The following is a 44,842-nucleotide window of genomic DNA, read 5'->3' as shown; positions in this document are numbered from 1 at the left end:
CCCCACCACCGTCGCCGCCGTGGTGGCGCCGCCGACCCGCCATCCTGACCACCGCCGCGGTGCTCACCATCGCCGTCATCGTCACCGTCGTCAGCATCGCGATGGGCCACCGCGAGGCCGCGAAGCGCCAAACCACACTGCCCTTCACCGGACTCCGCGAACCACAAGGCCTGTCAGTCGATTTCGGCGGGACGGTGTACGTCGCCGACACCCTGCACAACCGGGTGCTGGCACTGACGGACGGCTCGAGCACCCCAGCGGCGTTGCCGTTCACCGACCTCAACTACCCCACCGGAGTGACCGCCGACAACAGCGGCAACGTCTACGTCAGCGACGCCGGCAACAAGCGGGTGGTGATGCTGCGGGCCGGCTCGACCACCCAAACCCAGCTGGCGTTCACCGGTCTCGACAACCCGACCGGTATCACGGTGGACAGCAGCCGCATCGTGTATGTGACCGACACCGAGAACGACCGGGTGGTGTCGCTGGACACCGACTCCAACCAGCAGACCGTGCTGCCGCTCATCGGGCTCAACGCGCCCACCGGTGTGGTGGTGGACAACGGCACCATCTACGTCGCCGACGGCGGCAACAATCGGGTCCTGTCGCTGCGCACCGGCTCCAACGCGCCGACCGAGTTGCCCTTCACCGGCCTCAAGGAGCCTGGCGGTGTGACGGTGGACAACAAGGGCGCCGTGTATGTCACCGACAGCGGCAACAACCGCGCACTGAAACTTCCCGCCGACTCCACCACCCAAGTCGAACTGCCCTTCACCGGGCTGGACTACCCCTGGGGGTTAGCGGTCGACAACCTGGGCACGGTCTACATCGCCGGCCACAGCAACGAGGTAGTGGCGCTGCGCCAGCAGTAACCGCCCACGGGAGAATGTGACCGTGTTTGGTCTTGTCGTCGTTGTTGCGCTGGTGGCCACCGTGGTGCTGGGCACCGTGCTGGGCAAGCGCTACCGGGTCGGTCCACCGGTGCTGCTCATCGTGCTCGGGTCGCTGCTGGGTCTGATCCCGCGATTCGGCCAGACCCAGCTCGACGGGGAGATCGTGCTGCTGCTGTTCCTGCCGGCGATCCTGTACTGGGAAAGCATGAACACCAGCTTCCGCGAGATCCGCGCGAACCTGCGCGTCATCGTGCTGTCCAGTGTCGGGCTGGTGATCGCCACCGCGGTCGCGGTGTCCTGGACGGCGCGGGCGTTGGGCATGGAGCCCCACGCGGCGGCGGTGCTCGGCGCGGTGCTCTCCCCCACCGACGCCGCCGCCGTCGCCGGTCTGGCCAAACAGTTGCCGCGCCGACCGCTGACGGTGTTGCGAGCCGAGAGCATCATCAACGACGGGACCGCGCTGGTGCTGTTCGCCGTGACCGTCGCCGTGGCCACCGGTGCCCCCGCGATCGGCCCGGCGGCCCTGGTCGGGCGGTTCGTCGGCTCCTATCTCGGCGGTATCGCGGCCGGGCTGCTGGTCGGCTGGCTGGTGACGCTGCTGCGCCGCCGCATTGACGCGCCGCTCGAGGAGGGTGCGCTGAGCGTGCTGACGCCGTTCGCGGCGTTCCTGCTCGCCCAAACGCTGCACTGCAGCGGGGTGGTCGCGGTGCTGGTGTCGGCGCTGGTGCTCACCTACGTGGGGCCGCGGGTGATCCGGGCGCGGTCGCGGCTGCAGTCGTTCGCGTTCTGGGACATCGCGACCTTCCTGATCAACGGCTCGCTGTGGGTGTTCGTCGGGGTGCAAATCCCGGGCGCGGTGCGCGGCATCGCCGACGTCCACGGCGGGCTGCGGGGCGCCGTGGTGCTGGCCCTTGCCGTCACCGGGGTCGTCATCGCCAGCCGGATCGCCTGGGTCGAGGGCACCACCGTGCTGATCCGCACCCTCGACCGACGCCCGGTGCAGCGCACCCGCCGGGTCGGGTGGCGCCAGCGCACCGTGACCAGCTGGGCGGGATTCCGCGGCGCGGTGTCGCTGGCCGCGGCGCTGGCCGTCCCGCTCACCACCCGCAGCGGCGCCCCGTTCCCGGACCGCAACCTGATCATCTTCGTCGTGTCGGTGGTGATTTTGGTGACCGTCCTGGTCCAGGGCAGCACCCTGCCCGCCGTGGTGCGGTGGGCCCGGCTGCCCGAAGACGCCACGCACGCCGACGAACTGCAGTTGGCGCGTACCCGCGCCGTGGAAGCCGCCCTCGAAGCGTTGCCGCAGGTGGCCGGTCAACTCGACGTCAGCCCAGAACTGTTGCGCCGCTTGCAAAAAGAATACGAGGATCAGGCCGCGCTGGTGGCCGCCAACTCCGACGACACCGCACCCAACGACGTGGCCGAGCGCAACGAGTTGGTGCGGCGGGTACGGCTGGGCGTGCTGGAACACAAGCGCCAAGCGGTGACCGAGCTGCGCGACCAAAACCACATCGACGACATCGTGTTACGGGAGCTGCAGGCGGCGATGGACCTGGAGGAAGTCCGGCTGCTCGACCCCGCCGACGCCGACTAAAGGCCGAACTGGTCGTCGATGATGCCCAGCCAGATCTGCGCGGCGTCGATGGCGACCTTCTCGCTGATGAAGGCGTGCTGGGTGCCGGTGTACATGTCGCGGAAGGCGCGTTCGAAGCGGCTGCCTTCGCGGATCGCGCTGGTGCCGGCAACCAGATGTGCCCATTCCGCGCAGCTTCGGGCGGTGTCGGTGGCGTACACGGCCGCCACCCGCATATCCGCCCGCAGCCCCGGCGTCAGCTCGTCGCCGGCGGCGACCGCGGACTCGGCGGTGCCGAACGCGTCGAGCACCAGCAGCCGCGCCGCCCGCCAGGCCGCGACGTGATGCGCCAGCCCCTTCTGAAACGTCGGGCGGCTGGCCAGCGCCGCCATGTCACTCATCCGGTATTTCGTCGCCGCCAGTTCGGTCACGTCATCGAGCATGCTCTTGGCGACCCCCAGCGCCCACGACGCGTGCCCAGCCGCGGTCACCGGCATCAACCCCATCCGGGTGGCCGGCGAGCTGCCGCGGTAGGGGTCGCGGCGAAACAGCGCAAACGTCCGGTGCTGCGGCACGAACACGTCGTCGATGCGGTAGTCGTAGGAGCCGGTTCCCTTGAGCCCCTGCACATACCAGCCGTCGTTGACCGACACCTCGTCGCGCGGCAGCACGGCCACCTGCATGTCGGGGATGCCCTCGGCGACCCAGCGCATCTCGCCGTTGTCCATCGGGAAGAACCCGGCCGCGATGTACTGCGAATGCCCGATGCCCGAGCCGAAGCTCCACGATCCGCTCAACCGGTAGCCCCCGTCCACCGCGGCACCCTGCCCGTTCGGGAAATACTGGCCGCCCAGCGTGACGCGGTTCTCGTGCGCGGTGAACACCTCGGCGAACCCGTCATCGGGCAGATAGGCGGCGGCCGCGAACGACGACGGCAGGTTCGCGATCCCGACCCAGCCGAACGAGCCGTCCTGCCAGGCCATTTCGACCCAGGTCTCGATCATCTCGGCGAACGACGGCTCCACGCCGCCGGCCGCGACCGGGTTGAACGCCGACAGCAGCCCGGTGGTCCACATTTCGTCGACGACCGCGGGGGTCAGGGTCCGGATCCGTTCGGCCTCAGCGGCCTCGGCCCGCACCAGCTCCCGCATTCCGCGCGCCAACGCCGCGACTTGCCCCCGCGCTACGGCGGTCAGGTCTCCAGCGCTTTCGCGCAGCCGGCGAGCACCGCGGAAAAGCTGGAGCGGAGCAGCCGGGAGGTGACCGGCTCGAGCAGCCGGCCGCCGATGTAAGCGGGGTGGGTGTAGCGGGTCAGCCAGTCGACGTGCGTACCGTCATCGCGCGGGGTGAAGGTCAGGGTGCCGCCCTCGTGCTCGAGCGGCGGGAACGAACCGAGAATGAGGTAGGAGTAGGAGCGCGGCGGATCATAGGCGGTGATCTCTTCGCGGAACCAGGCGCCCAGCCCGACCACCTCGCGCACCGCGCCTTCGCCGGGGCCCGACACGTTTGTCGCCCATCGAGCCCTTAACACCGCCGCGGCGGAGGTCAAACTGGCCGGGTCGGCCAGCCAGTCGAAGACCCGTTCCGGGGAGGCGGCGATTGTCCGTTCGATGTGAATCTCGACCATCAGATCTCCTGCCTGGCAGTGGCCGCGGTGTCCACGCCCATGCTAAACGCCCTCGGCCCACCGCGGGCCGGCGACGCCGAGATGCCGAACCCGCCACGGAGGCGTAAGGTTAGTTAGACGCTCTCGTTAATTCATGGCCGTCTGGGCTCCCCCGCAATGTGGCGATGGGACGTGACGCGGCCGGCGTGCCGAGGATGAGGAGCTTGTGATGGCGCGAACCGACGGTGATACCTGGGACATCGTGACCAGCGTGGGCCTGACCGCGTTGGCGGTGTGTGCGGCGCGGGCGCTGGACGCCGCGCTGCAGCCGCCGCTGGCCAACGACGAGTTCGCCGCCGGCTTCGTGGCCGCGGCGGGTGAGCCGAACCTCGCCGCCGCCGTGGCCAACACCGATCTGACCGGCGCCGCGGGGTTCAACGCGCAATGGGTGGGGGTGCGGACCCGGTTCTTCGACGACTTCTTCCGGCAGGCCGGGCGCAGCAAGGTGCGGCAGGCGGTGATCTTGGCGGCCGGATTGGATTGCCGCGCCTACCGGTTGGCGTGGCCGACCGGTACGACGGTGTTCGAGGTCGATCAACCGCGGGTGCTGGAGTTCAAGCAGCAGGTGCTCGACGAGCGGGGCGCCGTGCCGTCCGCGCGCCGGGTCACCATCGCCACCGACCTGCGCGACGACTGGGCGGGCGCCCTGATCGCGGCGGGCTTCGACCCGACCCAGTCGACGGCCTGGGCGCTGGAGGGCCTACTGCCCTACCTGCCCGGCGCCGCCCAGGACGCGCTGTTCGAGAAGCTGCACGAGTTGTCGGCTGCCGGCAGCTGGGTGGCCGCCGAGCTGGGGCCGAAGCCTGGTGAGCTCGAGGAATTCACCGCCAACATGAAGGCGCTCAGCGACGACCCCACCCAGCCCACGGTCGGTGAGCTCTGGTACGCCGATCCGCGCCGCGACACGAAAGAGTGGCTGGCCGAACGGGGTTGGGAGGTCACCGGTGTCGACCTGGTGGATGCGGCCGCCAACGGCTACGGCCGCCCGTTCCGCGATTTGCCGCCGATTTTCGAGCGGCTGTTGCGCCAGAAGTTCTTTACCGCCGTCCGCGGCTAGGCGTTGACCTCATCCGGGCTCGGATATCCTCGCGGAGCTGGCTTTTCGCGATCTTGCCGCCGGAGGACCGGGGCAGTTCGTCGACCACGATGAGGCGTTCGGGCAGCAGCTCCTTGGAGACCCCCAGCCCCAGCAGATGCGCGATGAGGTCTTCCAGCTCGACGGCGTTTGGGCCGCTGCGTTCGGCGTAGAGGCACACCTTCTCGCCGAACACCGGATCGGGCATCGCCACCGCGGCGGCCACCGCGATCCCCGGATGGGTCATGGCGGCGTCCTCGACCTGGGTGGCGCTGATGTTCTTGCCGCCGCGCAGGATGAAGTCGGAGGTGCGGCCGGTCACGGTCAGGTAGCCGTCGGCGTCGATCTCGCAGATGTCGCCCATGCGCATCCAGCCGTCGCCGGTGAACAGCTGGTCGTGGTCGGTGCCGTCGAGGTAGCCCAGGCTGGTGGCCGGGCCGCGGCAGGCGGGCTGACCGCGCCCGGTGTGGGTGACGTCCTTATCGCCGTCGAACAGGCGGACCGCCATCTCCGGCACAATCCGGCCGGCGGTGCGGAGCCGGCGTTGCGGCGGATCGTCGACCGTGGTGCCGCTGAGCAGCCCGGTTTCATTTGAGCCGTAGAACTGCAGAATCGTTGCGCCGGTGAGGTCCTCGAACTCTCGCGCCGGCCGGTACGGCAACGCTTCGCCGCCGGTGTAGACGATGCGCAGCGAGCTCAGGTCGTAGTCGCGGCATCCGGGATCGCCCATCAGCATGGTCAATTGCGTGCTGACGCAGCACAGTACGGTCACCCGGTGTCGTTCTATGGCTTGGCAGGTCGCCGCGGTGCTGAACCGGTCCAGCAGCACCGCGGTGGCGCCGAGGTGGATCGGGGTGGCGTGGCTGGTCCAGAGCCCGAACCCGAACGGCGTGGGGATGACCGGCAGGAAGATGTCGTCGTCGGTGAGCCGCCCGTGGGCGACGGCCTTCTGGTGGAAGTAATACCACCGGTTTTGGGTGTGCACGACGCATTTGGGCAGCCCCGTGGTGCCGGAGGTGGAGTTGATCAGGAAGACCTCGTCGGGACCGAATCCGGCGTCGGCGGGCAGCGCCGCGGGTTGCACGTTCAGGGTCGGTCCGGCGGGGTTGTGGCGCAATACCAGCACCGGTACGTCGGCTTCGGCCTGCGCCGCGGGTGCCTGCCGTGGCGGATCGGTGATCAGGATCGTCGGGCGCGCACTGCGCAGGATGGCGGTGACCTCCCGGGTGCCGGCGCGGGCACCGATACCGACGACGACCGCGCCGCAGCGTTCGATCGCGACGAACAGCACGTGGATGGCGGCGGAGTCGCCGTGCCACACCGCGACCCGGTCACCGCGCGTCACCCCCGCCCCGGCCAGCTGGGCCGCTAGGGTGTTGGCCGCGTCGTCGAATTCCCGCCAGGTCAGCGCCGCGCCGGGATAATCGAGATAGGCCACGCGCTCCGGGGTCCGTTGCGCGTGACGGTGCACCACCGCCGACAGCGTGGTGTCGGACCACCAGCCGGCGGCGTGGTAGCGGGCCGCATCCTCGGCGGTGAACGCCGGCGAGTCCGCTGCGCTTGGACCGCCGGTGCTCATGGGTCGCATGATAGCGACGGCGCGGTTAGCCCGGCGTGGTCAGATCGGCAGTTCGGTGGTGCCGCGGCCGAGGTTGCGGAAGCCCGCACAGGCCTCTTTGATCCCCAACAAGTACGGCAGCGCGTTGAACCGCAGCTTGAGTTTGCCCCCCAGCCGGGTGGCGGCGCTGCTCGGCGGCACGACGACCGCATCGGCGGATGCGGCGAGGTCGACGTAGTGGGTGGGCGTTTGCCCGATGCCCTCGAAGTCGTGCACCAGCGGCAGGCACAGCTGGCGGAACCGGTCGTCGAGGCACTGCGCCACCGGGTCGGTCATCAGCACGTATTCCGGCACGGGGACTTGGTTTTTCAGCATGCGGTGCACCAGGATGACGTCGACGCCGGCGAGTTCGGCGTGGCGTTTCACCCGCTGCTCGGCCACCTCACCGGCGTGGGCGACGAACTTGAGCGACAAATTTTCCAGCTGCGCGCAGCTGGCGCACTCGCAGTCGTAGTCCCGGTTGATCTGTTCCCGCCGGCTGCGGAACGCCTGGTGCATCCGCGCCAGCCGCTCGCCCACTATTACTTTGGCGTCCCCGTTGGGTGCCCAAAAGAACGCGGCGTCGCCCTCCAGCTTCGCCAACTTCAGGCCTTTGGCGGCGTCGATGACCGACTCCAGCAGCAGCGCCACCGTCATCTGCGCATGCACCAGGTGCATCCGGTTCCAATTCATGTAACGCGTGTATCCACCGATATCGGCGATAACGAGGACCGCGTGCCGGATGGCCATGAACTGGGCAGTGTAGTCCTGATCCGGCGCGGTCGCTGCGGGTTACAGCGCCCCGGCCGGCGAGGTTGTGGCGGCGTCGGCTCCGTGGCTTAGTCCCGGAACACCACGGTGGTGCGCCCGTTGGGGAACACCCGCCCGGTCAGGTGATGCCCGACCGCCTCGGCGAGCACCCGGCGTTCGATGTCGCGGCCCTTGCGGACCAGGTCCGCGGGGGTGTCGCGGTGCGACACGGCCTCCACGTCCTGGGCGATGATCGGCCCCTCGTCGAGCTCGGCGGTGACGTAATGCGCCGTCGCGCCAATAATTTTCACGCCCCGGTCGTGGGCTTGATGGTAGGGCCGGGCCCCGGTGAACCCGGGCAGGAAGGAGTGGTGGATGTTGATCGCCCGACCCGCCAGCGCGGCGCACAGCTCCGGAGAGAGGATCTGCATGTAGCGGGCCAGCACCACCAGGTCGACCCGATACTGGTTGACCAAGCCGAGGATCTCGGTTTCCTGCTCGCGCTTGGTGGGCGGCGTGATCGGCAGGTGGTGGAACGGCACGTCGCCGAAGTCGACCCGCGGAAATGTCTCGCGCGGGTGATTGGACGCCACCGCGACGACGTCCATGTTCAGGTCGCCGGTGCGCCAGTGGTAGAGCAAATCCACCAGGCAGTGGTCCTGTTTGGACACCAGGATCAGCACCCGCATCCGGTCGTCGCGCCCGCGCAGCGTCCACTCGGCGTCCAGGGCGTCCAGCACGGGCGCGAGGGCCGCCGCGTCCACGTCGCGTTGGCCGGTGGTGAATTCGATGCGGGCGAAGAAGCGCTGCGCGAACGGGTCGCTGAACTGCTGGGCGTCGGTGATATTGCACTGCAGTTCATACAGCGCGGTGGAGACCGCGCTGACGATGCCGGGCCGGTCGTTGCACCGGAACGCCAGCACGAAGGCATCAGTCATGGCGGCCACGTTAGTCGGCTGAAGGGCTTACCGCCGTGTCACCGCGGCTTGGGCTCGCAGGCATAGCCGTCGCCGTCTCGGTCGAGCTTGGACGAGTAGGCCGGGTCGTCCTGGGGGATGCTGTAGCGACCGTCGTTGTGCGCTTCGGTGCAGTTCTTATAGGGCGGGCCCGCGACGGCCGAGGGCAGCGGAGTGATTGCGGCGCCGGCGACGATGCCGGCAGCGATCAGCAATGCGCGAATCATGTGGGGTCCTGTTCGATGCCGTAGTGACGGTTGCAGATTAGCGCCTGCGGTGTAGCCACCACGCCATTTCAGCAAGTTTGCTCGCGGAGTTATGTGCCCGACGCCATGCGCCGCTCCGGGACTGCCCCGTTGCCGGGCGACCACGCACACACGTTGCGGACCGCCGAGCTTCCCGACCACCATCGGGACCCGTTCGACCGCGTCCTGGTCGCTCAAGTACAGCTCCTCGATCTGACGATCATTACCGCCAACGATCAGTTATCCGCCTACGACGTCGCGGTGATCGCCGCTTGAACGTCGCCGCCGGGCCCACCGTCACGGCATTGCCTCGGCCCACCCGATGTGCCCCGCAAAGCCAAGCGTTCTGGCCATGTCGCGGTAGCGATCCCGTAGGTCCGCGTAACCCGCGCCATTGCCGTGCGCCCGCGCCAGCAGAACATGTAGCCGCAGCAGCCAGATGTCGCGTATCACCAGACCCTCATCGGCTGGCGCGGCCGCTAACCGCTCGATCGCGGCCTTGGCTTCGACCATGTCCGTGTCGACCCCGCGATCCAGGAGTGTCTCCACCAGCACACCGGTGGCAACAATGCCCCACGCCCGCAGTTGTCCCTGGCGGGCCAGATGCTCGACGGCGGCGCGCATGACCGGTACCGCACGGTCGCGATCCCCACGCCGAACTCGCTCACGCGCCACGTACACATTGACGAGCGGTAACTCGGCCAAGCGGTATCCGCGGCGCTGGAAGACGTCGCCGAGCTCGGCCAGGTCCTTCTGCCCCCGGTCACGCTCCGCATCCGTGCCGCGGTGTACCAGCGCAACGCCCAGCGCCAGCCGGGCGAGGGCCAACGCGGCGTCATCACCCGATCGTTCGGCAATCCGGATGGCCTCCGCTATCTCGCGCATCGCGCGATCATCGGGGATCAGCACGCCGTTCGCTATTCCCGGGAGATAGAGATAGGCAACGACCGTGGCGTAGGACATCGGGTCGGCGCTGCGGGCCATGGTCAGGCCGCTCCGCAGGTCGTCTGGCCATCCGGGACGACCCAGGCTGTAACGGCCGATGGCCCTCGACGCATAGGCAAGCGCTAAGGGAGATCCGAACAGGAAGTTTCCTTTTGACGGGTCACCGTCGGCCAGGTCGATGACTCGTTGTGACCACCGCGACACGTCACACCACTCGCCGCTCACGCTCTTGGCGTAGATGGGGGCAAAGGACAGCCCCACCGTCAACATCGGATCGCCGAGCGACTCGGTGAGGGCCATGGCTTCCGACGCCAGCTCTGAGCCCTGCCGGATCCGATCGTGATGCGCGTGGTCGACCACCAGCCCTGCCATGGCGATGGCCAGCGACGCCGTGTCCCCGGCGGCAGTGCACAATGCCCGCAGTTCTTCAAAGCGGGCACCGGCCACATCCATATGGACTCGGTAGGCGGTCCCACACAACATGGTGCGCGGGGCGATGCGCATGGCTGCCCGGTTGGGGTCATCGGCGGGCAGTGCGTCGGCGATCTTGGTGGCGCGCTCCCAGCTTTGTCGCGCCGCGGCGATGTCGCGGTTTGTTGCCCACGCCGCAGCGCGCATGTGCCAGCGGTAGGCGGCGTCCAGATCACCGGCGGCCTCCAGGTGTTCGGCGATCAGCGCGGCGTTCTCCTCAGCTGCTGCCGGGTCCCGTGATTCGATGGCGGCCGCGACGCGCCGATGCAGGTTGGCGCGATCGGATTTGAGCTGTGACTCATAGGCCACCATACGAATCAGTGGATGGTGAAACACATACTCAGATCCTCGACCAAACACGACCTGATCGATGAACTCCCCCGCCAGCAAGTCGTCGAGGACCGGATCAATCCCGAGGGTTTCCAGTAGCGCCCGGCTGAACCGCGAGCCGATCACGGCCGCAGCATTCAGCCTGCGCTTGCCAGCCGGGTCAAGGCGGTCGATACGCGCGGCGATGGCCGCCTGCACGGTAGCCGGCACGCTCACCTCGCCGACCTCTCCCGCCAACCGGTATGCGCGCGGCCGCCCGCGCAGCACGCCACGGTCCACCAGTTCCCGCACCATCTCCTCGGCGAAAAACGGATTGCCGGCGGCTCGCTCGGTGATTCTGCGACCCAGTGCGGCAACCGAGGGATCGGGGCCGAGCAGCCCCACGACTAGTGCGGTGGTTTCTGAATCACTCAGGGGTGCAACGGCGATGCTCTGAGCCCCGCCAGCCCCGCCTAGTGCGCCGTGATATTCGGGGCGATAGGTGATCAGCACCAGCGATCGGGTCTGCAGGATCACGGTGAGGAACGCGACCAGCATCGACTCGCTGACGTCATCGATCCAGTGGACATCCTCGATGATGTAAAGCGCCGGCGTCCCGCGGGCCACCGAGGCGGCATTCACGAGTGCGGTCAGCCGCCGCCGACGCGCGTCGGGATCGATTTTGGGCAGGCGAACCTCGGGATCGGCAATTCCGAGCAGGTCGTCAAGCAGACATACATCCTCGGGATCGGCCTCGGACACTTGGGCGCGGAGTTGGACCCGGGCCGTGTGCGCGTCGAGACCCTGAAGTCCGGTGGCCGCGCGCAGTACCCCGGCCACGACATGGAACGCCACCTGCTTGGTGTGCGACTCACAGTAGGTGGTGAACACCTCCACGCCCCGTCGACGGGCGATCCCGGTAACCTCGCGCACCAGACGGCTCTTGCCGATGCCGGGCGGCCCTGCCACGCCCACCACGGCACCCCGGCCGTCGACGGCATCGTCCAACAAGCCCCCGAGGGTGGACATCTCCCGGCGCCGACCGACCAGCGTCGACTCAACCCGCCCGCTGGTTCGATGGCCGGCACCCATGCCCAGCAGCCGATGGGCGAGGACCGGTTCACCGGCGCCCTTGATCCGAACCAACTCAGCCTCGCCGAGAGCCGCTGTGCCATCAACGAGACGCGCTGTCGACGCACTGAGCATCACTCCGCCCGGCTGAGCTACCGATTCCATCCGCTGCGCCATGCCGACCTGCGCACCAACCGCGGTGTAACCAAACGATCCAGACCCCACGGCCCCGGCGATCACCTCACCGGAGTTGAGCCCGACCCGCAACTGCAGATCGACGCCGTCGCGGTCGTGCAGGTGGACCGCAAGCCGCTTAGCCTCTTCTTGAACACCCAAGGCAGCCAGGCACGCACGAACAGCGTGGTCCTCCAACGCGACCGGTGCGCCGAACACCGCCATGATCCCGTCACCGGTGAATTTGTCGACCGTCCCGCCGTAGCGGTGCACCGCTGCGGCGCACCGATCGGCGAGATCGGCCATGATCTCGCGCAGCCGCTCGGCCCCGACAGTCGCGGCGATATCCATCGAATGCACCACGTCGGCGAACAGCACCGTCACCTGCTTGTACTCCGCCGCTGCAGCGCCGGGCGCGATCGGTGCGCCGCACTTGTTGCAGAACCGCGAATCCGGCGACAGCTCCGCACCACACGACCCGCACCGGACCCCTGTTGTGGTCATGCCGTCGCCGCGGAGATTGGGCTGCCCGCCATGAGCCTCGCTCACATCAACATGGTGTCACCGCTTGCCAGCCAACATGCGCCTTATCGGCGCCGCGGGGACTTCTGGACCGTGATCGCGGTTGCGCTCGGCACGACCCGCCAAGCGGCACAGCAGCGGTTTGGAAGGTTGACCGGCTGATCGGCCCGACCTACTGTCGCCCCGGTTGTGACGCCGTTCGGTGCGGCAGCGGAGGTGGTTATCCCTGGACGTCGATGTGGATTGGGTGCCGGGGATCGTCAGGGCAGTAGAAGATTTGCAGGTCGCCGCCGCGCCCCAGGATCATGCCGGTGATGTTGCCGCGGTCGCCGTCCACGGCGAGGTCGCTGCTGTCCCAGTGGCCCATTCCGTCATCGCGTTCGTAGGTGTCGAATGAGGCAAGCAGGTCGAGGTCTCGGCCGCATGCGGGGCACGGCACCCGGTACGGATCAGAGGCGTGCCAGCGGGGCCATCCGCCCACTTTCGTGCCCGGTGCAACCGACAGGTCGCATTGGTAGGACAGGTCGTTCCAGCTAGGGTCTCGGAGGAGGTTCCAGTTCACCTCCTCCAGGCTGTCGAGCTGGCCCCAGAGGTCTTCGGGCAGGTCCAGCGGATACTCGAGGGCCTGTTCGGGGTGTAAGACGCACGGCCCAGGCATCAATAGCGCCTCGAAGTCGACCGGGGCTGGAGGGTCGATAGCTGTATCGGGCAGGTCGGCGGAATTTCGCCAGATCACTGTTATCGCAGGGGCGTAGGCTTCTTCCTGGTCGGGCAGGTGGGTGTGATCGACCGGGCACCACAGCACTTGGAGCAGGTCTGTCCCCTGCGGGAACTGGATCGTGGGTGCGTCCTCGGCGAACAGCTGCAATATGGGAACCAGCGGGTTCGGGACGCTATGCGGATGGTTGTCGTCGGGCTCTGAACCGATGACACTGGAATCCCAGAAATGCCACGGGTTTACACATGTGGGCCAAGCCTCGTTCTCGGGCCACAGCATCGGGCCACCGATCGAACTCTGCCGACAGGTCGGCGACCCGCGCCGCGGATGCAGCCGCGTAGTAAACCGGGCATACCCAGCCAGCTCCGGCACCAGCGCCGCCACATCCACCGGGCGCGGCGGCGTGCGAGGTGTGTCAACCACGGCGATGATCATTACACGGTCGCCGACACCCGTGAGTGGATGGCGCGGACACATGGCCGAAGCGCCCGTGCGTTGGGCTCGCCTGCGGGAGCCGCTACGGCGGTATCGCCAGCGATTGCTGCACGGCGTTAACCGCGTGGGACTTCTGCATAAAGCGCCAACGTCTCCCCCTGGGCTGCGTACTCTCTACCCATGACCGGGCGACCCGGCGAAGCGGTGAGTCATGTCATGGGAATGACCCCCGGGGACAGCTCGCGGGTCGCTGGCGCGGCCGTCGCCGATTCGTTCCGACAGCTCGCTTCGTACCGACGGTGCGTTGAACGAATCCGTGCCGCATGGCCCGGATTTGCCGCTCGCCGACGTGAGCGACTCCAGCAAGGCGGACCTGGTCCGCCGGTCGAGAAGGTCGCGGAAAACATCCTCGAGGATTTGTTCACGACCGTCCTCGACTGGCCGGTGACGGACGTCAAGCCACAGGTGGAATGGGCGGACATCGTGCTGTCCAGCTTGGGTTTCAAGCGGCTGGTCCTGGAGGTGAAGCGGCCCGGTTCGCTCATCGGACGCCGCGCGGCGATCGACGCGGCCTTGAGGCAAGCCCGCCGCTACGCGGCCGGTCAGCGGGTCGGGGCGGTGGCGGTCAGCGACGCGACCATGCTGTACGCGGCCGATGTCACCGGCGGTGGCCTGCGCCATCGTGTGTGGGTCAAGCTCGACACCGAGCAGGCCCCCGAAGATCTCTGGTGGTTGTCGCTACACGGCATCTACCGACCTTGCCCCGATTTGACGGTTGAGCTCGGCACGCTCCCGAGCTGGGGCGATACGCTCACCGCAAGTGCCGCCGATGCCTGCGAGATCTTGCATCCGAAGTACGCGCTCGGCATGCAGTGCTTCGCGTATGTCGGTGCCGCAAATGACACGCGCACCTGGAAGCTGCCTTACCTGTTAGCGGACGGCATTACCCCGGACACCAGGCGGCTCCCCAAGGCGATCCAGTGCATCCTGAGCAACTATCGAGGCGCCAGGGTCGACATTCCTCCGGACGTCGTCGACGAGGTGCTGGTGCGGCTCGGGAAAGCCGTGGCCATGCTGCGGAAGATGCCCTGTCAACAGGCAGCCGCGGCCGACGCGTACCGCGAAGCCCATCAGGCGCTGGAGCAGCTGGATCGGCTATCCGACGTCGGTTGCTGCAGGCCCTGATCCGCCGGGGCGTCGAACCCGGGGGCTGTCAGCCGGCCAACGATTCAGCCAACATCCGCGCCAACAACGCAGTGACGGGCCCGTGGTCCCCGACGAAGTTCGGCGGACGACCCATCGACGCCTTTGCCGCGCGAACGTATGCACCGTTGGCCGGGCGCGGCTTAACCCTGACGAAGGCGGGCAGCGAATAGCGCAGCGCGATGAAATTCGCCCAAATCCGCGCGGTCCTGCCGTTGCCGTTCGCGAAGGGGTGCAGCCGGACCCACTCGCCATGGACCCGGGCACTGAGGAGGACGACCGCCTCCACGGCGTCACTCGTCGTCGGGCGCGCCCCCGGTTTGAGCACAGAATCCAACTGCCGCATCCCCGCATGAATCCGTGCGATCAGACTCGGAATCTCGACCGCCAGATCTTTCGCGTAGACGCCAACCTTCTCCGGTAGCCCGTCCGGTTGCAGCCGGCCGACGCCTACTTCATAGCCGATCAGCTCTGCAACCGTCGGGTCGCCCCGAAAGTGACCGATGTACCCAGCGACCGGCGCCCGGCAGCCCTCGTAGAGGGCGGTGTGCCAATTCAGAACCTCAGCAGCACCGGGCACCGCAGACCAATCGCGAGCCTCAGCTGCGATAGATCGGATGAGCGCCGCGGCGTTCTGTTGGATCCGAACGAGGTCGCCCGGCCAATCCTCGTTCCACGTCGGTCTAGGCACTCGGACGCGTTAGTCCTGCGCCGAGTCCGCCCGAGCCGATTCAAACGCGGCCACCACTCCGAGACTGTCGGTTCCCGGTTCGGCTTGAGCCGCGTCCTCGAGGTCGATCGCGCGTGCCGGTAACGGCTCAGCCAGTCCCTCGCCCTGGGCAAAGTCGGCAAGGCTGCGGTCGACAATCTTCGCGTATTCGGCGTCGGTGAGCTCACCAATGCGCTTCGCGGCGCGCTCGAGGTCATCCGCAAGGGTGGCTCCCCGCAGGAGGACCTCGTGGGCGACAGCTTGCACGATGAACTCGTTTTGACTGATCCGCTCGCTGGCAGCGACCTCGCGAACCAGTTCCCGAAGGCCTTGGCTCGGCAACCGCAGCGGGAAGACGCTCATGTCGATCGGCCCCCTTCCGGTGGAGAGTGATGTCAAATATGACAAATGACATCATACCGCCTCTGTCTAGGTGACGCCTGATTTCCAGTCCGACGAGGCGCATGATTGGCGAATTACTCAATCCATTGCCGATCGACGATTCCGTGTCGTGAACTACCGTGAGCACGGGCGCCGGTTGCCGCCCCGCTGATCCAACAGCGGTGTCACGCCGGTGATGTGGTGAATGTGCGCGACGGCAACACATTGCGGGCGGTGCTGACGCAGGCGGGCAGGCTGAGCCCGGCGCGGGCAGTGGCGGTGGTGGGCCAGATCGCCGCCCCGCAACGCCGTCGCCGGCGTCACGGCCGACTGAACACCACCCCGACCGTCGGGGATCAACTCATAAGTCCGTCTCGTGCTCCATGGCGAGCCGCTGCTGATGGAGCCGCCAGGCATGCTGTATCTGGCGGTTGCAGTGATCCTCGATCCGCTCCCGCTGCTCTGTCGGGATGTTGCCAGCGGACGGGTTCTCCTCGTGCCACGCGGCGATCATGGCGTCAACGAGCTTGCGGTACCTGTTCCGGAATATCTCCTCGTCCGGGTGTGGTGGGTCGAGCGGCTCGTCGGTCTCCTCCTCGCCCGCCAGCACCTCGTTGATCTGTGCGAGTACATCTGCTTCGGGGCGGTCTCTCTCCTTGCTCAGCACACGTGCCAACTCGCCGGGGTCGGGCACCCTGCCAGTCCGGAGCGCATCCTGCACCAACGGATGCAGGTGAGAGACATCAGCCACAATGGCCGCCCATTAGCAGCAACACCAGAGGGCTCACACGTGGGGCAGCCAACCAGACCCGCGCGGCGATAGCACGAAGCCACGCCCCTGGGGATCTTTACACGCGGTGGTTTTCGCGTCATCCACCCCGCAGACCACGCCGTCCACGGTGATGGAATGAAAGGGCGGGAGGGTCTTGAACTGTGGCGAGTTATCGGAGGCGATTGGGTCGCTCGTTGGCTGTAGGGGTGTATTGGTTGCAATCGAATTCACCCGGGCGCCACCGCCGGATGACGGTGAGGCGGGTGGGACTCCGGGGAAATTGTTACCCGTGCACCCCGCCGATTCAGAAATAAAATTGCAGGTAATACCGTCGGGAGTAACGAAATACACCATTGGTATAGGCACATGTCCGGGTGTAGTATATGATATTTCGTAGTCATGGACGTTGACGGGAGCATAGCCGCTCAGGTCTGGAAATTTCGGTGGGTCAGCGTGGGCGGGCCCAGTACCAATCATGGCTGCGCTGATAGCGCCAGCGAACGTGATTAGCGTCTTGGCGGTCATGTCTGTCCTATCGCATCGGTAGCGGGTCATGTTACACGCGGCTAGCGGTTGGGGTTGACTTGGAACTCCTGCACGTTGTATGGCACATTCGTCGTTGTGTTCCATTGGCTGACCAAGATATCCAAATTGTCGAGCGTCATCCCAGGGATGGGCATGATATACCCACCGTAGTTCTGCGGCAGGTAATTCGGGGCGTTTTGGTCGCTCTGCTGCGCGACAACAGTCGGAGTGCTATTGCTAAAGATTTCGGCGGGGCTGTTAGCTACCCGTACCTCAACGGTGCCGGTATTGCCGCCCTGGTGTCCGTTGAAACCGGATAGAACCGCTCTACCCTCAACTTCTCGGAAACTGAGTTCACCAAAGGGGGTACGGCTCATTGGTGCGGCTGTGCCGGTGGGGTCGCCCCAGCCGGTGCCGGTCCAGGGTTGCCATGCGCTCCGGTCGGTGACGTGCTCGGGATCGACGCGGTACATAGTGACGCCTGTGCTGCGGTCGAACGAGTCGGCGGCGATGTAGACCATGCCGTCTTTGCTGCTTTGGAAGCCGCTGATCTGGGTCACTGGTGAGTACTTGGGGTTGGGTGTCCTGCCGTCGGGAAGGTAGGGGTTTGACGAGCGCCATGACCCGTCGATCTGTTGCCAACCTTGTCGGGGATCGGTGACTTTCACCAGCCACGAACCGCCATCCGGTTTGAGCGCAGTGGTGCCCGCCGCCATCACGTAGGTTGTGCCGTCGCTCATACGGATGCTGCCAGCTGGGAGGTTGTCTTTCCCTTGCGCCTCTCCGATGCCTGGCGGCGGAGGGAACAGCACGTTCGGGCTCCCGTCAGGTCCAGTCAGCGGCGGACCGGTGATGATCATTTTCCCATTTTCGTCGAATTTCACCGGTACCGCGACCGACGGATAATGATCACCCACGCCCATTTTGTTACCGGAGAAGGAATCCCCGAAAATTGCAACGTACGACCCATCCGGTAGCTGCACTACCTCGCCCAAATCCGCCGCGCCGACACCAGGGATATTGGCACCTGTACCGCCGACCGGTCCCATATCCCAGGACTGCCCCGGAGCCATCCCCGACTTCGGCGCGGCGTCCGCGAGAGCCGCTTTCGCTTCGTTGATGGCTTTGGCGGTGTTCTCATCGGCAACACCCAGCTCATCGGCGAGACGACCCAGGTTCGTCGTCTCCGCGGTCGCAGTATTGGCGCGGCTGGTCTTCACCGGATCCAGCATGTCGTTGATTTCCTGGTTATTGAACCCCATCATCTTCAGGACTCTTGCCGCGGCGTCGTAGTCGTATGTGTCCTTGACCGCCCAGTCGTCGGACACCGAAAAGTTATCGGCTTCCAGTCCTTGCGCCTTGGATTTGAGCCCGTCGATCATCGGCTGCATCGTCTTCGCCCCGTTCTCGTACGCATCCGCCAGCGCCAACTGCGCGGCGGCCACGGCACGGTCTTGGACCAGCTCACGGTCCGCGCGCCCATCGGCGGCGTTCTTGGCTTCGCCTTCCCAATCGAAGTCGTAGACGGTGGTGTGCACCCGGTCAGCGGATTCCAGCATCTTGGTCGCCGCATCACGCAGGGGCTTCGCCATATCACCGAGCGCGGTCGCGTTCGCCTTGTAGACATCCGGCTTCTGCGGGCGACCCATCATGCACCTGCCAGACCAACCTCGCCAGCGGTCCTCACGGACCCGGTGTGGTCCGGTTCAGATCGCCCATTGCGGTCAGCCCGTCACCAATCTTTTTCGACATCCACGGCGACGCCGACACCAGTCCCGGTGCGATCAAATCCGCCAGTTCAAACGTGTTGGCTGTGTCCCGACAGAGTTGCGCCATCCGCTCATACCTGCCGCCGACCACCTTGAACGACGACTTCGTTGCGTCATGAGCATCCGCCAGAGTCGCGGCGGTTTTGAACCCGGTCAACCCCGCCATCGCCGCTGTGGCATCTGGGACGTCGACGCCGGTCACCGTGGTGTTCTCCGCACTGATCCGATCAGCGCCGGCACGCACATTCTCCGGAGTGATCTTCAAACGGCCGCTCATCGGCTACGCCCCTCCCTATCACGGCGTTATTGGGAAGTCTAAGCCAGCAACGTGGACTCCGTGTCAGGAGATCGCGGCAGCGTGTGAAGTGCTGGACCAGCACTGCCGTCCTGCGCGGAGCAGCACCATACGGTTACGTCTGGGCCCGTGGCATGGCTGGTGCTGCACCCTTGAGAATGACTCCCATCCCGATCTGACCATCAGGCCACTCCCCCCGCCGGGACGGCGTTGGCTTTCACCGTGCAGAGAATGTCGACGATGTTGTCGACGTCGCCTTCGGGAAAGACGCCCTCGGGCCCGGTCGGTGCGTGGTCGGTGAAGGGTGACTCGTAGAGCCTCGCGGGGTCCATCAGTCCATTGGCAGTCAGTTCGTCGACGATGAGGTTGACGAAGCGGATCTGGTCGACACTGAACTTGGCGCCGTCTAGGTAGTTGCCGAACGCTTCGATGGCCACCTGCCGGTCCAGCCCGACCAGCGACCGGATGAACAACCCGAGCCCGTGCGCCTGCTCCGCGGCCTGCGCGATGTCGGCGGCTTCCCCGGCGCCGCTGTCGGCCAGCATCTGCTCCAACGCCGCCAGGTCGTCCGTCGTGAGCGGCTTGTTGCGGCGCAGTCGCTGTAGCGCGACGTGATCTTCGTGCTGTTTGAGGTACGCGGCGGCCCGTGCTTGGAAACGCTCCATGTTGGTGCCTGGGGTGACGCCCGGCAGGTCGATCAGGGTTGCTTCGGTGAGCACGTCCTCGAAGTCGGTGTAGACCGCGTTCTTCTTGGTCTTCTCCAAGAATTTCAGCAGACCGCGTAGTCGTCGGCGGGCGAGTTCGAGCATGGGCAGGGTCACGTCGATCCACCACTCATCGCTCGCCACTTCGTCCAGCAGCTCCTGCTGCTGTTGCACCGACGGGATCGCGGTCTGGTTGAGCAGCCCGGCGGCGATGTTCTGGATCTGTTCGCGGGCGCGTTCGACGGCCACAGCGTCGCCTTCGAGCTGGGCGAGCTGACGGCGCAGGATCAGTAGGTCAAAACGTTTGGCGTCCTCGTCGTCGTCGGTGTGGGCCGACGGCAGCCCGCCGAGATGTTCCGCGACATCGCCGGCCGCTTCCGTGGTCAGCACCGACCAGGCTGGCCACTCGGCGTAGTGCTCCACCCATTTGCGCTTCGGGCGGACCAGGAAGTTCTCCAGGTTCATCCCGACGACGATGCGGTGCAGCGACCATGCGATGTCGACCCGCAGACCTCGCTCGGACTCAGTGCCTTTTCCTTCGGACGGTTCGGGGCCAGCAGGCGGGACCGCCGAATCCAGCGCGGTGATCAATCCCAGTCGGGTTTCGAACAGCCGCTGGTTCAACGACTTCTGCATCGAGCCTTCGGAGCCGGGAAGGTCCTGGCTGAAGTATTCAAGGTTGCCGCAGAAGTCGAAGACGTAGAAGTTCTGCTTATCCTTGCCCGGCCCGAACAGGTCGCGGCACAGCCGGGTGCCGCGCCCGATCATCTGCCAGAACTTAGTCTTGGACCGGATCAGCTTGAAGAACACCAGGTTCACGACTTCCGGGACGTCGATGCCGGTGTCGAGCATGTCCACCGAGATCGCGATGTGTGGGGCCTTCTCAGGCGTCGAGAAGTCGTCGATCAGACTTTGCGCGTAGCTCATGCCGTGGGTGATTACGCGCGCGAACGTGCCGCCGTGCTCGGGGTATTGGATGTCGAAGCGCCGCTGGATGAACTCGGCGTGGTCAGTGTTCTTGGCGAAGATGATGGTCTTGCCCAGCCGGTCACCGTCGGCGACCTTGTAGCCCTTGTCCATCAGCTCGGCCAACACCTTGTCGACAGTGTCCTCGTTGAACAGGAACTTGTTGAGCTCCTCCGACGACACCGCATCAGGGACCTCGCCGTCCTCACCCCAGTCGAGGGAGTCCCATTCGTCCTTCTCCTCCTCGCTGAGGTCGGCGTAGCGGATGCCCTGCTGCAAGAACTTGGTGCCAACCGACACCCCGATCGGCGGGACGAGAAATCCTTCCAGCACGGCCTCGTCCAGGCTGTAGGCGTCGGTGGGCATGCCGTCTTCGAGGTGGAACAGCCGGTAGGTGTTGTGGTCGACCTCGTCTTTGGGAGTGGCGGTCAGCCCGACCAGCAGCGAGTCGAACCAGTCGAAGATGGCGCGGTACTTCTGATACACCGAGCGGTGCGCTTCGTCGATTACGACCAGATCGAAGTATCCGGGCCCGAAGGCGCGTAGACCGCCCTCGGTGTCGTTGATGAGGTTCATCATCGTCGGGTAGGTCGACACGTAAACCCGGCCGTCGGTGATCTTTTCGGTCACCAGGTTCACTGTGGTGGCCGCGGGCAAATGCGCTTTGAACGCGTTGGTGGCCTGGGTGACCAGCGCGGTGCGGTCGGCGAGGAACAGCACCCGCTTGACCCAGTTGGCCTCCATCAACTGCTTTACCAGGGCGATGACGGTTCGGGTCTTGCCGGCGCCGGTGGCCATTACCAACAGCGCCTCACGCTGCTTGTTGGTGAAGGTGTCGTCGATGGCGCGGATCGCGCGGTGCTGGTAGTGCCGCTCGACGATGGCGGAGTCGATGGCAACATCAGCGAGCGGCTTGCGGGCGTGGCGGCGGTGGATCAGCAGTTCCAGCTCATCACGGGTATAGAAACCCTGCACCTGGCGCGGCGGATAGCCGCCAGCGTCATCCCAGAGCCAATGCTCATAGCCGTTGGTGTAGAAGATGATTGGCCTTCTGCCCGTGGCTTTCTCCAGGCAGTCGGCGTACAGCTTGGCCTGCTGTTGCCCGATTTCCGGGCTCTTGGTGGTCCGCTTGGCTTCGACCACCGCCAGCGGCAGGCCGTCGGCTCCCCACAGCACGTAGTCGACGTAGCCGACAACGTCCTTGTTGGGCATGCCGGTGACTTCGAACTCGCGGTCCCGGGTGTCGGCCAGCGGCCAGCCGGCTTCGCCCAGCAGCACGTCAATGTAGCGGTCGCGGGTTTCGGCTTCGGAGTAATCCCGGTCGTCGACCTGCTGGTTGGCGGCTTGGGCCTGCTTGATCTGTTCGCGCAACTGCGCGATCTCGGCGTCCTTGGCGGCGGCGAGATCGTCCTTTTCCTGCAGGGCTTTCGCGTGGGCGTCGTCTTGGGCCTTGAACCTGGCGGCGAGCTTGGCGACCTCATCCCGGCTCAGTGGTGCGGCTTTGGCGGCCAGCGCCGGGTCAAAGACCGCCTTGAGCGGCACCGCCTGCGGATTGGTGGAGTAGTGAAACGCCGCCCACAGCATCACGTGATGCAATTCTTTGAGCGTGTCGAGAGCGGCACGTGGCGGAATGGGCTTTGGCTCATGCACGGCGATGTTGCCGAGCTTACGGATCAGGTTGAGTTTCTGGGCGATTCCCATGCCGGTCTTCGACCGGAACTTGGGCTCGTTGATCCGGGCCGATAGGTCATCTTTGTAGGGCAGCGGCAAGCCGAGAAGGTCGTAGAGGTGGCCGACGAGCTGCTCGACGGCGCGGCGGGCATAAAAGCAGGCCGAGCGGGGGTCGTTGGTGACGTAGCTTTCGGCGCGGGCGCAGTCGGCGTGGATCTCGGGCCAGGCGACGGCCTTAACGAAGGCGAAGTTACTCACCAGTCCTCCTGCTCGCGATCCGCGTCATCATCGCACCTCATTGCTCCGGTAAGGCCGGCACCGAGCGGATTGGCTTGCTCACGCGGGTGTCGAACCGCGTACTCGCCAACCGCCGTTCGGCCAGGCCGACAAGGTCAAGGACCTCTCTCGCCACGTAGCCGGTGGTACCTCGGTCGACGCTCTTGCGCGACAAGACCCCAGCCTCAGCGAGTTCCTCGAGTGCGTCCCGCGCTCGCGGGAAGGAAACATCGAGCAGCCGCTGAACCGTCCGTGCCGTCAACATCGGAGCCTCCGGCAGCATCCCGAGAAGTCGTGCCGTCGCCGAACCGGATCGGGGCTCGGGGCGCATCCGCTGCTCGGCGCGCCAGTCAGCCAGTCGGCGGTTCCATTCTTCACGGAGCAGGTCGACTTCACCGGCCAAACGCTCGGCCTGCTCGACGGCGATCCGCGCGGCGTGCACGAAACGCGACAGCCACGTGGCAACACCGCTGACAGCCGGATCACTTAACGGACCGCCGATATACCGGAACGCGGTCAGTCCACCGATGTAGCTGTCGCGCAACGTTGCCAGGACCAGGCTGACCGGCAGGATCGCGCGTGGCGCCAGGCCTCGTCGTGCCAGCACCGTGTGGATGAGCGCACGGCCAACCCGACCATTGCCGTCGGTAAAGGGATGAATCGTCTCAAACTGGGCGTGAACCAGGCCGGCCTGAATCAGCGGGCCATGCGATGAGCCGTTCAGGTAGGTGACGAAGTCGTCCATCAGGTCGGGTACCGCATCGGCGGGCGGTGGCACGAAGTCGGCGTCGAGCGGATTCCAGTTCGAGCCACCGATCCAGTTCTGCACCGTCCGCAGCCCATGGTGTTGCTCGTCAGGGAGCAGGCTGGAATGCAGCTCGATGATGTCGCCGACCGTTACTTCGGGTGCCTGTACCAACTCGAGCGCCGCCCGTCGCAGGACTGTGATGTTGTTGGCCACCAGACCGGCCTGGGCGCTGAATCCGCGGATCCGCTCTTCCTGGGCGAGCTCGGCAATCGCAACCTGCTGAGGTGACGGCGCGATGCCCTCGATCATCGAACTGGCGATGGCCTCCGACCTGAGCAGGAACCTGGAGATGCCCTCGAGGCTCTTTGCCCGCGGTCCAACAGCCAAGCCATGGATCTGGCGTTCGACCGACGCAGCCGAAATGGATAGCTCGGCGGGAATGTGGATCGGCCGGGTGCACAGCGTATCCGGAACATATGCCGGGTAGCGTCCGCCGCGGCGGTCGCGGGCGACCAGCCCACGTCCCTGCGTCGGCTCCCAGTACAGCTCCCGATGTTCCGCCATCGCCCTATCTGTTCACAGATCGATCATCGATTAACGTTTATGGTCATAACTGTTAATGCTAGCCGATGACATGACATTTAAGGCACATTCATGTTCATGCTGGTTGCGCGCCTGTCATCCGCCGACGTTGGCGAACCAGCGCAGCCGGCAAATGCAGCTGGCGACGCACTTTCGGCGCGGACGCAGTCGGCGTGAATATACGGCCAGGAGACGTCTTGAGGAAGGCGAAATTGGTCATCGCTTACCGATACTCACAGCTGTCCCGAGAACGCGCGGGACCGGAGGGATTCGAACAAGTTGTCAGTTACGGTCAACGCAGCGGCCTCGCGCTCGCGTACATCATCGACTTCAGCCACGAAGTTTGCGAATCGTCGCTGATGGTCGAGCGGGGGGACCATAACCCGAATCGACGCGAAGTTCGACTTGCTTACCAAACCTTTCATGCCCCCCGTTGACTGCTGCCTGACAAGTTCCGGCGCTACTTTGAGTTGTTCGAGCAGAAACCGACTGTCAATGGTGGATCCAGGAACAACCGCGTTGATCTGCTGGTTGAAAGCCACCTCTCGATCTACCAGCGAAGCCTTGCCGATGCTGGACGGGCTTCCGGCAATGCAAGCCACTAGGACTGACCCGCCGGGGACGACTCGGGCAGTTTGTCGTCCGGTCGCGGAAAGCCGCTCCTCAGCGGCTGTTGCGATCGTGCCCCCAAGGTTGTCGGATTTGATCCATTCGATGCCGTCGCCGAAGTTAAGTGGGTTGGCTCGGCTCGGCGTGTTGCCCGTGATGACATCGCCCACGGCCCCGAGTGGACACTTATGAATACTGTCCGCCATCGGATCACCGAACATCTCAATGAAGGTGGACTGAGTGAGTTCGTCGAAGTGACCGATCACCCGCCGCCGCTTGTCCCGGAGAGCGTCGGCGTGGTCGAGGATCGCGGCGATGCGGCGCTGTTCGGGGTGGGACGGGAAAGGGATCTCGATGTTTGCGACATGTGACGGACGTGCACGCATCAACGAGCCACCGACACCCGCGACTGTTGCCATGAACTGTTGATGAAAACGGTCCCCCAAGAACATGTGGCGCAGCCACCGGGGGTAGATGTCCTGAGATCTAAAGACCATCCATTCGCCGGAGGCGATGATGCGCCGTCCATCCTCGCTCCCGACTACCCATGCGCGCCGGATATGCGGAACGATCCGAGATAGTAGGACATCGCCGGGTTGTACAACCTGCTTTGCGGAGCCAATTTCGCAGCCAGCGATGAGGTCAGGTACACCCCGGTCGTAGGCCGGGATGCTGTACAGGTCGAACATCTCGTCGGGATATTTTGACGGATCGACAGTCCCGGTTCGCTTGACGAGCAACTCACCCAGCATGACTGTCCTCACGACAGCATCGCCTTCAACTCCGCCAACCCTTTCGCGATCTCGCCCTCCAGCTTCTCGATATCAGCGATGATCTCCAGCGGAGGACGGTGCTCGACGTCGTCGTGCACGATCTCCTTGTACCGGTTCAGCGACAAGTCATAGCCCTGGGCGACAATGTCGTCCTTCGGCACACAGAATGACCGCTCGGTGCGCGCCCGCTCCAACTCCGTCGTCGCGCGGGACCCCCACCGCTTCAGCACATCCGGCAAATCGTTGGCGTCAATCGGGTTGCGTTTGTCATCGAGCGAGAACCCGTCGGCCTGCACATCGTAAAACCACACCCGGTCGGTGCCCCCGGAGTTGGTCTTGGTGAACAGCAGGATCGCCGTCGAGACCCCGGCGTACGGCTTAAACACCCCCGACGGCAGTTTCACCACCCCGTCGAGCTTCTGGTCTTCGACCAGGATACGGCGAAGCTCCTTGTGCGCCTTGGAGGATCCGAACAACACGCCGTCGGGCACGATGACAGCGGCCCGCCCGCCGGGCTTGAGCAGCTTCAAGAACAGCGCCACAAACAGCAGCTCGGTCTTTTTGGTCTTGACCACCCGCTGCAGATCCTTGGACGTCGACTCGTAGTCAAGTGAGCCGGCGAACGGCGGGTTGGCGAGGATCAGCGTGTACTTCTCGGCGTCCTCGCTGGCACCCTCGGACAGCGAGTCGCGGTAGCGGATGTCGGGTGACTCCACCCCGTGCAGCAGCATGTTCATGCTGCCGATGCGCAGCATGGTGGAGTCGAAGTCGTAGCCGTGGAACATGCTGGCGTGGAAGTGGCGCCGCTGCTCGGCGTTGGTCATCACGCTCGGGTGCTCGGCGCGGACGTGTTCGGCGGCAGCCACCAGGAAGCCCGCGGTGCCGCACGCCGGGTCGCAGATCTCATCGGTCGGCTGCGGGGCGGTCATCGCCACCATCAGCTTGATGATGTGCCGCGGGGTGCGGAACTGGCCGTTGACCCCCGCCGCGGCAATCTTGGACAGCAGGTACTCGTAGAGGTCGCCGTTGGTGTCGCGGTCATCCATCGGGATCCCGTCGAGCATGTCCACCACCCGCTGCAGCAGCTGCGGGGTGGGGATGGTGAAGCGGGCGTCACGCATGTGCTCGGAGTACGTCGACCCGTCCCCGCCCAGGCCGCGCAGGAACGGGAACACCTCGTCGGCGACGGTCTTGTACATCAGCGCGGGTTCTTCGTGCTTGAACTTCGACCAGCGCAGGTGCTGCTGGTCCGGCGCGAAGACGATGCCCTCGGCGCTGCCGGTCCGGCGGGCCTTCTGCTCGGCGAGGATGTGGAGGTCGTCGAGGCGGCGGATGAACAGCAGGTAGGTGATCTGCTCGATCACCTCCAGCGGGTTGGAGATGCCCCCGGACCAGAACGCGTCCCAGACGCGGTCAACCTTGCCCTTGAGTTCACCGGTGATCATCTAGCGGCACCTGCCTGTCTGGTCGAAATGACTGAACGGAACTGTATACATCGCGGCACCGACAACGACGGCGTTCGACAGCACGACACGGCCGGGAGCGATGGCGCTACCGGCCTTACGCAAGGATCCTTGACAGCGTGTGCGGCCGCAAGGACACTCAAGAACGTGGAGGTATGGCAGAGCGCCTACGACCACGGTGTTCCTCGAGAAGACATTGAGCACGCGTTCCGCAACGGCATCCGCTTCATGGAGTACGACTACCACGGCGAGGATCGCCTACTTGTCATCGGGCCAGCCCAGGACGGGCGGCTTCTAGAACCGGTGGCAGTCCCCGTAGAAGACCCCGCCGCATCATCCACGCCGACAACCTGAGACCGAAGTTTTACGACTACTTGAGATGAGGTGACGCCATGGCTGTAGTTCGCGACCACACCGGACTGGATCAACTCGATCCAGAGGTGACCCGTGCCCGTGACGCGGCGGCATTCCGGCGCATCGTCGCCGCCGTCGACGCGGTGCGGGATGCGGACGCCGAGCTTGTTGAGGCCGTAAAGGAAGCCCGTGAGCGCGGGGATTCCTGGACCGCGATCGCGGTTGCGCTCGGCACGACCCGCCAAGCGGCGCAGCAGCGGTTTGCGAAGTTGACCGGCTGACCCACGCCCTCCTGGCCCCGCATCGCGGACGATCGCCAGGTGGCGGACATCGACGGCGGATGCCCGGTCTGGCCACAAGCAGGGGCGGCGCCAACCTCCCCTCAGCAAGCCAGCCAAACCGGGCCTCCAGTGGGCATGTCGGGCCACCCGCCGGGCAAACGCTTCTTGCCCAGACCAGCTGGTCGTGGGGGCTGATCTATGTGGGGCGGGCGGGGCTCGAACCCGCGACCAACGGATTATGAGTCCTTTTTTAGCGGCTCCGCGACCAGGCCAAACGGTTAGCTGATTCCCGCCATATCACCTGCAAGACACCAAATGTGGGCGTTGCCAGTGCGGCTGCGGTACGGCTACGGTACGGGCCCAATACGCCCCGGTCGCCGGGGTGACGCCGGGGTGAAACGGTGCTGGCCTAGCCTGGCCGCCGCAGCGGCAAGACATTGCTCGTAAGGGCAAGGTCGGCAAGGCCGCCAAGAGCACAGCCGCCCCAAACGCAAGCGCCGGGGTAAGTAAGCCGACGCCGGGGGCGTGAGTTAAGGCTTACCGGAACGGGATACTGCTCCGCCGATACCCGGAGGTAGCTTCTGCTTTGGCAGCTTCGACTGCTTTGGGGCTAGCCGCAACTCTGCTCGGTCGAGCGCCCGCATCAGAAGGCTTGCTGTCGCTAGCATTTCCATGGCCTCTTGCTCTCCCGTCTGGAGAGTTGGTCCGTGCCCGCGTGTATTCCGCAACGCCAGCGCACATCCCATGAACAAGAACTTGAAGCCCTCTCGCTCATCATCCTTCTGGTCTTTATCTGCGTTGTCTGACGTGATGTCAAGCTGGGGGTTCTGTTCGTTAAACACAGCTGTCATGAGCCTTTTGCCGATATCGGATTGCCCCGTCAGCTTTCTGACGCGATCCTCTACGGCCTTGAATGCTTCAAACACCGCACTGTCGTAGTGCCCGCCCGCGAACTGCGCCCCACTAGCATCGGAGATAGCGTCATGCAGATTCGGAAGGCTGACCCGCTGCGGACGCTGTAGGCGTCTGCCAGATGCGACCTCGTACTCGCAAACGGTGTGATCCAGACTAGAGCCGCCGAAGCCAGGTGGCGCCTGTAGCACGTCATGCTTGGTGATCGTCATTGCTCGCGTTGTTCCGTTCGGAAGCGTGTACGAGACCTCATCGCCAACGGCTATGTCGGCGTCCACCGGGAGATACAACTTTCCACCCCCGTGGTCATCGGCGCGGACTTCACCCGTAGTGACGTTGCCATCATCTTCGACCCGTCTGCGCACCATTCGCGTCGAACCTATCTGCACCCTTTTGAGTCCTTTCCGAACGCGCGTCACGCCGCCGTGTCCAGGTTATCGGGGAGACGCGACCACCCCGAGCGTTTGACGCGCGGTTGTTCGCCCTGGGCGCAGCCTCGCGCTCCCCGCTCCGAGGCGACAAGTTCCCCCAGTCGCCGGGGTGAGGCCGGGGTGAACGGCCTTGCGGTGCTCTGACGACCGGCATATAACGCCCTGACCAGGCAATATCGAGTGGGGCGGGCGGGGCTCGAACCCGCGACCAACGGATTATGAGTCCGCGGCTCTAACCGACTGAGCTACCGCCCCTTGCGTCAGCTAGCTGCGGATATCCGCCCCGACCGTCGGCGGGAAGCATCTCCAACCAGCCACTGCACGACCATGACATTAGCGCCAGTGCCGATCGCCAACGACATGGTGGTGCACCGGTAGCCCGTGCGCCGAAGGGCCCGCACCGTGGCGGCTAGTCAGCGCCGTCCAGGGTGTCGGGCTGGTCGGGAAGGTCGATCCCAGCCAGCCGGACCGGGTCGGTGATCGACACGATGCCCACCAGGCGACCGTTCCGAACCGTGCACGCCATCACGCTGAGCGGCCGCCCGGACGGACCCCAGCCCAGGATTCCGGGCTGGCCATTGACCAGGACACGACGAGCGGTGATGCGCGCCCCCTGGCCGCGGCGAACCGCGTCCACAACCGCGCCGGATCCGGTCATGACGGTCACCCCGCGGACCGTGTGCTGGCGCCAGGTCACGTCGGGATCGAGCACCCGCAGCAGGGCGTCGAAGTCGCCGCCCTGGGCGGCCGCCAGGAAGGCATCGACGACCTCACGCTGCTCCCGCCGATTTCCCGCCGGCCGCGGCACGTCCTGAACCTTGCGGCGCGCCCGGCTGGCCGCCATCTTGGCGGCGTCGGTCGATTTGCCCAGGATCTCCCCGATCTCGGCGAACGGAACCGCAAACATGTCGTGCAGCACGAACGCGAGTCGTTCCTCCGGCCGCAGCGACCCCAGCACGACCAGCAGCGCCAGTCCCACCGAGTCCGCCAGCACGGCAGCGTCTTCGGGCGTGTCGAGGTCGTCGGTCACCACGAGTTCGGGAAGGTCCTGACCAAGCGGGACCTCGGGCCGGCCGGCGCGCGAGCGCAGGGTGTCGATGCAGATGCGGCCGGTCACGGTCGTCAACCACCCGGCCAGGTTGTCGATCGCGTCCGCGTCCTGGCGGGACAGTCGCAGCCACGCCTCCTGGACGGCATCTTCGGCGTCCGACCGCGAGCCCAGAACCCGATGCGCCAGCGCCAGCAGGCGCTGGCGCTCCCGCTCGAAAGCCTCCGCCAGCTGCGTCTCGGTCGTCATCGGTTACCTCCCGTGGTGCCGGTCCGTCATAGGTAATGACGAACCCCACCCGACCGAGGTAACCACGAAGGAGTACGCCATGAACACCGCGCTGTGGATCATCACCGCCATCACCGCTGTCGGGTTTGCCGTCGGCGGCGCCAGTCTGCTGTTGATGTCGAAGAAGAAATACCGGGAATTGGGCGCCAACCAGCACTGGGTCGACGACTTCAGCGGGCGTCATCTCAAGGTCATCGGCACGATCAAGCTGATCGGCGCGATCGGCCTCATCCTCCCGGCGGCCGTCGGCGTGACACCCGTGCTGGTGCCGATCGCCGCCTGCGGCCTGATGCTGTTCATGGCCGGAGCCGCCACAACACGGTTCCGCCGCAGCGAGTGGGGGTACATGGCCGGCGATGTCGTGTTTCTCGCCGTGTTCGCGTTCCTCGCGTGGGGACGGTTCGATCTGCAGCCGTTCGCCTAAACGGCAGCTCAGACTCAAGTGATCGCTGCTGAAATCGACGTCCAGATTGACATACAGCCCCAAAAATCGGGGGTTTGCGCCGCTGGGGCGTCGATCTCAGCAGGGTGACTGCGTATGGGCAGCGCCCTTGGCGCCGTCCCACCGGGCCTGGGCGGCGACGAACCAGGTCCCGTCGAACAGCACCTGACCGCCGAGTTCGTCGGCCAACTGCCGACCCGTGAGGTAGCGCTTGTACACGCGGTGCCGCGAACCGTCGTTGAGGGTCCGCTCTTGCCATTGCTCGGGTTCGATACCCGGGCGCAGCGCCGAATCGATGACGATCAACTCCCCCGCCAGCCGTCGCGCCTCGGCAAGGAAGGCTGCGCGTTCCTGGTCGGGCAGATGCCCGTAGAAATGTCCGGTCAGGATCCGGTCGAACGCGTGATCGGCGAACGGCAACGCCAGGGCGTCGGCCACGATCGCCACGCCCCGCGGTAACCGCCGTTGGGTCAGCGCCACCATGGCCGAGCTTTGATCGGCTCCCACCACCACGCCGCGTAGGTGACGGGTCAAAAAGCCGCTGCCGCAGGCGACGTCCAACGTCCGCGCGGCCGGAAGCTGAGCCACCAAACCCACGATGTGGTCGACTTCGGCGCCCCAACCGGGTCGCTCACGGTCGCGGTATAGCCCTTGCCCCAGGTACCACTCGTCGTATTCGGCGGCGCGCTGGTGGTAGTACGCCGCCGTGGCGGGGTCTCGGGCGAAAGCCGGGGGCGATAACGACATGCCCCCAGTCTTTATCGCCGCTGCGAGCAGTTGCCACCCATTTACGCGCGCTGATCCTGGGAACCGGGTCCGTGGCGCTCAGCCGAACACCGTTTGGCCGTCGGCGTCGATCAGGTAGCGCTCGGTACCGTGCTCGACGCGTGGGGCGTCGGCACCCGTTGCGACGGCAACCTTGTTGCTGGCGTTGCGCATCACGTCGAGGGTCAGCTCGATCCCCTCGGCATCGGAGAAGTGGGCGCGCACCCCGGCGGCAATGTCGGCGCCGATGCGCGCCGGCGACCAGATCAACGCGTCCGCATATCGCAGCGCCGCCTTCTGCGGCTCGGTCAGCAGCGCCGACGCCTCGAACCCGGCGATCTCGTCGTACAGACTCTCCGATCCCCCGGCGTCCAGCGCGGTGCGTTCCCGCAGCGATTTGCACAGCCGGCAGTTGTGCTGGGCCGCCCCGCGCAGTCGCACCAGCTCGGACGTCACCGCGTCCAGGTCACGCAGCCGCGCGACCGTCGGCAGAAACTCGTTGAACACCGCATCGGACGGGTCGGCCGCGTGGTCCCACACCATCGGCTCCGGCCAGGACACCGGGCGGCCCAACGCCGCCAGCCCGGCGCGCACCCGCGGCACGAAGTCGGCGAGGTACATCTGCACCACGACACCGAAGGCCTTGTCCCCCACCGCCGACCACAACCGAGACCGCTGCTCGTCGGTGATCGCCGAGACGTCGATGCTGAACTGCTCGGCAAACTCGGCCACCACCGCGTCGGCCTCGGTCACCTCGCCGACCGGCGCCTCCGCCGGCAGCGGCGGCAGTCCCAGCGCCCGCGCGCACACCTGCCGGATCAGCGCCCCGGTGCGGCCACCCGAGAGTGCCACCAGCCGGGTCAGCTCGTCGCGAACCTCCACCAGGAGAGTATGGCGCGCACCCGTCGACATAGCATCCGAGGATGACCCGTGCGGATGCCGAGACATTCCTGACCCACCGGCCCGACGGCGTGCGGATCGTGGCCGATCGCCGGGGCGACCCGCACGCCCGCGCCGTGGTGTTCCTGCACGGCGGCGGGCAGACCCGCCGCTCCTGGGGCCGCGCCGCCGCCGCGGTGGCCGAGCGGGGCTGGCAGGCGGTGACGGTCGATTTCCGCGGCCACGGCGAATCGGACTGGTCGGGTGACGGTGACTACCGGGTGGTCAGCTTCGCCGCCGACGTCGAAGCGGTGCTGCATCAGCTGCCGCCACGGCCGGTGCTGGTGGGCGCCTCGCTGGGCGGGTTCACCAGCATGCTGCTGGCCGGCGAACTCTCCCCCGGCATCGCCAGCGCGGTGGTGCTGGTCGACATCGTGCCGGAGATGAATGCGTCCGGGGCGGACCGGATCCACGCCTTCATGGCCGAGCGGATGGAGTCGGGGTTCGAATCGCTGGACGAGGTCGCCGACGCGATCGCCGAATACAACCCGCACCGGCCGCGACCCTCCGACCTGGCCGGTCTGACCACCAATTTGCGGCGCCGCGGCGATCGCTGGTTCTGGCATTGGGATCCGCAGTTCATCAGCGGCAGCGCGTCGCTGCCGCCGATCGAGGTGACCGAGGTCGACCGGTTGTACGCGGCCGTCGAGGCGATCCTGCGCAGCGGCGTGCCGATGCTGCTGGTGCGCGGCCAGCTCAGCGATCTGGTCAGCGAAGACCGAGCCGAAGCCTTCCTGGCCCGCTTCCCGCAGGTCGAGTTCGTCGACGTGCGCGGCGCCGGGCACATGGTTGCCGGCGACCGCAACGACATCTTCGCCGACGCGGTGCTGGACTTCCTGGCCCGCCACGCCGACGCGCCCGGTCCGCGATAGCCCATTCTCCGGTCCAGCTGCTGAGATCGACGTGTATATGGCGCGAACCCCCGATTTCCGGGGCTATAGGTCAATCTGGACGTCGATTTCAGCAGAGCCGCCGCCGGCCTAAGCCCGGCTACACCGTGCGGGCCAGCCGGTGCGCCAGCAGTTCGGCGAACCGGGCCGGATCCTCCAGCGCCCCGCCTTCGGCGAGCAGCGCTGTGCCATAGAGCAATTCGGCGGTCTCGGCCACCGACGGGTCATCGCCGCGGTTCTTCTGGGCGTCGCGCAGGCCGGTGACCAGCGGATGGTTCGGGTTGAGCTCCAGGATCCGCTTGCCCAGCGGGACTTCCTGCCCGGACGCCCGGTACATCCGGGCCAGCGCCGGGGTGATCCCGAACGCGTCGGTGATCAGGCAGGCCGGCGACTCGGTGAGCCGGCTGGACAGCCGCACCTCCTTGACGTGCTCGTCCAGCGTCTCCTGCAGCCAGGTCAGCAGGTCGGCGAAGTCCTTCTCCTGTTCCTGGCGCTCGGCCTCGTGGGCGGCCTTTTCCTCCTCGGAGTCCAGGTCCACCTCGCCCTTGGCCACCGACTGCAGCGGTTTGCCGTCGAAGTCGGTGACGGTGCCCACCCAGACTTCATCGACGGGGTCGGTGAGCAGCAGCACCTCGTAGCCCTTGGCTTTGAACGCCTCCAGGTGCGGGGACTTCAGCAGTTGCTCGCGCGTCTCACCGGTGGCGTAGAAGATCTGCTCTTGGCCGTCCTTCATCCGCTCGACGTACTCGGCCAGCGTGGTGGACTCCTCGTCGCTGTGCGTGGAGGCGAACGAGGAGATCCGCAGCAGCGTGTCCTGGTTGTCGAAGTCGCTCATCAGGCCCTCTTTGAGGACCCGGCCGAACTGGGTCCAGAAGGTGCGGTAGTCCTCGGGCCGCTCGGACTGCAGGTCCTTGATCGTGGACAGCACCTTCTTGGTCAGCCGACGCCGGATCGCTTTGATCTGCCGATCCTGCTGCAGGATTTCGCGGGATACGTTGAGCGACATGTCTTGTGCGTCGACGACCCCCTTGACGAACCGCAGGTATTCGGGCATCAGCTCGTCGCAGTCGCTCATGATGAAGACCCGTTTGACGTACAGCTGCACCCCGACCTTGGCGTCCCGGGTGAACAGGTCGAACGGGGCGTGCGACGGCAGGAACAGCAGGGCCTGGTATTCGAAGGTGCCCTCGGCCTTCATCGCGATGACCTCGAGCGGATCGTCCCAAGCATGCGCGACGTGCTTATAAAACTCCTTGTACTCCTCCTCGGAGACCTCGTCTTTGGGCCGGGCCCACAGCGCCTTCATCGAGTTGAGGGTGTCGGTTTCGACGGTGACGGTCTCTTCGCCACCCTCTTCGGCGGGCGGGGTACGCCGCTCGACCTGCATACGGATCGGCCAGGAAATGAAGTCCGAGTACTTCTTGACCAGGTTGCGGATGGTCCACTCCGCGGTGTAGTCGTGCAGCCCGTCCTCGGCGTCCTCCGGCTTGAGGTGCAGGGTCACCGAGGTGCCCTGCGGGGCGTCGTCGACCGACTCGATGGTGTAGGTGCCCTCACCGGAGGATTCCCACCGGGTGGCCTCGCTCTCGCCGGCCTTGCGGGTGAGCAGCTCGACCTTGTCGGCGACCATGAAACTCGAGTAGAAGCCGATCCCGAACTGGCCGATCAGCTCCTCGGAGGTGGCGGCGTTCTTGGCCTCCCGCAGCTGCTGGCGCAGTTCGGCGGTCCCGGACTTGGCCAGGGTGCCGATCAGGTCCACCACTTCGGCGCGGGTCATGCCGATGCCGTTGTCGCGGACGGTCAGGGTGCGCGGCTCGGTGCCGACCTCGATCTCGATGTGCAGATCGGAGGTGTCGACGTCCAGGTCCTTGTTCTTGAACGCCTCCAGCCGCAGCTTGTCCAGCGCATCGGAGGCGTTCGAGATCAGCTCCCGCAGAAACGAATCCTTGTTGGAGTACACCGAGTGGACCATCAGGTCCAGCAGTTGGCGGGCCTCGGCCTGGAACTCCAGCTGTTCGACACGTGCGTTCATGGCAATCAAATTTACCGAGGCCCAATCCCGCGCATGCTGCGTGCCCCGTCCTCGGGCGCGTGGATAATCGCCAGATGGCGCTGCTACCCGGGTGTGCGCCCGCCGTCGCCCGGAGATCCTCGCGTCCGCGGCCGGTGAGGCGCACCCGCCGGCTCCATCTCGTTTGTGGTCGACGACGACGCCGTCACCTATGCCAGCGACGGCGCGACGGTCCGCGTCGAGGAGGGGCGACGCGATGGCGACACAGCCGTGCGTCTCACCCGACCGGCCTGGAACGACCTGGACGGCCAGGTCCGGCCGTACCTGTCCGCGGCGTCACGGCTCGCGGCGATGCGACGGCGTCCGTGATCGGCCGAACCGGGGCAGCAGTCGCGTGGAATTCGTCTCACGCATCCGTCGGCCACGTTCGTGGAGCACCAGGGCGAGCACGATCAGTGCCGCGTCGATGTAGTTTCCCGGCGGGTGCATGGTTGGAATTAATAGAATGAACGCGCAGATGGTTGCCAATGAGAAGTTCCGTGTCGTTGTTGCCGACGTCCGGGTTGCAACCAGCCAGAACACAATGAAGTATGCCAATACCGCCAGAATCCACCAATACTCAAGCCACCAATCCTTAAGCATGGCTACGTTCGACCCCGCCCATTGTGGAATGCGCCTGCGACCACGTCACATTGAAAGCCTCGATCAGCCCCACGAGCATCCTCCCAAACACGAGCATCGCGTTCGTCTAAGTTTATGGGCCCGTGGGGTCTGCTCCCGACAAAAGATTTCGTCAAGGACGGGCGAGATGCGCATCCTATTAGGCGAGGAACGGCGCCCTGGCCACCCGGCTCAGCCGCGCCGCACCGGAAAGTAGCCGAGCGCCGCCGGGGGCACCAGCGCCGACGGCAACACCATCCTGGTACCGGCGGTCGTGGACAAGGTGACATACCCCGGCTTGACCGCAACGGCGCTGATGTTCCGGTAGCCGATTGTCGTGGTCACTATCGGATTGCGCAGCGTGAAGCGGTCCGGGAAGTACTCGACCGACCACTGCGCGCCGGGAAACAACACCGCCGAAAACGCCCTGGTTTGCGCCTGCCGCGTTTTAGCCACGACCGTCACCGGCAGGACGACCGCGCACAGCAGCCCGGCCACGATCGCGATGGCCACCGTGTCCGACGTCAACCAGATTCCGAAACCCAGTGCCACACCCGCCAATGCGGTCACCGCCAGCAACCGCGGCAAACCGGCGTTCGCCAGCGCCCGCGCATCCGTCGGCGTCGCGGTGTACGAGGTCACCAACTCCGGCGGCGGACCATTCGGATCAACGGTGCCCGGCGGGCGGCCGCAGGCAGGGCAGACACCGGATTGACTCGCATACACGGCGACCACTGTAGAAAACTACTGCGCTTGGCTCACCGACGACATGTGGAAGTCCGGGATCCGTAGCGGCGGCATCGCCGCCCGAGTGGCCCAGTCGCCCCATTCCCGCGGCAGCGTCGGCTCGGACCGCCCGGCCTGGGTGGCGCGGCGCAGCAGATCCAGCGGGCTCTCGTTGAACCGGAAGTTGTTCACCGCCGCGCGCACCTGCCCGTCTTCGACCAGGTAGACGCCGTCGCGGGTGAGCCCGGTCAACAGCAGCGTGGTGGGGTCGACCTCGCGGATGTACCACAGCGTGGTCAGCAGCAGGCCGCGCTCGGTGGCGGCGATCATGTCGTCGAGGGTCTCGGATCCGCCGGTCATCAGCAGGTTGTCGGCGGCCACCGCCACCGGGGCCTCGAATTCGGCGGCGGTGGCCCGCGGGTAAACCAGGGCGTTGATCACCCCGTCACGCACCCAGTCCACCCGGTGGATGTCCATCCCGTTGTCGAACACCGACACCGTCTCCGAGGAACTGGTGGCGGCCACGAACGGCGCGCACTGCAGCCCGGCGGCCGACGGGTCGGAGTACAGCGTCAGCGGCAGGTCGGTCAGCCGCTCCCCCACCCGGGTGCCGCCGCCGGGGGCGGCCAGCGCGGTGCGGCCCTCCTGCGCCCCGCGACCGCCCATCGTCCAGCCCAGATAGATCATCATGTCGGCCACCGTGGACGGCGGCATCAGCGTCTCGTAGCGGCCGGCGGGCAGCTCCACGGTCCGCTGCGCCCAGCCGAGCCGGGTCGACAGCTGCTCCAGCAGCAGATCCGTTGGCACGTCGACGAAGTCGGGGGTGGCCACCCCCGCCCAGGCGCTGGCGTCACCGCGTTTGGCGTTGATCTCCACCGATCCGGTGGGTTGGGTGTAGCGGCGCCGCAGCCCGGTCGAGGACGCCACGAACGTCGTCTCCAGCTCGTGGCGGGCGAACCCGTACAGCCGGTCGGTGCCGCCGAAGCCGCGGCTCAACGCGCCGGTCACCCCGGCGAACACCTCGGCGCCGGTCCCCGGCACCGCCACGTCCCAGTCGTCGGGCACCCCGGCCCCGGTCAGCAGCGGCGCGGCATCCCGGGCCTCCGGTGCGCTGCGGGCGGCCCGCGCCGACGCGGCCACCAGCTCCGGGATCAGGCTCGGGTCCACCTCCGTGGAGCGCACCGCGCCGACCCGCGCGCCGTCGGCGTCGCGCACCACCGAGATCACCGTGGTGGCCCGGCTGGTCGAAACCCCGTTGGTGGTCATCGAGTTGCCGGCCCAGCGCAGCGACGCCTCGGCGCGGTCGGTGACCAGCACCATGGTTTCGTCGGCGCGCGCGGGCGCGCCCAACGCGATATCGACCACCTGCTGCGGGGGGATCATCAGCGGCCTCCCTCGCTGCGGGTGTTGAGCACGTTGACGCCGCGGAACAGCGCCGACGGGCAGCCGTGGCTGACCGCGGCCACCTGGCCCGGCTGGGCCTTGCCGCAGTTGAACGCCCCGCCGAGTCGCCAGGTGGACGGCCCGCCGACGGCTTCCATCGAGTTCCAGAAGTCGGTGGTGGTGGCCTGGTAGGCGACGTCGCGCAGCTGACCGTCCAGGCGGCCGCCGTCGATGCGGTAGAACCGCTGCCCGGTGAACTGAAAGTTGTAGCGCTGCATATCGATTGACCAGGACTTGTCGCCCACGATGTAGATGCCGTCCTCGACGCGGCCGATCAAATCGGCGGTGGACAGGTCCTCGGGGCCGGGTTGCAGCGACACGTTGGCCATCCGCTGGATCGGCACATGGTGCGGCGAGTCCGCGTAGGAGCAGCCGTTGGAGCGCGGCTGCCCCAGCCGCGGCGCGAACACCCGGTCCAGCTGATAGCCGACAAACACCCCGTCGCGCACCAGATCCCAGCTTTGCGCGGCGACCCCCTCGTCGTCGTAGCCGATGCTGGCCAACCCGTGGGGCACGGTGCGGTCGGCGGTCACGTTCATCACCGGCGACCCGTAGCGCAGCGTGCCGAGCTTGTCCGGGGTGGCGAACGAGGTGCCGGCGTAGGCGGCCTCGTACCCGATGGCGCGGTCGTATTCGGTGGCGTGCCCGATGGATTCGTGGATGGTCAGCCACAGGTTGGTGGGGTCGATGACGAGGTCTTTACGGCCCGGCGCCACGCTGGGCGCGGCGACCTTTTCGGCCAGCAGCGACGGCAGCTGCGCCAGCTCGGTCGACCAGTCCCAGATTTCGTCGCCGGCCAGCACCTCCCAGCCGCGCGCGGTGGGCGGGGCCAGGGTGCGCATCGAGTCGAACCCGTCGGCGCTGACGGTCACCGCGTCGAACGTGGGCATCAGCCGCACCCGCTGCTGGGTGATCGACGAGCCGAAGGTGTCGGCGTAGAAGGTCTGCTCCTTGACCGCGATCAGCGCGGCCGACACGTGATCGATCCCGTCGGCGGTCAGCAGCCGGCTCGAGTAGTCCTCCAGCACCGCGATCTTGTCGGCGCTGGGCACGTCGAACGGGTCGATCGCATACTGCGACACCCAGCTGGCGTCGTGGTACACCGGCTCGGGCGCCAGCTCGATGCGCTCGGTGTTGAGCGCGGCCAGCGTGGTGGCCACCTGCACGGCCCGGCGCGCGGTGTCGGCGGCCACGTCCGGGGACAGTTCGGCGTGCGAGGCGAACCCCCAGGTGCCGTCCACGATGACCCGCACCGCCAACCCGAGCTCGCGGGTCACCACCGCGGTTTCCAGTTCCCCGTCGCGCAGCTGGATCACCTCGGTGGCCAGCCGGTGAATGCGCAGGTCGGCGTGGCTGGCCCCGGCGGCGGTGGCCGCCGCCAGCGCGGCGTCGGCCAGCGCGCGGCGCGGCAGGGCCAAAAAGTCGGCGTCGATCCCCCGGTTCGGTGTCACCGCTCTACCGTAACGAGGCGCTTTAATACCTGCATGGCCCGCTCGTCGTCCCGGTCGGCTGCGCTGGGGTATGCGCTGCTGGCGCCCAGCCTGGTCGGGGTGGTCGCGTTCCTGCTGCTGCCGATCCTGGTGGTGCTGTGGCTGAGCCTGCACCGGTGGGACCTGCTGGGCCCGATCAGCTATGTGGGGGCCGACAATTGGCGTTCGGTGCTGACCGACGCGACGTTCGGCAACTCGCTGCTGGTGACGGTGGCGTTCGTGGCGATCGTGGTGCCGGTGCAGACCGTGCTCGGGTTGGCGGTCGCGGCGCTGCTGGCCCGCGAGCTGCCCGGCACCGGGGTGTTCCGCACCCTGTATGTGCTGCCGTGGATCTGCGCGCCGCTGGCCATCGCGGTGTTGTGGCGCTGGATCCTGGCGCCCACCGACGGCGCGGTGAGCACCGTGCTGGGGCACCGCATCGAATGGCTGTCCGATCCGGGCCTGGCGCTGCCGGTGACCTCGGCGGTGGTGGTGTGGACCAACGTCGGCTATGTGGCGTTGTTCTTTTTGGCCGGAATCCTGGCCATCCCGACCGAGATCCACGCCGCGGCCCGCACCGACGGCGCGAGCGGCTGGCAGCGGTTTTGGCGGATCACCCTGCCGATGCTGCGCCCGACGATGTTTTTCGTGCTGGTCACCGGGGTGGTCAGCGCGGCGCAGGTGTTCGACACCGTCTACGCGTTGACCGGCGGCGGGCCGGCGGGGCGCACCGACCTGGTGGCGCACCGCATCTACGTCGAGGCGTTCGGCGCGGCGGCGATCGGCCGGGCCGCGGTGATGGCGGTGGTGCTGTTCGTGCTGCTGGTCGGCATCACCGTCGTGCAGCATCTGTACTTTCGGCGGCGGATCAGCTATGACCTCACGTAACGCGTTGATCTACGCCGGGCTGGCGGTGGGCGCGCTGATCACGTTGGCGCCGTTCGGTCTTGGCCTGGTGACGTCGTTCACCTCCGCGCACCAGTTCGCCACCGGGACCCCGCTGGCCTGGCCGCGGCCCCCGGTGCTGACCAACTACACCGATCTGGCCGGCGCCGGGTTCGGCCGGGCGCTGGCGGTCACCGCGCTGATGACCGCGATGATTCTCGTTGGCCAACTGAGCTTTTCGGTGCTGGCCGCATATGCGTTCGCCCGGCTGCGGTTTCCGGGCCGCGACGCGCTGTTTTGGGTGTACATCGCGACGCTGATGGTGCCGGCCACCGTCACCGTGGTGCCGCTGTATCTGATGATGGCGCAGCTGGGGCTGCGGAACACGTTCTGGGCGTTGGTGTTGCCGTTCGTGTTCGGCTCACCGTACGCGATCTTCCTGCTGCGCGAGCATTTCCGCGCGATTCCGGCCGACCTGGTCAACGCTGCCCGGCTGGACGGCGCCAACACCCTGGATGTGATCGTGCATGTGGTGGTGCCGGCCAGCCGGTCGATCCTGGTGACCCTGTCGCTGATCACCGTGGTGTCGCAGTGGAACAACTTCATGTGGCCGCTGGTGATCACCAGCGGGTCCAAGTGGCGGGTGCTGACGGTGGCGACCGCGGGCCTGCAGTCGCAGTACAACGCGCAGTGGACGCTGGTGATGGCGGCGACGACGGTCGCCGTCGTCCCGCTGATCGTGCTGTTCGTGGTGTTCCAGCGCCAAATCGTGCGCTCGATCGTCGTCACGGGGCTCAAATGAGTCGGCCGCGGGTGTCGACGCTGGCCGCCGCGGCCGTTGTCCTAGTCGCAGTGCTGCTGGCCGCGGCGGCGGTGCTGCTGGACCACTCGACCCGCAGCGGCCGCACCGTGGTGAGCGTGCGGCTGTGGGATGAGCAGGTGGCCGCGGCGTACCGGGAGTCGTTCGCGGCGTTCACCCGTAGCCATCCCGACATCGACGTGCACGTCAACGTGGTGTCCTACGCCACCTACTTCGACACGCTGCGCACCGACGTGGCCGGCGGCGGCGCCGACGACATCTTCTGGCTGTCCAACGCCTATCTGGCCGGCTACGCCGACACCGGCCGGCTGCTGGCCATCCCCGCCAGCGCCGGCTGGGAGCCGTCGGTGGTCGAGCAGTTCACCCGCGACGGCGTGCTGTGGGGGGTGCCGCAGCTGACCGACGCCGGGATCGCGGTCTACTACAACGCGGATCTGCTGGCCGCCGCCGGCGTCGACCCGGCCCGGCTGGGCGGGCTGCGGTGGGATCCGGGCGGCGCCGATACGCTGCGGCCGCTGCTGGCCCGGCTCACCGTCGACGCCGACGGGCACCGCGCCGACGCGCCGGGCTTCGACCCGCGCCGGGTCCGCCAGTGGGGCTACAACGCCGCCAACGACCCGCAGGGCATCTACCTGAACTACCTCGGCTCCGCCGGCGGGGTGTTCCAGCGCGGGGACGCGTTCGCGTTCGACAACCCGGCGGCCGTCGACGCGTTCGGGTATCTGGTGCGGCTGATCAACGACGACCACGTCGCCCCGCCGGCCTCGGCCACCAACGACAACAGCGACTTCTCCCGCAACCAGTTTTTGGCCGGCAAGATGGCGTTGTTCCAGTCCGGCACCTACAACCTGGCGATGATCGCGCAGCAGGCCGGATTCCGCTGGGGGCTGGCGATGCTGCCCGCCGGGCCCCAGGGGCGGGTCAGCGTCACCAACGGCATTGCCGCAGCGGGGAATTCGGCGACCGCACATCCGGACGCGGTGCGCCAGGTGCTGGCCTGGATGGGCAGCATCGACGGCAACGCCTACCTGGGGCGCCGCGGTGCGGCGATTCCGGCGGTGCTGGGCGCGCAGCGGGTCTACTTCGAGCACTGGTCGGCGCGCGGCGTCGACGTCACCCCGTTCTTCGCGGTGCTGCGCGGGCTGCGGATGCCGGCCCCCGGCGGGGCCGGTTTCGCCGCCGGATTTCAGGCGCTCAAACCGTATTTCGACGAGATGTTTTTGGGCCGCGCCGACGTCGCCGCCACGCTAAGCCAAGCCCAGCGCGCCGCCAACGCCGCCGCCCGGCGCTAGGGACCTCCCCGCGGCTTCCCCGCGAAATTGCAACCATGCAGGAAAAGGTCGAGTGGGCCCCTGCGTGGCTTCAATCTCGCGGCAGCGGAGGCGGTGTGGTCAGGCAGCGGCAGTGCCGGGCCGCCGGACGCGGGAATTGCCGCGCGGCGTGAGTTCACCCTGCCATCCCCGGGACTTCAGGGCGCGGTAGACCCGGTCGATGACGTCGTCGTCGCGGTCCTCGGCGATCACCCGGACATCGATCCACCCCAACCGCGGCGAGGTGCGCTGTCGGCGCTGGTCGCGGACGTAGCGGCCCCGGTCGGCGCGGTGTTGGTCACCGTCATATTCGGCCGCCACTTTGAAGTCTTCCCAACCCATATCGAGCATGGCGACCAGTCGCCAACCCTCGTGCACCGGAATCTGGGTGGTCGGGATGGGGAAGCCGGCGTCGATGAGCAACAACCGCAGCCAGGTCTCCTTCGGCGAGGCCGCACCACCGTCGACCAGTGGCAGCAATTCCCTGAGCTGCCGCAAACCCCGGGCTCGCGGGTAACGCTTGGCGAGCCTCAGCACCTCCTCGACCGAGAACGGGGTCGCGTGCATCAGCGCGTCCAGCCGGACCAGGGCCGGTAACCGCGGCAGGTGGCGGGCCAGATCGAACGCGGTCCGAGCCGGGGTGGTCACCGGAAGCTTGCAGGCCCACGTGAGCTCATCGTCGGCCACCGCCTCGTTGCGCGCACAGATCCCCGGCGGTGGGCGGCCGTTGCGCCAGATCAGCTCGATCGGTGTGTTGGTGTCCACCCATTGCGCCCCGTGCAGCGCGGAGGCGGCCACACCGGCAACGACGCCGCGTCGCCGCGACCAAAGCCACGCGCCGACCGTCCGGTCCCGCAGCGAGGCCGGTTGCCGCTTCGGAAGATAGACATCGGGATAGAGGGTGCGATACCAACGCTGCAATTCATGCCGGGTCACCGCATTGTGGGCGACGGCTTCGCTACCGATGATGATGTTCTGCATGCCCGCGAGCATGCTCGCCACCACCGACATATCCCGCTCCGCGGCAAGGACCGCGCGTGAAATTGAAGCGGCGCAGGGAAAGTGCGAGTAACTACCTGCGTGTGTTCAATCTCGCGGTCAGAAGGCCATCAGAAGCCGGTCAAAACGCAAGCTCCACCACCAACGCGGCGGCGCAGCCGGCGGCGACCACCGCCAGCGCCACCCAGTCCGCGCGTTTGGGCCGCGACGGGTAGGCCGAGATCTGGCCGGTGCCGCCGCGGGCGGTGATCGCGTCGCCCATCTCGTCGGCGCGGCGCAGCGTCACGATCAACGCGGCGCTGATCAGGTCGATCAGCTCCAGCGTCCGGCGTCGCCGCCGCTCCCGACGGGTGCGGGGTTTTTGTTTGGGCCGCAGCCGCCGGGCCGCATACAGCACCCGGAACTCATCGATCAGCATCGGGAAGGCCCGCAACGCCAACGCCAACGCCACCGCCCACTCATCGACCGGGACCCGCAGCCAGCGCAGCGGACGGCTCAAAGCGGCGACCGCCGGGGCGATTTCGGCGACGTTGGTGGTCCACGACACCATCGCGCCCAGGCCCAGCAGCACAATCGACAACGCGGTGACCCGCAGGAAATTCAGCAGCCCGCCCAGCCCCAGCTCCACCGACGCCACCTGCAGCACCGGGCTGCCGCCGGCCAGCGCCGCGGTGAGCCCGCCGATGGCCAGCAGGATCCACAACAGCCGCGGCACCGACGGCAACGCGCCGCGCGGGATGTGCGCGGCGCGGGCGGCGCCCAGCACCAGCAGCGCCACCAGCCCGATCGGCACCCAGCCCGGGTAAAACGTCAGCAGCACGCCGATCCCGAACACCACGATCAGTTTGGTGCCGGCCCACAGCCGGTGGATGGCCGAGGTACCGGGCACCGGGCGCAGCAGCACCACCGGCCGCGACGCCGTGCTCATGAAACACCCCCGGCGGCCGCCGCGGCGGGCACCAGCACCCCGTCGCGCAGGTGCAGGGTGCGCGGGCACAGCCCCTCCAACCCGACGAAGTCATGGGAGATGACCACCACGGTCAACCCGGTGTCGCGGCGCAGCTCCTCCAGCAGCTGCAGCAGGCCGCGCTGGCTGCCGGCGTCCAGCCCGGCCAGCGGCTCGTCGAGGATCAGCGCTCGGGGCGACCGGGCCAGCAGACCGGCCAGCACCACCCGGCGCATCCTCCCGCCGCTGAGCCGGTCGACGCGGCGCCGGGCCAGCGCGGCGTCCCGGCCGGCCACGGCCCGCGCGGCGGTGGCCCGGTCGCGGTCGTCGGGGGGGGGGGCTGCGGCCGGCGCGCGCTGCCGTGCGGGCGGGCGCTG

Annotated in this window: 42 protein-coding genes and 1 tRNA gene; 14 read left to right on the top strand and 29 right to left on the bottom strand. The window is 66.9% G+C overall.

Annotated elements, in window-relative coordinates; translation table 11 throughout:
* Window positions 1–872: NHL repeat-containing protein (locus BKN37_RS07105; RefSeq protein ID WP_278184937.1), on the top strand; the 872-nt coding region annotated here is incomplete at its 5' end.
* A 22-nt stretch (window positions 873–894) separates the two neighbouring features.
* Complete coding sequence (locus BKN37_RS07100) at window positions 895–2,487, top strand: Na+/H+ antiporter (RefSeq protein WP_071023798.1); 1,593 nt, start codon at window positions 895–897, stop codon at window positions 2,485–2,487.
* Here the strand turns inward: BKN37_RS07100 and BKN37_RS07095 are convergent.
* Window positions 2,484–3,617: an acyl-CoA dehydrogenase family protein gene (locus BKN37_RS07095; RefSeq protein WP_423212772.1), complete on the bottom strand. Its 1,134-nt coding sequence runs from the start codon at window positions 3,615–3,617 to the stop codon at window positions 2,484–2,486. The two genes, BKN37_RS07100 and BKN37_RS07095, sit on opposite strands and share 4 nt — an antisense overlap.
* A gap of 41 nt (window positions 3,618–3,658) precedes the next feature.
* The gene (locus tag BKN37_RS07090; RefSeq protein ID WP_071023782.1) at window positions 3,659–4,093 is read right to left on the bottom strand and encodes an SRPBCC family protein; all 435 of its coding nucleotides are present in this window, start codon (window positions 4,091–4,093) and stop codon (window positions 3,659–3,661) included.
* Window positions 4,094–4,301: 208 nt separating this feature from the next.
* On the opposite strand from BKN37_RS07090, the gene BKN37_RS07085 reads away from it, so the two are divergent.
* Window positions 4,302–5,189, top strand: a complete 888-nt coding sequence (locus BKN37_RS07085; protein WP_071023780.1) for an SAM-dependent methyltransferase — start codon at window positions 4,302–4,304, stop codon at window positions 5,187–5,189.
* Here the strand turns inward: BKN37_RS07085 and BKN37_RS07080 are convergent.
* The 4 genes from BKN37_RS07080 to BKN37_RS07065 all read right to left on the bottom strand — a co-directional run bounded on the left by BKN37_RS07080 (window position 5,170) and on the right by BKN37_RS07065 (window position 8,737).
* The gene (locus tag BKN37_RS07080) at window positions 5,170–6,786 is read right to left on the bottom strand and encodes a class I adenylate-forming enzyme family protein (protein WP_071023778.1); all 1,617 of its coding nucleotides are present in this window, start codon (window positions 6,784–6,786) and stop codon (window positions 5,170–5,172) included. The genes BKN37_RS07085 and BKN37_RS07080 overlap by 20 nt on opposite strands.
* 39 nt (window positions 6,787–6,825) lie before the next feature.
* Complete coding sequence (locus tag BKN37_RS07075; protein WP_071023775.1) at window positions 6,826–7,554, bottom strand: DUF2652 domain-containing protein; 729 nt, start codon at window positions 7,552–7,554, stop codon at window positions 6,826–6,828.
* Between the two features lie 89 nt (window positions 7,555–7,643).
* On the bottom strand, window positions 7,644–8,492 hold the full coding sequence (gene purU, locus BKN37_RS07070; RefSeq protein ID WP_071023773.1) for a formyltetrahydrofolate deformylase: 849 nt from the start codon (window positions 8,490–8,492) through the stop codon (window positions 7,644–7,646).
* 38 nt (window positions 8,493–8,530) lie between these two features.
* On the bottom strand, window positions 8,531–8,737 hold the full coding sequence (locus BKN37_RS07065; protein ID WP_071023771.1) for an excalibur calcium-binding domain-containing protein: 207 nt from the start codon (window positions 8,735–8,737) through the stop codon (window positions 8,531–8,533).
* Between the two features lie 93 nt (window positions 8,738–8,830).
* On the opposite strand from BKN37_RS07065, the gene BKN37_RS07060 reads away from it, so the two are divergent.
* On the top strand, window positions 8,831–9,031 hold the full coding sequence (locus tag BKN37_RS07060) for a PIN domain-containing protein (protein WP_242657128.1): 201 nt from the start codon (window positions 8,831–8,833) through the stop codon (window positions 9,029–9,031).
* A 21-nt stretch (window positions 9,032–9,052) separates the two neighbouring features.
* On the opposite strand, the gene BKN37_RS07055 is transcribed toward BKN37_RS07060, so the two are convergent.
* Both BKN37_RS07055 and BKN37_RS07050 read right to left on the bottom strand, forming a co-directional pair.
* The gene (locus BKN37_RS07055) at window positions 9,053–12,229 is read right to left on the bottom strand and encodes an adenylate/guanylate cyclase domain-containing protein (RefSeq protein ID WP_071023769.1); all 3,177 of its coding nucleotides are present in this window, start codon (window positions 12,227–12,229) and stop codon (window positions 9,053–9,055) included.
* A 238-nt stretch (window positions 12,230–12,467) separates the two neighbouring features.
* Window positions 12,468–13,400: a YwqG family protein gene (locus BKN37_RS07050; RefSeq protein ID WP_108772697.1), complete on the bottom strand. Its 933-nt coding sequence runs from the start codon at window positions 13,398–13,400 to the stop codon at window positions 12,468–12,470.
* A 180-nt stretch (window positions 13,401–13,580) separates the two neighbouring features.
* On the opposite strand from BKN37_RS07050, the gene BKN37_RS07045 reads away from it, so the two are divergent.
* Window positions 13,581–14,585, top strand: coding sequence for a hypothetical protein (locus BKN37_RS07045; protein ID WP_131823540.1), 1,005 nt, complete (start codon window positions 13,581–13,583; stop codon window positions 14,583–14,585).
* Window positions 14,586–14,613: 28 nt separating this feature from the next.
* Here BKN37_RS07045 and BKN37_RS07040 read toward each other — a convergent pair whose 3' ends face one another.
* The 9 genes from BKN37_RS07040 to BKN37_RS07000 all read right to left on the bottom strand — a co-directional run bounded on the left by BKN37_RS07040 (window position 14,614) and on the right by BKN37_RS07000 (window position 26,828).
* Window positions 14,614–15,294, bottom strand: coding sequence for a Fic family protein (locus tag BKN37_RS07040; protein WP_083341630.1), 681 nt, complete (start codon window positions 15,292–15,294; stop codon window positions 14,614–14,616).
* A 9-nt stretch (window positions 15,295–15,303) separates the two neighbouring features.
* Window positions 15,304–15,675, bottom strand: coding sequence for a hypothetical protein (locus BKN37_RS07035; protein WP_071023760.1), 372 nt, complete (start codon window positions 15,673–15,675; stop codon window positions 15,304–15,306).
* A gap of 379 nt (window positions 15,676–16,054) precedes the next feature.
* On the bottom strand, window positions 16,055–16,417 hold the full coding sequence (locus BKN37_RS07030; RefSeq protein WP_105369442.1) for a hypothetical protein: 363 nt from the start codon (window positions 16,415–16,417) through the stop codon (window positions 16,055–16,057).
* A gap of 614 nt (window positions 16,418–17,031) precedes the next feature.
* Entirely contained in the window at window positions 17,032–18,642 is a 1,611-nt protein-coding gene (locus BKN37_RS07025; RefSeq protein WP_071023754.1) for a DUF4185 domain-containing protein, read from the bottom strand.
* 31 nt (window positions 18,643–18,673) lie between these two features.
* Window positions 18,674–18,961, bottom strand: a complete 288-nt coding sequence (locus BKN37_RS07020; protein WP_131823538.1) for a hypothetical protein — start codon at window positions 18,959–18,961, stop codon at window positions 18,674–18,676.
* A 275-nt stretch (window positions 18,962–19,236) separates the two neighbouring features.
* Window positions 19,237–22,653 (bottom strand): DEAD/DEAH box helicase family protein, encoded by a 3,417-nt coding sequence (locus BKN37_RS07015; RefSeq protein WP_071023751.1) that lies wholly within the window; start codon window positions 22,651–22,653, stop codon window positions 19,237–19,239.
* 37 nt (window positions 22,654–22,690) lie between these two features.
* The gene (locus tag BKN37_RS07010; RefSeq protein WP_071023749.1) at window positions 22,691–23,983 is read right to left on the bottom strand and encodes a Fic family protein; all 1,293 of its coding nucleotides are present in this window, start codon (window positions 23,981–23,983) and stop codon (window positions 22,691–22,693) included.
* Between the two features lie 251 nt (window positions 23,984–24,234).
* Window positions 24,235–25,362, bottom strand: coding sequence for a restriction endonuclease subunit S (locus BKN37_RS07005; RefSeq protein WP_071023746.1), 1,128 nt, complete (start codon window positions 25,360–25,362; stop codon window positions 24,235–24,237).
* An 8-nt stretch (window positions 25,363–25,370) separates the two neighbouring features.
* A complete protein-coding gene (locus tag BKN37_RS07000) occupies window positions 25,371–26,828 on the bottom strand; it encodes a type I restriction-modification system subunit M (RefSeq protein ID WP_071023744.1) in 1,458 nt (485 codons plus the stop codon).
* Window positions 26,829–26,993: 165 nt separating this feature from the next.
* Between BKN37_RS07000 and BKN37_RS27635 the strand changes: the two genes are divergently transcribed.
* Both BKN37_RS27635 and BKN37_RS06995 read left to right on the top strand, forming a co-directional pair.
* Complete coding sequence (locus BKN37_RS27635; protein ID WP_242657127.1) at window positions 26,994–27,200, top strand: BrnT family toxin; 207 nt, start codon at window positions 26,994–26,996, stop codon at window positions 27,198–27,200.
* Window positions 27,201–27,238: 38 nt separating this feature from the next.
* Complete coding sequence (locus BKN37_RS06995) at window positions 27,239–27,481, top strand: hypothetical protein (protein WP_071023741.1); 243 nt, start codon at window positions 27,239–27,241, stop codon at window positions 27,479–27,481.
* Between the two features lie 530 nt (window positions 27,482–28,011).
* Here the strand turns inward: BKN37_RS06995 and BKN37_RS27630 are convergent.
* The 3 genes from BKN37_RS27630 to BKN37_RS06985 all read right to left on the bottom strand — a co-directional run bounded on the left by BKN37_RS27630 (window position 28,012) and on the right by BKN37_RS06985 (window position 30,121).
* Window positions 28,012–28,782: a TIGR02391 family protein gene (locus tag BKN37_RS27630; protein WP_131823537.1), complete on the bottom strand. Its 771-nt coding sequence runs from the start codon at window positions 28,780–28,782 to the stop codon at window positions 28,012–28,014.
* A gap of 223 nt (window positions 28,783–29,005) precedes the next feature.
* Window positions 29,006–29,079, bottom strand: a tRNA-Ile gene (locus BKN37_RS06990).
* A 154-nt stretch (window positions 29,080–29,233) separates the two neighbouring features.
* On the bottom strand, window positions 29,234–30,121 hold the full coding sequence (locus BKN37_RS06985; protein ID WP_071023739.1) for a sigma-70 family RNA polymerase sigma factor: 888 nt from the start codon (window positions 30,119–30,121) through the stop codon (window positions 29,234–29,236).
* Window positions 30,122–30,200: 79 nt separating this feature from the next.
* Here BKN37_RS06985 and BKN37_RS06980 point away from each other — a divergent pair, with 79 nt between their 5' ends.
* Window positions 30,201–30,584: a DoxX family protein gene (locus BKN37_RS06980; protein WP_071023736.1), complete on the top strand. Its 384-nt coding sequence runs from the start codon at window positions 30,201–30,203 to the stop codon at window positions 30,582–30,584.
* Window positions 30,585–30,680: 96 nt separating this feature from the next.
* Here BKN37_RS06980 and BKN37_RS06975 read toward each other — a convergent pair whose 3' ends face one another.
* Both BKN37_RS06975 and BKN37_RS06970 read right to left on the bottom strand, forming a co-directional pair.
* Window positions 30,681–31,349 carry a class I SAM-dependent methyltransferase gene (locus tag BKN37_RS06975; RefSeq protein WP_071023734.1) on the bottom strand — a complete coding sequence of 223 codons (669 nt, stop codon included), beginning with the start codon at window positions 31,347–31,349 and terminating at the stop codon, window positions 30,681–30,683.
* A gap of 78 nt (window positions 31,350–31,427) precedes the next feature.
* Window positions 31,428–32,279, bottom strand: a complete 852-nt coding sequence (locus tag BKN37_RS06970) for a carboxymuconolactone decarboxylase family protein (RefSeq protein WP_071023732.1) — start codon at window positions 32,277–32,279, stop codon at window positions 31,428–31,430.
* 11 nt (window positions 32,280–32,290) lie between these two features.
* Here BKN37_RS06970 and BKN37_RS06965 point away from each other — a divergent pair, with 11 nt between their 5' ends.
* Window positions 32,291–33,178 (top strand): alpha/beta fold hydrolase, encoded by an 888-nt coding sequence (locus tag BKN37_RS06965; RefSeq protein ID WP_207547213.1) that lies wholly within the window; start codon window positions 32,291–32,293, stop codon window positions 33,176–33,178.
* 118 nt (window positions 33,179–33,296) lie between these two features.
* On the opposite strand, the gene htpG is transcribed toward BKN37_RS06965, so the two are convergent.
* The gene (htpG, locus tag BKN37_RS06960; protein WP_071023730.1) at window positions 33,297–35,228 is read right to left on the bottom strand and encodes a molecular chaperone HtpG; all 1,932 of its coding nucleotides are present in this window, start codon (window positions 35,226–35,228) and stop codon (window positions 33,297–33,299) included.
* Between the two features lie 165 nt (window positions 35,229–35,393).
* Here htpG and BKN37_RS06955 point away from each other — a divergent pair, with 165 nt between their 5' ends.
* On the top strand, window positions 35,394–35,576 hold the full coding sequence (locus BKN37_RS06955) for a hypothetical protein (RefSeq protein WP_071023727.1): 183 nt from the start codon (window positions 35,394–35,396) through the stop codon (window positions 35,574–35,576).
* Between the two features lie 483 nt (window positions 35,577–36,059).
* Here the strand turns inward: BKN37_RS06955 and BKN37_RS06950 are convergent, their stop codons facing one another.
* Window positions 36,060–36,365, bottom strand: a complete 306-nt coding sequence (locus BKN37_RS06950) for a hypothetical protein (protein ID WP_131823536.1) — start codon at window positions 36,363–36,365, stop codon at window positions 36,060–36,062.
* A gap of 7 nt (window positions 36,366–36,372) precedes the next feature.
* Between BKN37_RS06950 and BKN37_RS28810 the strand changes: the two genes are divergently transcribed.
* Window positions 36,373–36,582 (top strand): hypothetical protein, encoded by a 210-nt coding sequence (locus BKN37_RS28810; protein ID WP_131823535.1) that lies wholly within the window; start codon window positions 36,373–36,375, stop codon window positions 36,580–36,582.
* A 29-nt stretch (window positions 36,583–36,611) separates the two neighbouring features.
* Here the strand turns inward: BKN37_RS28810 and BKN37_RS06945 are convergent, their stop codons facing one another.
* Window positions 36,612–37,976 carry a metallopeptidase TldD-related protein gene (locus BKN37_RS06945; RefSeq protein WP_071023722.1) on the bottom strand — a complete coding sequence of 455 codons (1,365 nt, stop codon included), beginning with the start codon at window positions 37,974–37,976 and terminating at the stop codon, window positions 36,612–36,614.
* Complete coding sequence (locus BKN37_RS06940; RefSeq protein ID WP_071023720.1) at window positions 37,976–39,487, bottom strand: TldD/PmbA family protein; 1,512 nt, start codon at window positions 39,485–39,487, stop codon at window positions 37,976–37,978. The genes BKN37_RS06945 and BKN37_RS06940 overlap by 1 nt, the downstream gene beginning before the upstream one ends.
* Window positions 39,488–39,520: 33 nt before the next feature.
* Here BKN37_RS06940 and BKN37_RS06935 point away from each other — a divergent pair, with 33 nt between their 5' ends.
* Genes BKN37_RS06935 through BKN37_RS06925 form a run of 3 tightly spaced genes read left to right on the top strand, consistent with a single transcriptional unit; the run spans window position 39,521 to window position 42,502 of the window.
* Window positions 39,521–40,393 carry a carbohydrate ABC transporter permease gene (locus BKN37_RS06935; RefSeq protein WP_071023718.1) on the top strand — a complete coding sequence of 291 codons (873 nt, stop codon included), beginning with the start codon at window positions 39,521–39,523 and terminating at the stop codon, window positions 40,391–40,393.
* Window positions 40,380–41,192, top strand: coding sequence for a carbohydrate ABC transporter permease (locus BKN37_RS06930; RefSeq protein ID WP_071023716.1), 813 nt, complete (start codon window positions 40,380–40,382; stop codon window positions 41,190–41,192). The genes BKN37_RS06935 and BKN37_RS06930 overlap by 14 nt, the downstream gene beginning before the upstream one ends.
* Window positions 41,189–42,502: an extracellular solute-binding protein gene (locus tag BKN37_RS06925; RefSeq protein ID WP_071023714.1), complete on the top strand. Its 1,314-nt coding sequence runs from the start codon at window positions 41,189–41,191 to the stop codon at window positions 42,500–42,502. The genes BKN37_RS06930 and BKN37_RS06925 overlap by 4 nt, the downstream gene beginning before the upstream one ends.
* A gap of 99 nt (window positions 42,503–42,601) precedes the next feature.
* Here the strand turns inward: BKN37_RS06925 and BKN37_RS06920 are convergent, their stop codons facing one another.
* From BKN37_RS06920 to BKN37_RS06910, 3 genes are all read right to left on the bottom strand, one after another.
* Entirely contained in the window at window positions 42,602–43,501 is a 900-nt protein-coding gene (locus BKN37_RS06920; protein ID WP_071023789.1) for a type IV toxin-antitoxin system AbiEi family antitoxin, read from the bottom strand.
* A 139-nt stretch (window positions 43,502–43,640) separates the two neighbouring features.
* A complete protein-coding gene (locus BKN37_RS06915; protein ID WP_071023712.1) occupies window positions 43,641–44,447 on the bottom strand; it encodes a CbiQ family ECF transporter T component in 807 nt (268 codons plus the stop codon).
* On the bottom strand, window positions 44,444–44,842 hold a 399-nt coding region (locus BKN37_RS06910), incomplete at its 5' end, for an ATP-binding cassette domain-containing protein (protein WP_131823534.1). The genes BKN37_RS06910 and BKN37_RS06915, both read right to left, overlap by 4 nt.

Source organism: Mycobacterium talmoniae, assembly GCF_001854525.1.
Lineage (GTDB): Bacteria > Actinomycetota > Actinomycetes > Mycobacteriales > Mycobacteriaceae > Mycobacterium > Mycobacterium talmoniae.
Note: the sequence above shows the minus strand (reverse complement) of the source record. Positions and strands in the feature narration are given on the sequence as shown.

Bases quoted from the DNA above. Each gene is read 5' to 3' on its own strand.
- BKN37_RS07095 (WP_423212772.1), bottom strand. From the start codon at position 3,617: ATGCGGGAGCTGGTGCGGGCCGAGGCCGCTGAGGCCGAACGGATCCGG.
- BKN37_RS07090 (WP_071023782.1), bottom strand. From the start codon at position 4,093: ATGGTCGAGATTCACATCGAACGGACAATCGCCGCCTCCCCGGAACGG.
- BKN37_RS07085 (WP_071023780.1), top strand. From the start codon at position 4,302: ATGGCGCGAACCGACGGTGATACCTGGGACATCGTGACCAGCGTGGGC.
- BKN37_RS07080 (WP_071023778.1), bottom strand. From the start codon at position 6,786: ATGAGCACCGGCGGTCCAAGCGCAGCGGACTCGCCGGCGTTCACCGCC.
- BKN37_RS07075 (WP_071023775.1), bottom strand. From the start codon at position 7,554: ATGGCCATCCGGCACGCGGTCCTCGTTATCGCCGATATCGGTGGATAC.
- purU (WP_071023773.1), bottom strand. From the start codon at position 8,492: ATGACTGATGCCTTCGTGCTGGCGTTCCGGTGCAACGACCGGCCCGGC.
- BKN37_RS07065 (WP_071023771.1), bottom strand. From the start codon at position 8,737: ATGATTCGCGCATTGCTGATCGCTGCCGGCATCGTCGCCGGCGCCGCA.
- BKN37_RS07055 (WP_071023769.1), bottom strand. From the start codon at position 12,229: ATGACCACAACAGGGGTCCGGTGCGGGTCGTGTGGTGCGGAGCTGTCG.
- BKN37_RS07050 (WP_108772697.1), bottom strand. From the start codon at position 13,400: ATGATCATCGCCGTGGTTGACACACCTCGCACGCCGCCGCGCCCGGTG.
- BKN37_RS07045 (WP_131823540.1), top strand. From the start codon at position 13,581: ATGACCGGGCGACCCGGCGAAGCGGTGAGTCATGTCATGGGAATGACC.
- BKN37_RS07035 (WP_071023760.1), bottom strand. From the start codon at position 15,675: ATGAGCGTCTTCCCGCTGCGGTTGCCGAGCCAAGGCCTTCGGGAACTG.
- BKN37_RS07025 (WP_071023754.1), bottom strand. From the start codon at position 18,642: ATGATGGGTCGCCCGCAGAAGCCGGATGTCTACAAGGCGAACGCGACC.
- BKN37_RS07010 (WP_071023749.1), bottom strand. From the start codon at position 23,983: ATGGCGGAACATCGGGAGCTGTACTGGGAGCCGACGCAGGGACGTGGG.
- BKN37_RS07005 (WP_071023746.1), bottom strand. From the start codon at position 25,362: ATGCTGGGTGAGTTGCTCGTCAAGCGAACCGGGACTGTCGATCCGTCA.
- BKN37_RS07000 (WP_071023744.1), bottom strand. From the start codon at position 26,828: ATGATCACCGGTGAACTCAAGGGCAAGGTTGACCGCGTCTGGGACGCG.
- BKN37_RS06995 (WP_071023741.1), top strand. From the start codon at position 27,239: ATGGCTGTAGTTCGCGACCACACCGGACTGGATCAACTCGATCCAGAG.
- BKN37_RS06985 (WP_071023739.1), bottom strand. From the start codon at position 30,121: ATGACGACCGAGACGCAGCTGGCGGAGGCTTTCGAGCGGGAGCGCCAG.
- BKN37_RS06980 (WP_071023736.1), top strand. From the start codon at position 30,201: ATGAACACCGCGCTGTGGATCATCACCGCCATCACCGCTGTCGGGTTT.
- BKN37_RS06975 (WP_071023734.1), bottom strand. From the start codon at position 31,349: ATGTCGTTATCGCCCCCGGCTTTCGCCCGAGACCCCGCCACGGCGGCG.
- BKN37_RS06970 (WP_071023732.1), bottom strand. From the start codon at position 32,279: ATGTCGACGGGTGCGCGCCATACTCTCCTGGTGGAGGTTCGCGACGAG.
- BKN37_RS06965 (WP_207547213.1), top strand. From the start codon at position 32,291: ATGACCCGTGCGGATGCCGAGACATTCCTGACCCACCGGCCCGACGGC.
- htpG (WP_071023730.1), bottom strand. From the start codon at position 35,228: ATGAACGCACGTGTCGAACAGCTGGAGTTCCAGGCCGAGGCCCGCCAA.
- BKN37_RS28810 (WP_131823535.1), top strand. From the start codon at position 36,373: ATGGCCACCGTGTCCGACGTCAACCAGATTCCGAAACCCAGTGCCACA.
- BKN37_RS06945 (WP_071023722.1), bottom strand. From the start codon at position 37,976: ATGATCCCCCCGCAGCAGGTGGTCGATATCGCGTTGGGCGCGCCCGCG.
- BKN37_RS06935 (WP_071023718.1), top strand. From the start codon at position 39,521: ATGGCCCGCTCGTCGTCCCGGTCGGCTGCGCTGGGGTATGCGCTGCTG.
- BKN37_RS06930 (WP_071023716.1), top strand. From the start codon at position 40,380: ATGACCTCACGTAACGCGTTGATCTACGCCGGGCTGGCGGTGGGCGCG.
- BKN37_RS06925 (WP_071023714.1), top strand. From the start codon at position 41,189: ATGAGTCGGCCGCGGGTGTCGACGCTGGCCGCCGCGGCCGTTGTCCTA.
- BKN37_RS06920 (WP_071023789.1), bottom strand. From the start codon at position 43,501: ATGCAGAACATCATCATCGGTAGCGAAGCCGTCGCCCACAATGCGGTG.
- BKN37_RS06915 (WP_071023712.1), bottom strand. From the start codon at position 44,447: ATGAGCACGGCGTCGCGGCCGGTGGTGCTGCTGCGCCCGGTGCCCGGT.